This window comes from Streptomyces sp. NPDC058632, assembly GCF_042717095.1.
Taxonomy (GTDB): Bacteria; Actinomycetota; Actinomycetes; order Streptomycetales; family Streptomycetaceae; genus Streptomyces.
This window is the reverse complement of sequence record NZ_JBHXQZ010000007.1, coordinates 36,465-93,393: the sequence shown is the minus strand read 5'-3', so window position 1 is coordinate 93,393 and position 56,929 is coordinate 36,465. Positions and strand designations below refer to the sequence as shown.

Here is a 56,929-nt window from a genome sequence, read left to right as displayed (position 1 = left end):
GGGCAGCAGGTTCTCCAGCACCGAGGCCCGCGCCTGCGGATCGTCGGCGTCGGCCAGCAGGCCCTCGGCCCGGCCGAGCAGCGTCACGGCGGAGCCCAGGGCGCCCGCGGCCAGGGCCCGCCCGCCGGCGTCCGCGTACAGCAGCCCCGCCTCCACACGGTCCCCGGCCTCGCAGCGCAGCCCGGCCGCCAGCGCGCACCAGTCGCCTTCGAGGCCCGGATGGAGCTCCTCGACGGCCCGCGCTCCCCGCCGTGCCAGGTCTGCCCGCTGACCCGGCGTCATCTGCGTGAACAGGGCCTCGACGGTGGGGGAGTGGCGGAAGGAGTACCAGTCGGGGGCGGGCTCGTCGGGGATGACCAGCCGGGCGGCGACGCCCGCGTGCAGATGACTGAGCAGCGCCCGGTCCTCGACACCGGTCATGCGCTGGAGCACGGTGAGGGGGAAGCGGCGGCCCAGGACTGCGGCGGCCGACAGCAGGGTCAGGCCCTGCGTGCCGAGCCGGTCGATGCGCCGCAGGATGCCCCGGGCCAGCGTCGAGGAAACGTCACGGCGCAGATCACCGACCGCGCGCCAGCCGTCGGCGCCCTGCACCAGCGTCCCGGCCCCGATCATGGACTGGAGCAGTTCCTCGACCAGGTACGGACTGCCCGCGCTGTCCTCCCACAGACGGTCCAGCACCGCCGTCGGCACGTCCCCCGGACCGTCGGCCCCCAGATGCGCCGCCGTCATCTCGTCCACCTGGGGCCGGGTCAGCGGCGGCAGTTCGGCCAGGGTCGCGACGCCCCGGCGACGGGCGGACTGCGCCAGGTCCAGTGCGTCGCTGAAATCGGTCCGCACCGTGGCCAGCAGCAGGACCGGCGTGTACTCCAGGTTGTCCACCAGGTACTCGAGGACGCCGAGCGTCTCGGGGTCGGCGTCGTGCAGGTCCTCCAGCAGCAGCAACTGGCCCTGCCCGCGACCGGCGGCCAGCAGCAGACGCAGCACCGCCTCCCCCAGGATCACCATGGAACTGCTCTCGCGCTCCCCGGTGTCCCAGTCGGGTATCAGCCGCCCGAGGACCGGCCGGTAGGGACCGAGGGCCAGGTCGTCGAGGGGCTCGCCGCTGCGGAACAGCGACATCAGCGCCTCGGTGAGCGGACGGAACGGCACGGCGGGCCCGGTGGTGCTGCTGCGGCCGCGCAGTACCCGCATACCGGAGCCCAGCGCGCCGCCCACGGCCTGTGCCGCGAGCCGCGACTTGCCCACTCCGGCCTCGCCGATCAGGAAGACGACGCCGCCGCGCCCCTGCCTCGCCTGGGCCATGGCACGTTCGAGCAGGGTGAGTTGGGGGTCCCGCCCGACGAGGAAAGGCGCATGGGAACGCATGGACGCAGATGATAATCGGCATGCCGGGGCCCGGGGCAGATCGCGACCCGACGGAGAACCGCCGGACGCGCCGCGGCGCGGGACCGCCCGGCGGTCCCGCGCCCTCACACGACGTGACGACCGCGCGGGGTCAGCTCGGCACGGAGACCGAGGTGTCCAGGGTGCTCAGCGTGACGACGATGCCACTGGTCAGCACCATCCCGGCCAGGACACGGGCGCGGGCGCAGGCCCGGTTGCGGCCGGTGAGCGTGATCCCGCCCGCCGCGTCCTGCTCGTCGGCGGTGTGCTGGGCGGAGTCGGCGGCGGTGGTGGCGAGGTGCTGATCCATGAAAGGTGTTCCCCTTCTGTTTTCCGTACGGCGAGCACGGGGCGGAGGTGGAGATGCCATGGGGCCGAGGAGCGCAGGTGCCTTACCGGTCAGTGGTCGGGGTGGGCCAGGAGCAGGACGGACGGGACGGTGCCGGGGTGGGCCAGACGGAGCAGGCCGTAGCCGATGCCGGACAGTCCGTCGAGCAGCCCGGGGGAGGGAACGCGGTCGGGGGTGGCACAGCGGTGGCCCTGTGCCTCGACGAGGGCGAGTGCCTGGCCCGTGCGCCGGGCGAGCGCTCCGGCGGCGGCCGGGTCGCCCCTCCCGGCGCGCACGGCCAGGGCTTCCAGCGTGCCGAGCGTGCCCCGCCCGAGGCTGAGGTCGGGACGGACCTCGGCGTCCGCGGGCCGGACCGGGACCCGGGGCACGGAGGGCGCGGGGGACAGGTGGGCGGCGACGGCCGCCGCACCGGCGAACCCGCCGGACCAGGACACGTCCGCGGGTGCCGCCCCGGTGCCGCGCAGCGCGGCGTCCAGCAGCGTCCGGGCGGCGGCCGTGTGCGCGGTGGTGTCCCCGGGGCGGCGGGCGGCGTACCGCAGCAGGGCCCACGCGATGCCCGCGGCGCCGTCGGCGAAACCGGCGGGAAGGCCGTGCGCGGCGGCACACCGCTCCGCACCGGGCGGCACGGCGTCCTCCGCGCCGGCGACCTCCCCGGTCACCGCGCCGAGCAGCCGGTCCGCCAGGGCGTCCGCCAGCCCCAGCGCCGCCGGATCGCCGGTCGCCTCGTGCACCGCGACCGCGGCGGTCAGGGCTCCCGCCGTACCGCCGGCGAACCCCGGCTCGGAGCACGCGGAGGCGGCGTGGCCGAGAGCGGTGAGCGCGTCCGGCAGGCAGTCCGCGACGTCCGGGCCGAGCAGTGCCGACAGGCGCAGCACGGCGTACACGATGCCACCGAGACCGTCGTACGCACCGGGTCCCGCCGCCGCGCTCAGCTCGGGCTCGTCCGCCAGCGCCTTCAGCAGGAGGGGCAGGGGGCGGACGGCCTCCCGGGCGAGCGCGCCGTACCGGCCCGCTCCGGCCAGTGCGTCGGTGTGCGCCAGGAACAGCGCCACTCCGCAGTAACCCTGCGCGAGTCCGGCGCCCATCGGCAGCACCGCCCAGTGCGGCCCGGACACCCGTTCCAGGCCGAGCCAGTTGGTCCGCCCGCCCCCGCGTACCGCGCGGGCGGCGATCTCGTCGGCGATCCCGCACGCGGCGGCGAGCAGCCGGGACGCGTCGGGTGCGACGGCCGGCACCGGCTCCACCACCAGTTCGGACCTGGGCCGGTCCAACGGGGAGCCCGCACCCCGGGCGGCGAGCGCGGCCGTGATGATCCACTCCTGGTCGTGGCAGTCGACCTCGTCCATCCGGGCGATCTTGGCCCGCACCGCGGCCAGGCCCGCCACCGGCAGCACGCCCGGCAGCCACGCGCCGTCCTCGGCCCGGACCGCGGTTCCCGACGGCCGATGGGTGAAGAGCGGCACGTCACCGCGCCACAGCGCCGCCGTCTCGTGCTCGATCAGCCGCCGGCGTGCCTCGTCGTGCTCGGACTCGGTCCACAGCACCGCGAACACGCCCTCCCGGGCGAGCGCGTCGCCGAGCAGCGACGGGTGGGCCGACTCCTCCAGCAGCGTCGCGTACAGACGGGTGGAGCGGACGATGAGCCGGGCGGGACGGTCGGCGCGGGCCATCAGCGGGCCGTCGTCGCCGAGCAGTTCACGGCCGTGCGCGGCGACCGCCGCGTACGCGGCGCGAAACCCCTCCAGCAGGGCCGCCCGGTGGTCGGCGCCCTCGAGGAGGCGGCCGGCGGGCAGCGGCTGGTTGTGCGCCGCGGAGCTGAGGACCGGGGCGCGCACGGCCCGCATGGTGTCCAGGCCGCTGTCCCGCCAGTGCAGGCCCTCGCTCGGGCAGGTGCCGTCGGTGGACCGGCCGAGCGCGGAGATGTCGAGGGCCCCGTGCTCGCCGATCAGCAGATGCGGCAGCAGGCAGGTGCGGTGCACGGAGGCGTGCAGCGCGTCCGCCGCCGGGTCGGCGCCCGCCGTCATGGACTGCGCGAGCCCGGTGTGCAGCAGCGTCTCGGCGTCCACCAGGACCGGCTGGTCGCCGCAGGCGATGACGTTCTCGTAGTGCATGTCGGCGCCGTCCACCGCGTACAGCAGTGCCAGCAGCGCGCCCTGGCGCCGGTAGAACGCGTCCGTCTCGGTCACCGACCGGCACCAGCGGTGCTCGACGAACTCCAGCCAGCCGTACGCCTCGCGGCGCAGGCTGCGCGGGGTCCGCAGGTCCAGTCCGGCGACCTTGGCGTTCAGCCAGTCCACCAGGTCGTCGAGGAGCGCGTGCTGGTCGAGCGGCCGGGGCTTGTAGACCAGCCGGTCGCCGCCGGCGAACCGCAGGACGGCGACGGACCGGTTGCCCTGGTGGGCGTCCCCGCGGCCGAGGTCCACCCCGATGAGCGGTCCGGGGTCACGTCCGTCGAGGAGTCCGGCGGCCAGGACCCCCCGGTCGGCCGCGAAACGGGCCGCCAGTTCGGCCGTGGCCGCCGTCGCGTCCAGGGCGGTCTGCGCGAGCATCCGGGCCAGCACCGGGTAGGCGGCGAACAGCGCGCCGAGGCCCTGCCGGGTGCCTGTGGCGGCGGCGAAGGCATCGAACCGCTCGCGGGCACCGGCGCCGGCCAGCCGCCCGGCGCGCCGTGCCGTGTCGAGTTCGTGGACCAGGGTCCGCGCCGCCTGCCGGACCAGTTGGTGCGTCAGCCGCCGCGCGAAAGCCTCCCGCCACACGGCCGGTTCGGCGTCCGCGGACGCGGGCAGCAGCCCGGCCAGCCGCGCGGTGGCGGTGGCGACCAGCGGCTGGACGACCGGAGCGAAGACGTCGGGTCCCTCGCCCGGGGCGACCGTCCCCGCCGTCCCCGCCGCGGCGCGGTCCAGGGCCGCTTCGGCATACCGCGCCCAGTCGGGCTTCGGAGCACGGGCGGCCAGCCGCGCCGCGGGCTCCGCGGCCAGTGCCGCGGCCGTGGCGCCGTCCAGGCCCAGACCGGCCAGCCGCAGGGCGAAGCCCTCGGCGTCCCCGGCGGCCCAGGGGGCGGGCCCGGCGGCGGCTCCGGCGGGCGCCCCGGGAAGGCCGGGGGCGGCGAGTCGTTCCGTGAGGGACAGCGCCGGTGCCCACCACGAGGGCGGAAGGCCGGTGCTCCGGGACGTCGGGAGGCTGGCGGTCTCAGTCACGGGAAAGAAGGTCGCAGACCCCCTGCGACCCCCACATGGGTAAGCGGCCCCCATATTCTGCGCGGCCCCCGCCCCGCTTCAGCGGGCCGGGCCGCTCGAACCCGCCCCCCGAGCGGCAGATCCGCAGCTCGGAGGAGGGGCCACCCGTACCGCTCGGACGGGGGACGGAGCGCCGGACGGAAACGTGATGCTGCGCGTTCGGCCCTTGTGCCCGCCCCTCGGCGTATGCGCGGACCCTCGTGCGCGCCCCTTCCCCGGGGCACGGGCCCCATGGACGCTTCTTTCCCGTCCCCGGATCCCCGGTCCGCTGATCACGCCGCCGCGCGGACCGGCCGACGGCCCCCGTGCGCCGGGCCGGAAGGAGGATACCGGGGGACCACGAGCCGATGGGGCCGCCCCGCCCGGGGGAAAGGTGGGGGCCGGTTACCGATGCCGCCGCGTCCCCGCCCCCGGCACTGTGGTGCGCAGTCCCCACCGCACACCGCCCGGAGTGCCCACGCCGGGCGGACCGACTTCCTAGGAGGAGCAGATGGGAGCACCCGTATCCGTCGGCGTGGTCGCCCTCGATCCGGTACTGGAGGCCGGCACGCGTTCGACCCTGCTCGCCTGCCCGGAACTGACCGTGTGCGAGCCCGCCGAGGCCCGGGTCGCCGTCCTCACCGTCGACCGCCTCGGCCCGGGCGAGCTGGACATGGTGCGCACCACCCGCGCCCTGAGGCACGACCCCGCCGTCGTGCTGGTGGCCGGTGTCCTGGCCTCCGGCGACGCCCTGCACACCCTGGCCGCCGGTGCCCGCGGCCTGCTGGTGCGCCGGGACGCCGACGCGCCCCGCCTCGCCCACGCGGTGCTGGCCGCCGCCCGGGACGACTGCACCCTGCCGCCCGGCCTGCTCGAACAGCTCCTGGACCGCCCGTCGGACACCCGGCACGGCACCGGCGGCTGGACCGACGGCATGCTGTCCGACAGGGAACGCTCGGTGCTGCGGCTGGTCGCCGACGGCCACGAGACGGCCGAGATCGCCCAGCGGCTCGCCTACTCGCCGCGCACCGTGACCACCGTGGTGCACGACATCACCCAGCGGTTCCGGCTGCGCAACCGCGCCCATGCGGTCGCCTACGCGCTCCGGGCGGGCTTGCTGTGACCGCGACCCTGACCGCCGCGCCCGCGGTGACGGCGCCCATGGCGTCCGCCGCCCCGGCCGGTGTGTCCGCCGCCCCGGCCGGCGCGCTCCCCACTCTTCGCATCCCGCCCTCGCGGGGCGCCGACCGAGTCCGCGCAACGGCCCGCCGCGCCGGTCTGGTCCAGACGGCGGAGCACGGCGGGCCCGGGACCGTCACCGTGGTGGCCGCCGCCGACGCCGCACAGGCCCTGCGGGGCCGGCCCGGCGCGGGGCCGCTGGTCCTGGTGTGCGACACCGTCGGCCGCACGGGACTGCGGCTCGCGCTGCGGGCCGGGGCGGTCGTCCTGCGGGCCGCCGACCTCACCGAGGAGAGCCTGGCGGCGGCGGTGCGCCGCGCGGCCCACCCGCACCCGAGCATCCCCTACCCGGACCTCTCCCACCTGCTGACCAGCGGTTCACGACCCGGTGATCCGGCCGCCGACGGGGACCGCCGGCCCGCCCTGACCGCCCGGCAGACGTCGGTGCTGCGCCTCATGGCCGAGGGCCACGGCAACGCGGACATCGCCCTGCTGCTGCGTTGCTCCGAACACACCGTCAAGAACGTCATCTACGAGATCATGGCCCGGCTGCAGGCCCGCAACCGGGCCCACGCGGTCGCCCACGCCGTACGTCACGGCCTGGTCTGAGGCGGCGGAGCGAACGACGCGGGGGCGAGGGCGGGGCGGAAGCCGTGGCCACGGGGCCGTGACGGCCGCACGCGGGCGCCCGCGTCACCCCGCGCGGTCGCCGGCTCCTTCGAGCGGCCGTCCGCCCGGCCGGTCAGCCGGGGGGCGCGGGCAGCAACCGTGGCTCCATCCGCTCCTCCACGGCCCGCTCACCGTCCCGGCGCACCACGTAGGCGGCCTTGTCCGGCTCCTCCGCCACCGCCTCGACCAGCTCGGTGCCCCGGTAGACCAGACCCACACCGTCGTCGGTGCAGTGCGCCGTCGCGAAGACGCCCCGGGCCACCAGCCGGTGGATCAGCGGACGCCGGCCCTCGTCGCTGTCGTAGTGCACCCCGTTGCCGTACGGCAGCAGGCCCAGCCCGTCGGTGACCGGGCGCAGTTCGGGGCCGAAGGAGTCCGTGGTGCCGCCCTGGAACCAGCAGATGGAACCCGCGCTCACTCCGGCGAGCACCACCCCGGAGCGCCACGCGCGCCGCAGGACCCCGTCCAGCCCGTGCACCCGCCACACGGCGAGCAGGTTGGCCACCGAGCCGCCCATCACCCAGACCACGTCGTGGTCGAGCACCGTGCCCTCGACGTCGTCCACGCTCGGCATCGGGAAGAGCTGGAGCGGGGTGAGGTCGAAGCCCGCCACCCGGGCGGCCTCGCCCACCCGCGCCGTGACGTGCTCGGCGTCGCCCACCGCCGTGCCCAGGTAGAGAACCCGGGGGCGTCGGCCGTGCACACCGGAGAGGTCGACCGCGTGGTGGACCAGAGAGTGGAAGAGGACCCGGGTGCGTGTGCCGACGCGATGACCTCCGGAGGTGGCGACGATGGTCGGTTCCGGAGCGGTCACGCCGGTGATCGTAGCGCGCCAACTCCTGTTCTCTTCCGGGTTATTGGTGAAGGCTTCGCGCCCCCGTCCACGTGAACGGCGCAGGACCGGGCAAAAACGCCGCAACGCCACGGCGGGGACCTGCCCGTCGGACCGGTCCCCGCCGTGTTCGCGCGTACGCCGTCAGGGCGCCCGCAGGGCCACCGCCGCCGCGTACCCCGCCGGGACCAGGACGTCCCGTACGGTCCACCCCGGTGCCGGGGCGGTCGGCAGCGGCCCGGTGCCCACGTAGTCCAGCGCCGGATCGCGCACCAGACCCGTGCCCAGGCCCTTGAGGTAGGCCTCCTTGCGCACCCAGGCCCGGGTGAACGCGGCCGGACGCTCGTGCGCGGGCAGCAGCGCCAGCTCGTCCGCCTCCGCCAGGTGCAGCGCCGACTGCGCGCCGAGCACCGCCCGCACGGTGGCCAGCCCTTCCACGTCGACACCGACCGGTGCGGGGGCGAGCGCCACCATCACCAGGCCCCCGCTGTGGGACAGCGAGAAGTGCACACCCGGCATGCGCAGAGCCGGCCGCCCGTGCGGTCCGCCGCAACCCGCGCACGGCTCCCGCATCAGCGGCAGCGCGTCGGCGGGCACGCCGAGCAGGGTGCCCAGCACGTCGCGCAGGGCCGCGTGCGCGACGACGTACGCGTCCCGGTCGCGGTCGTGCCGGAACGCGCGGGCCCGGTCCCGTTCCTCCGCGTCCAGCAGCTCCCGCGCATCCCGCAGTGTCCGCTCGTCCAGGGCACCGACGTGGGCCAGGTACAGCTCCAGAGGTCCCCTCAGCACGCGCGGGCCCGGCGCCCGCGTCCGGTGCCGCAGCCCGGACAGGTCCAGCACGGCCGGGCCCAGCAGTCCGGACGGCGCCGGAGGCGGGGCGTGCGCCGGCGGGTCCAGGAGCCGGCCCGCCCGTGGCTCAGACATCTGCCCCGGCCAGCCGGCGACGCAGGCTGAGCGGACGCATGTCCGTCCAGATCACGCCGATGTGGTCCAGGCACTCCTGCCGGCTGCCCCGCCGGCCCTCCGGGTGCCAGCCGGCGGGCACTTCGCGGTCCGCCCGCCAGATCGAGTACTGCTCCTCGTCGTTGCGCACCACGAGATACACCTCGTCGGTGCCCGGGCGGGCCTCCTCGGCACCCGAGCCGGTCGCGGAGTGGGGTTGCGTCACGGTGAACCTCCCGCAGGTGATGGGGCCGGCCGCAGGTCGGGGCCGACGCCGACAGCGTGCCGGGCGGCCCCCCGACCGGGGCAGGGACGAACGCGCCGAGCCCGCGGCGCGCGTTGCTGCCGGATCTTCTCTGGTGCCCTGCCGCCCCGGCGCGGGACGGTGCTGTCCGCCCGGGGAGCTGGGCACCCCGGCGGCGGCCACGGCCCGGCCGAGCGCCGAGCGGCCTCCCCGCGCACCCCCTTCCGGAAGGAGCACGTGATGTCGGACGAGCACGCACCGGTCCTGCTGCCGGGCGGAGGCTGGCGGCTCTGGGAGGAGTTCGCGCTGCGCGGCCCCGGCTTTCCCGCCGACGGGGTGCTGCGGCTGGCCCCGCCCGGACTGGCCGAGGCCGCCGACAAGTTCGGCCCCGGCACCGATCCGGCCGGACCCGAGTGGCAGGCCTTCGCCGAGGAACTGTCGGCGGCTGCCGTGGACACCGCCCGCCACCTCCAGCGGGTCGCCGCCCAGCCCCGCTTCCAGGCGGCTCTCGCCTGGCAGAACCCTGCCGTCCTGCGCACCGGTATCGCCCCGTTCCTGCGCTGGACGCCGGGCGTGGACAGCCGCAGCAGCATGCCCCGCCAACGCGAGGAACTGGTCGCCCACTACTGGCAGCGGTTCTGCGTGAAGAACGACACCATCGGCTTCTTCGGCCCCGTCGGCTGGGGCCGCTGGGACCTGTCGGCACCGCACGCCGTCGCCGTGGACGCCGGCCGGGGCTTCCTCGCCGCGCAGGAGGTCTACTTCTCCGGCTGGGCCATCGACGTCCTGGCCAAGGTGCTCGCCGAGGACACCGAACTGATGCGGTGGATCCCGCCGCGCCGGATGTCCTTCGTCCGCTGTCAGGACGGCACGGTACGGATCCCGGGACGGCCCGCCCAGCCCGTCGGGGAGCTCCAGCAGGCCGTACTGCTGCGCTGCGACGGCACCCGGCACCTGGCCGCCGTCGCCGCCGAGCTGGGCCTGGAGACCACCGACGTCGCCGACGTCGTACGCGAACTGGCCGGCCGGCGCTGGGTGCAGTGGCGCCTGGAGGTTCCCGCGGCCACCCACCCCGACCGGGCCCTGCGCCGCATCCTGGAGCGCGTACCCGACGAGGCCGTCCGCGACCGGGCACTGGCGAAGCTCACCGTGCTGGAGCGCGGCCGCGACGCCGTACGCGACGCGGGGACCGACGCCACCGCGCTGACCACCGCGATCGGCGCCCTGGAGGCCGACTTCGCCGCCCTCACCGACAGCGAGGCCCAGCGCGCCAAGGGAGCGCGCACCGCCCCCTGCCGGGGACTGGTGTACTCCGACGCCCGACGGTCGGCCACCGCCACGGCCGGACCCGCCCTGCTGGCCGGTCTGGAGCCCCTCCAGCTGTGCCTGACGGCCGCCCGCTGGATGACGAACCGCTTCGCCGACGCCGTCCGCGCCCGGCTGCTCACCGTCCACGGCCGCCTGAGCGCCGACGGCACATCCGTCGACCTCGCCACCCTGTGGATGAACACCCTGCCCTCCCCGCACCCGGACGCCGGCGACCTGATCGACGCCGTACAGGCCGAACTGCGCGCCAAGTGGGCCCGGATCCTCGACCTCCCGCCCGACGCCCGCCGCGTCCGCCTGACCACGGCCGAGCTGGCCGAACGGGTGCGCCGGGAGTTCGACGAGCCCGGCGACGGCTGGTCCCTCGCCCGCTACGTCAGCCCCGACATCCTGGTCGTCGCCGAGGACGCGGACGCCCTCGCCCGCGGCGACGTCGACCTCGTCCTCGGCGAGATGCACTGCGCGCTGAACACCATGGGCGCCTCCCTCTTCGTCCACCAGCACCCCGACCGGGACCGGCTGGTCGCCGAGACCAGCCGCGACTTCCCCGGCCCGCGCCTGCTGCCCACGCTGCCCAAGGAACTGCCCCTGCGCTGGTCCACCCGCAGCCGGCCCTCCCTGGACCGGCCCGAGGACCACTCGGTGACCCTGGTCGACCAGACCGGCGACCCGCACCGTCCGAACTCGGTGCCGAGCGCCGACGTCCGCGTCGAGAACCGGGACGGCCGTCTGACCGCCGTCCTGCCCGACGGCAGCACCCACGACGTCCTCGACGCCTACGCCAACACCCTCACCCAGCGCGTCATGGACCGCTTCACCCTCCGTCCCGAGGGCGAACACACCCCGCGCATCACCGTCGACCGCATGACCGTGGCCCGCGAGACCTGGCAACTTCCCGTCTCGGAAGTCGACTTCGCCGACGAGAAGAGCGAGGCCGCCCGATTCGTGCGCGCCCGGCACTGGCAGCGACGCCACGACCTGCCCCGCTTCGTCTTCATCGTCTCCCCGACCGAACCCCGCCCGTTCTACGTCGACTTCGACAGCCCCGTGTACGTCACCATCCTCGCCAAGGCTGCCCGCCGGCTCGCCCGCAAGGACTCCGGGGCCCGCCTGAAGGTCAGCGAGATGCTGCCCACCCCCGAGCAGTCCTGGCTCACCGACGACGACGGGCACCGCTACACCTGCGAACTCCGCTTCGTGGCCGTCGACCGGACCGTCACCGGCATGAAGGAGGCGTGATGCGCACCGTCGCCGACGACCTCGCCGCGCACGCCGTCCGTCACCCGGAGCGGATCGCGCTGGACACCCCCGCCGGTGGGATCACGTACGGCCGGCTGGCCGCGCGCGCCGACGAGCTGACCCTGCTGCTGCGGGCCCACGGCGCCGGACCGGAGACGGTGTGCGCCGTCGCCGTCGAGCACGGCGCCGACGCGGTGGCCGCGATGGCCGCGGTCATGCGCTGCGGAGCCGCCTTCCTCACCCTGGACGTGGCCCAGCCCCGCGACCGGCTGGCGGCCTTCGTCCACGGGGCGGGCGCCCGCCTGCTGCTGACCACCTCCGCGCACGCCCGCGCACTCGGCCTGGACGCGCCCACGATCCTGCTGGACCGTCCGACCGCCGGACCCGACGGTCCCACCACCGGGCCCGACGGTCCCGCGACGCCGCCCCCGCCCGTCGACCCGCAGGCCCTGGCCTACGTCAGCCACACCTCCGGCAGCACCGGCGAACCCAGCCCGGTCCTGGTCGAACACCACGCCCTCGACGCCTACCTGCGCGACACCGCGCGCGCCTTCCGCCTCGGCCCGGACACCGTGGCCCTGCAGACCGCGCCGCTCGGCTACGACGCCTCGATCCGGGACACCTTCGCCCCGTTGCTGGCCGGAGCCCGGCTGGTGATCGTGGAGCGCGCCCGGCTGCTGCGCCCCGCCGACTTCGCCCGTACCGTGCGCGAACACCGGGTGACCGCGCTGCTCAGCGTCACCCCGTCCTTCCTGACGCACCTGGCCGGGCAGCCGGACCCGGCCGACCCGCTGGCCGGCGTCACCCTGGTCGCCTCCAGCGGTGAGTCCCTGCGCCCGTTCCTCGCCGCCGGCGGACGGCGGGTGGTACCGGGCACGCTCGTCAACCAGTACGGCCCGACCGAGTGCACCATGACCACCACCCGCCACGTCGTCCCGGCCGAGCCCGACACGGCCGCCGACGTGGTGGGCGCACCCCGGGCGGGCACGGTCGTCCGGGTGCTCGACGCCGGTCTCGCGCCGGTCCCCGACGGCAGCGTGGGCGAGGTGTACATCGGCGGCGCGGGTGTGGCGCGAGGCTACGGCGGGTGCCCGGCCCGTACCGCCGAGTGCTTCCTGCCCGACCCCTCCGGTCCGCCCGGCGCCCGCCTCTACCGCACCGGTGACCTCGGCCGGTGGAGCCCGCAGGGCCTGATCTACGTCGGCCGCACCGACCGGCAGGTCAAGATCCGCGGCCACCGGGTCGACCCCGCCGAGATCGAGGGCGCCCTGCTGTCCCACCCGCGTGTCAGCGGCGCCGCGGTCACCGCGCACACCGACGACCGGGGACGGGTGTATCTGGCCGCCCACGTCGCGGGCGACCTGACCGCCACCGCCGACGCGGAGCTCCGCACCCACCTGGCCCGCTCGCTGCCGCCGCATCTGATGCCCCGCCGGTTCCAGCGCCACGACACGCTGCCCACCACCCGGGGCGGCAAGGCGGACCGCCGCCGACTGGTCGTGGGGAGCGCCCCGTGACCGCCACCGGCCTGCGGCCGGCCGAGGCCGGTGTCCTGCCGGGACCCGCCGACGTCGCCGCGGCGGCCGCCCGTATCGCCCCCCACGTCCTGCGCACCCCCCTGCTGCGCGGCCCGGTGACGGCGGCGCACGGACCGGACCTGCTGCTGAAGGCCGAACACCGGCAGGCCGGCCACTCGTTCAAGATGCGCGGAGCCGCCAACGCCGTCCTGGCGCTGGACGCCGACCGGGTCGTCGCCGGTTCGTCCGGCAACCACGGCATCGCCCTCGCCTGGCTCGCCCGCTCCCTCGGCATTCGTCTGACCGTCGTCCTCGCGGCGGGCGCGGCCCCCGCCAAGGCCGCCGTCATCCGCGCGCTCGGCGCCGAGACGGTCCAGGTGGGCGGGGGAGTGGCCGAGCGCGAGGAGCGGGCCGGCCGGCTCGCGGAAGAGACCGGAGCCACCTTCGTGCCCTCCTCGGACCACCCCCTGGTGGTGGCCGGGCAGGGCACGGTCGGCACCGAACTGCTCGCCGACGCCCCCCACACCGAGACGGTCTACGTCCCGACCGGCGGCGGCGGACTCCTCGCCGGCGTCTGCCTCGCCGCCGCGGACCACCCGGTCCGGGTGGTCGGCGTCGAACCGGCCCTGACCCCCCGCTACGCCCGCTCCCTGGCCGAGGGGCACCCGGTCCAGCTGCCGCCCTGCGCCACCGTCGCCGACGGCCTGCGCGGCCAGCGGCCGGGACACGTCCCCTACCCGATCATCCGTGACCGCGTCGACGACCTGATGGCCGTCGGCGACGCCGAGATCCTCGCCGCCGCCGTCCTGCTGCACCGCCTCGGCGTCGACGCCGAACCCAGCGGAGCCGTCGCCCTGGCCGGAGCCCTGCGCGCCGGCCGCCGCGAACGGGCCGTGGTCGTCGTCTCCGGCGGCAACACCCCCGCCCGCCTGCACGCCCTTCTCCGCCCACGCACCACGACACCCACGGAAACAGCCGTGGAAGCACCCACCGCGACAACCATCGAGGAGCACACACCATGACCGAGAACGCCGCGACCGCCACCCGCACCGCCGACGTGCTCGTCGAGATCTTCCGCGACGTGCTCGGCCTGCCCGACCTGACCGCGGACACCGACTTCTACGAGGCGGGCGGCGACTCGCTCACCGCCTTCCAGATCACCGGCCGGCTCGAGGAAGTCCTCGGCGCGGAGGTGCCGGTGTCCCTGGTCTTCGCCTACCCCACACCGCGGGACCTGGCCGAGGTCGTCGACGCCGACTACGGCCGCTCCTGACCTCCACGGCACCGGCTCCCCCTCCACCGTGCGCCCCACCGGTCCCTGGCCCCGACGCGACCGTACGAGGACCAGGGACCGGCGCGCGCCGCGCACCCGTCCCTGCCCGGCGCCGCCGTTCCCGCCCGGCACCGGCCCGCAACCCTCCCCGCCCGCCCGCGCTGTGTCCCTCCGCCCGTCCGTCCCCCGCGCCCGCCAAGGAGAGCCCTGCCATGACCGAAGACCCCGTACCGTCCCTCGGCCGCTGGCGTCTGTGGGAGCAGTTCGCGCTGCGCGGCCCCGGCTTCCCCGCCGACGGGGTGCTGCGGCTGGCCCCGGCCGGACTGGCCGAGGCCGCCGACAAGTTCGACGCGAAGACTCCCCTCGACGGCGCGTGCTGGACGGATTTCGCCCGCCTGTTCGCCGACGCCGCCGTGGAGACCGCGCACACCCTCCAGGACATCGCCCGCGCACCGTCCTTCCGGGAGGCGGTGGCCTGGCAGAACCGCCCGGTCCTCACCTCCGGCATCGCCCCGTTCCTGCGCTGGACGCCGGGCGTGGACAGCCGCAGCAGCATGCCCCGCCAGCGCGAGGAACTGGTCGCCCACTACTGGCAGCGGTTCTGCGTGAAGAACGACACCATCGGCTTCTTCGGCCCCGTCGGCTGGGGCCGCTGGGACGCCGGGGCGTCCGGCGCCGCCGTCGACACCGGATCCGGCATCGTCGCCGAGTCCACCGTCTACTGGGCGAGCTGGGGCATCGACGCGCTGGCCAGGACCTTGGACGCCGACCCCGGCCTGCGGGAGTGGATCGCCCCCCGCCGGGTGCCCTTCGTGACGGTGGACGGCTGCCGGGTCCGCGTGCCCGGCCGGCGTCCGGTGAAGGTCCCCGCCGGGACCGCGGCCGTCCTCGCCCTCTGCGACGGCGTCCGGCCGGCGCGGGCGATCGCCGCCGCGCTCCCGGACCACGACGTGCCCGCCGTCCTCGCCGACCTGGTCGCCCGCCGCTGGGTGGTATGGCGCCTGGACGTACCCGCGGGCACCCACCCCGACCGGGATCTGCGGGCCTGGCTGGGGACCGTCGGCGCGCCGGAACCGCGCCGGCGGGGGCTCGCCGCGCTCGACCGGCTGGAGGACGGCCGCGCGGCAGTGGCGGCCGCCCATGACGTGGACGCGCTGGTCGGCGCGCTGACCGGCCTGGAGCGGGACTTCACCGAACTGACCGACACCGCCGCCGTACGGGAGAAGTCCGCGTCGACCGCGCCGTGCCGGGCGCTCGTGTACCACGACTCCCGCCGGTCCGCGACGGCCCGCCTCGGCCCCGAGGTGCTGGAGGCGCTGCGTCCGCTGCGGCTGCTCATGGACAGCGCAGGGTGGCTCACCTCACGGCTCGCCGCCGTCGTACGGACCGAGACGCGTGCGGTGTACGAACGCCTCGCCGCCGAGGGACCGGTGGACCTGGCCGTCCTCTGGTTCGCGTGCCTGCCGGTGCTGCACGGCACCGCGCGCGCCACCGCCGGCGAACTCCAGGAGGAGTTCGCCGCCACCTGGCAGCGGATCCTCGCGATCCCCCCGGACGCCCGCCGCGTGAGCGTCCGTTCCGCGGACATCGAGGCGGCGGTGCGGGAGGAGTTCACCGGTTCCGGTGGCTGGACGGCGGCCCGCTACCTGAGCCCGGACATCATGATCGCCGCCGACGGCCCCGAGGCGGTGGCCCGCGGCGACTTCACCCTCGTCCTCGGCGAACTCCACCTGGCCGCCAACACGCTGGGCGCCTCCCTCTTCACCCACCAGCACCCGAACGCCGACGAACTGCTCCGTCTCACCGACCGGGACCACCCCGGACCGCGCCTGCTGCCGTTGATCCCCAAGGAGCACCGCGCGCGCCTGTCCGCCAGGGTCCGGCACACGCTGATCCGGCCCCAGGACTACCAGGTCGCCCTGACCGACTTCACCGCGGACCCCGCCCGCCCCCGGGCCGTGCGCAGCGCCGACGCCGCCGTCGAGGAGTGTGACGGCGACCTCGTCGTCCGGCTTCCGGACGGTGCGCGGTTCCCGGTGACGGACGTCTTCTCGCACGTCCTGACCACCCTGTCGATGGACCTCTTCCGACTCCTGCCGCCAAAGGGCCACACACCGCGCGTCACCGTCGACCGGCTGGTGGTGGCCCGGGAGACCTGGCGGCTGCCCGCGTCGGAGGCGGGGTTCGCCGACGACAAGGACGAGGCCCGGCGCTTCGTCCGCGCCCGGCAGTGGCGTGCCCTGCTCGGCCTGCCCCGCTACGTCTTCGTCGTCTCCCCGACCGAGTCCCGGCCGTTCTACGTCGACTTCGACAGCCCCGTGTATGTCACGATCCTCGCCAAGGCACTGCGCCGGCTGGCCCGCCGGGACCCACGGGGCACGGTCACGTTCACGGAGATGCTGCCCTCACCGGAGCAGACCTGGCTCCGCGACGACGAGGGACGCCGGTACACCTCGGAACTGCGCTTCGTGGCGTTCGACACGGAGGCGCAGCCGCCGGGGCACCGCTGACCCCCGACGTCGCCGTCCGCGCCCGGGACGGCAACCCGTCCGGGGCGCGGACGGGTTGCGAGGACGGAGGCGGTCTTCGCCGGTCCTCCTCCTAGAGTGTCCGGATGAGCATGACGCCCGCACCCGGCTGGTACCCCGACCCGCACGCCCCGCACCTGGAACGCTGGTGGGACGGCACGGTCTGGACCGAGCACCGGCGGACCCCCGAGGCCCCCGGCGGGCCGGTGCCACCGCCTCCCGGTGGCACCGGCGGCCGTACCCGGGCGATCGCCCTCGTCGCGGCGGCGGCCGTGCTCGTCGCCGCGATCGTCACCGGCGCGGTGCTGCTGGGCGACGACGGCGACCCGGAGACCAGGACCGGCCCGTCCACCGCGCCGTCCGCCCACTCACCGGACGGCGACGGCCCCGCACCGTCCGCCTCCGCGTCCGAGTCCGCGTCCGGGCCCTCCGCCGCCGGCCCGAACGTCGTCGAGGACCAGCTCAACGGCGTCACCTTCCCGCTCCTCGACGGCTGGGTCCGGCCGGAGAACGTCAGCCAGGACGACGTCGTCATGACCACTCCCGGCACCCACGACTGCCCCGGCGAGGGCAGCGTCTGCCGCCACGGCCTCGTCATCTCCCGCACGGTGACCGCGACCGACGAGACCTCGCCCGAACTGCTCGCCGAGGAGGACATCTCCGACGCGGCCGAGGACGCCTTCGAGGAGGACGCCCTCGACCAGAGCCCCTACGGCGGCATCGAGTCCCACACGGTCCTGAAGTCCGGCCCGGTCGCGGTGGCGGGCCGCGCCGGGTACTACGTCCGCTGGCGGGTGACGACCGGCAAGGGCCCCGGCGGGTACGTGCAGTCGCTGGTCTTCCCCTCCACCGTCGGCACCGGGGCGCCGATCGTCGTCCGCTACGTGTTCGAAGCGGGCGACGGCGCGCCGCCCCCGGCCGACATGGACCGTCTCACCAAGGGCATCCGCGCGGTCGGCGACGCGGACGCGGGCGGCGGCGTGGGCAACAGCGTCGGCCCCACTCCCTGAACCCGCCCCCGGCCCGCGGCGGACCGGGCCCGGGGCCGGAGCCGGCTAGAGGAACGTCATGCCCTCGCCGCGGTACGTCGGTACGGTGCCCGTCACCGTGTTGCCCTCGACCAGCCGCAGCGCGTCGAACCGCTCGCACGGCTCGCCCGCCTTGGCGTGCCGGAACCACACCTTGTCGCCGATCAGCAGATCGTCGGCCGGCGGGCCCAGCAGCGGTGTCTGGACCTCGCCGGGCCCCTCCTGCGGGTCGTAGCGCAGCCCCTCGGGCAGATACGGCACCGGCAGCCGGTCGGTGCCTGCCGCGCCGGACGCCGGATAACCGCCGCCGAGCACCGTGACCACGCCCACGCCCGGCCGCCGTACGACGGGCAGGGCGAAGAGCGCCGCCGGACGCCCGGTGAACGACGTGTAGTTGTCGAACAGCCGCGGTACGTACAGCCCCGAACCCGCCGCGATCTCGGTGACCGCGTCCTCCCCGGCGGTGTACTGCACGCTGCCCGTGCCGCCGCCGTTGACGAACTCCAGCCCCGGCACGACCTCCCGTACCGCCCGCACCACCGCCGCCCGCCGCGCGGCGAGCTCCCGCCGGGCGGTGGCCTGCATCAGCCGTACGGCCCGGGACCGCAGCGGCTGCCCGGCCACCGCGTCGCCGACCCCCGCGACATGACCCTCGTACGCCATGAGCCCCACGACCTCGAACCCGGGGCGCCGGGCCACCGCGCGGGCCAACTCGGCGACCTGCGCGGGGGAGTGGAGCGGGGAGCGCCGGGCACCGACCCGCACCCGCCCGCCGAACAGCTTCAGCGAGGTGTCCAGCTCCAGACAGACCCGCACCACCTCCCCGCCCCCGGCGCGCGCGGCGTCGATCAGGTCCAGCTGTGCCGGGTCGTCGACCATGACGGTGACGGCGGCGGCGAGCTTGGGATCGGCGGCCAGCTCGGCGTAACCGGAACGGTCGGCGGAGGGGTAGGCGAGCAGGACGTCGTCGAAACCGGAGCGGGCCAGCCACAGGGACTCGGCGAGGGTGAACGACATGACGCCCGCGAAACCGTCCCTGGCGAGCACCCGTTCGAGCAGGGCGCGGCAGCGCACGGACTTGCTCGCCACCCGCACCGGCTTCCCGCCGGCCCGGCGGAGCAGGTCGTCCGCGTTGGCGTCGAAGGCGTCCAGATCGACGATCGCGAGCGGGGCGTCGAGATGGGCGGTGGCCTGGTCGTAACGGGCCCGGTCGGAGGCGCGCACAGTCATGGACGCAGCCTGCCAGACAGGTTTGCCACAGGGGTAGGGGGATGTTCCGGGCAGATGCCGCGGGCCTGCGGACTGGTTCTCGTTCGGCCGGTGTCACGTCGTAGAGTGACGCGCACGCCCGGCGGCCCACGCCGGACGAAGGCCCGTGCCGGGATGACGCTCCTCCCGTGCGGGTATCTGTGCCCGGGACGACTTCGTACCGGGTCCGGCGGCAGACACCGGCCCGCGGCGAGGAAACGGTCCGGGCGCGAGGAAACGGGGGGTGCATGAGCACGGAAGCGCAGCGCGCCTCCCCTCCTCCCCGCCCCACCACCCCTCCGCCGCCGTCCACGCCTCCGCGCCCGCCCCACCCGCCGGCCGACGCGGGCGACGACACCCGTGAGCCGGACCGACGGCAACCGCACGCCGGCACCGGGCCGCGTGAGACATCCGGCGCGACGCCCACCGGGGGAGCGGCGAACAGCACCGACGGCACCGCGCCGGTGCGGCCCAAGGGGCGGACCTCCGGCGGAACCGGCGCGTTCGACGTGCGCCGGCCGGCCGCGGCGCCGTCCGCGGACACCGGCGGAGCGGGGGGTGGCGCGGGGGACACGCCCGTACCCGCACCCTCCTCCCCGGCGCCTCCCTCCGCGTCCGCGTCCGCGTCCTCGTCCTTTTCGCCGCCCCGGCCCCGCTTTCCGGGTTTCGGCGCCGGCGGCCGGAGCGGCCGGGAGGAACCGGGGGGCGCGGGTAGAGGTGCGGGCGGCGCGCCAACGCCCCCGCCGAGGGCGTCCGCCCGCTTCCCGGAGACTCCGCCGACCGTGGGCCGCAGGACCCCGCCCCCGGGCACCCCGCCCATCGGCTCGGCCACCGTGCCGGCGCAGCCCACGCACGGCCCCGACCGCCCCGGCCGGCAGCAGCCCACCGAGCAGCGCCCCACCGGGGACCGCACGGACGCCCGCCGCACCGGGGCACGCCCCGAGACCCCGTCGGAGACGACGACCCGCCTGCGTCCGATCCCCGTACGGGCATCCGCACCGGCGCAGCCGGCCGTCCCTCGGCCGGCCGCGCCCCCGCCCCCGGTCATGCCGCCCCCGCTCACGCCCCCCCGGCCGACCGCGCCCCCGCTCCGTCCGGAGCGGAACGGCGCATGGGCTTTGGCTCCGCGTCCGGGGGCCGAGGAGCCGTACGGCTCCGGGCGGGCCGAAGCCGCATACTCCGGCCCGGGCGCCCCCGACCCCGAGTTCTCCTGGAGCGCTCCCACGGCACCCGGCGGTGCCTCCGGCCCCGGCCGCCCGGTCGTGACGTTCGCGCAGCCCGAGGGGTACGACGAGAACGCCCGGCCGCACCCGCTCGGACGGCGGACCCGCTCCCAGGCAGTGGCCGCCGCGGTCTCTCTCGTCCTCGGCGTGGGCCTGATCGGGGGTGCCGTCGCCGGGAGCTGGCTCGCCGGGGACTCCGGCGAGACGGGGGCGAGCAGCGGCTTCGCCGCCGCCGGAAGCATGTGGCACAACGTCCCGGTCGACGAACTGTTCCCGCCCACCCTCCAGGGCAAGGGCGCCGGCCCCGGTGACGCCGACCGGGTCTGGACCCGTATAGCGGTGGCCCCGGACAGCGGCTGCGAGGACGCCTTCGACCCGCTGCTGCGCAAGCTCCTCGCCCCCGTCGGCTGCGAACGCCTGCTGCGAGCCACCTACACCGACGCCACCCAGAGCCATGTCACCACCGTCGGCCTGCTGTTCACCAAGGCCGACGCCGCCGCCATGGCCTCCCTCGCCGGCCGGTTCGACAAGGAGCGCCTGGACCGCCGTACCGACCTGATGCCCCGCCCGTACGCGGCGAAGGGCACCGCGGCCGCAGGCTTCGGCGCCGGACAGCGTGCCGCCTGGGCGATCTCCGTCCTCACCGACGCCCCCGTCGTCGTCTACGCCGTGTCCGGCTGGGCCGACGGCCGCGGCGTCGACACCCCCCTGCCCGCCGAGGACGCCATGGAGTCCGGCGCCACCACCGCCCCCGCCCAGGCGGGCCTCGGCCACGAGGCGCGGGGCCTCGCCGACCGGGTCGAGCGCGGCCTGCGCAAGAACGTCGGTACGACCACGGAGCGGCCGTCATGAGGCCCGCGACCGCCCGATCCGCGGCCCTGAGCGTCCTGCTGGCCGCCGGCCTCGCCCTGCTCCCCGCCACCGCCGCGTACGCCGACGGCATCCGCGACCGGCAGTGGGGCCTGGACGCCCTGCACACCGACGAGGCCTGGCGCACCACGCAGGGCGCGGGCGTCACCGTCGCCGTCCTGGACACCGGGGTCGACGCCGAGCACCCCGACCTCGACGGCAACGTCCTGGCCGGCAAGGACCTGGTCGGCTTCGGCGCCGACGCCGGCGACCGCGCCTGGGCCCGGCACGGCACCGCCATGGCCGGCATCATCGCCGGTCACGGACACGGCGTCGGGAACGGCGAAGGCGTCCTGGGCATCGCGCCCGACGTGAAGATCCTCCCCGTCCGGGTGATCCTGGAGGACGGCGACCCCTCCCGGGCCAAGGCCCGCAGCACCCGCGGCAACGCCCTCGCCGAAGGCATCCGCTGGGCCGCCGACCACGGCGCCGACGTCATCAACCTCTCCCTCGGTGACGACTCCGCCTCCGCGCACCCCGAGTCCGGAGAGGACGAGGCCATCCAGTACGCCCTGCGCAAGGGCGTGGCCGTCGTCGCCTCCGCCGGGAACGGCGGCGAGAAAGGCGACCGCGTCTCCTACCCGGCCGCCTACCCGGGCGTCATCGCCGTCACCGCCGTCGACCGCTACGGCACCCGCGCCCCCTTCTCCACCCGGCGCTGGTACGCCACGGTCAGCGCCCCGGGCGTCGACGTGATCATCGCCGACCCCGACCGCAAGTACTACGAGGGCTGGGGCACCAGCGCCGCCGCCGCGTTCGTCTCCGGCGCCGTCGCCCTGGTCAAGGCGGCCCACCCCGGGCTGACCCCGGCCCAGCTCAAGAAGCTCCTCGAGGACACCGCCCGCAACGCCCCCGCCGACGGCCGCGACGACTCCCGCGGCTTCGGCTTCGTCGACCCGGCCGCCGCCATCGAGGCCGCCGCCCGCCTGAAGCCCGAGGGCCTGAAATCGGCGGCCTACGGCAAGCGGTACTTCGGCCCCGGCCCGGACACCGCGGAGTCCGACACCGGCACCGCCGACTGGGCCGCCCCCCTCGCGGGCGGCGCGGGCGGCGTTCTGCTGGTCGTCACGGTCGTCCTGTGGCGCGGCCGCCGGCCGAGCCACGGGGACGCCTAGGGTCGTCCGTCCGGCGGATCAGGGCGGAGACGACCGGCGGCATCTTTGCGGCCGGGGTGAGCGGGACCCGGTGAACGCGGCCGCAACGCCGACACCGCCGCCCGTGCCGCCGCCTCCACCAGTGCGACGCCCCGTGCCATCGTCGGGTTGCCGTCGGACAGCGCGGCCACCAGGAGGCCTCGGCCCTCGACCGTGACGCGGCCGACGCTGTTCACGGTCCACAGCCCGGTCGCGTCGCGCGGTACCCAGCCGTTCTTCACCGCCCACGCCGCTCCGCCCACCGGCAACGCGTCCGCCACCACCGGCACCCCCCACGCCTGCTCCGGGACCACCCGCTCCATCAGCCCCCGTACGTACGCCCGCGAGGCCCCGGTCAGTGCCGAGTCCGCCGGATCACCGAACACCTGTCGGAGCAACAGGAGTTGATCGGCGGCCGTGGTCCGGGTCAGCCCCCAGCGGGGCCCGTCGCCGCCCTCGGTGCGGGTCAGGCCGAGGCGGGTGTGCGCGGCGTCGAGGCCGGCCGCCCGCCCGATCGAGCGCCACAGCGCGGACGCCGCGTCGTTGTCGCTGCGCTCGATCATCGCCGCGGCGTACGACCGCTCCTCCCCGCTGAGCGGCCGTCCCGCGTCCTGCGCCTTCAGCAGCAGCGCCGCCAGAACGCCGACCTTCACGACGCTCGCCGTGACGAACGCCCGGTCGCCGTGGCAGAAACCCACCCCGGACACCGGGTCCAGCACCCCCACCGACACCTCGGCACCGTCCGGCACGGCCACCGCCGGCCACGCACCCCACCCGTCGGACCTCACCGACACCTCCCGCTTCCCGCCGTCCGCCCGCGTGCGAGCCTGCCACCCCGGGCCGATAGGGTCGACGACCGTGGCGAACAAGAACATTCCCGACCCCGGCTACCGTGACGACGACGGCTCCGCAGACCCCCGGCTGAGCACCGCGCTCGCCGCCTGGGCCGAGGACGGCAACGCCGTCGCGCCGGTCCTCGACGCGCTCAGGGGCGCCCGGCTGCTGGTCCCCGTGGTGGCCGTCCTCGGTGAGACCGAGGAGGACGAGAACGGGCTGCGCCGCGAGAAGACCAGCGACATGGCCGTCCCCACGCTGAAGGCCGGCGACCGCACCGCGCTGCCCGCCTTCACCTCCACCGACTCGCTCGCCCGCTGGGATCCCCGGGCCCGCCCGGTCGCCGTGCCGCTGCACCAGGCCCTGCAGGCCGCCGCGCACGAGAAGGCGGACACGGTCGTCCTCGACCTGGCCGGGCCCGTGCCCTTCGAACTGACCGGCCCGCTGCTGCTCGCGCTCGCCGAGGGGCGTACGACGTCCGACCCGCTGGCCGACCCCGCGGTCACCGGCGCCCTGCGCGCGGTCGTCGCCGCGGAACCCGCCGTCCTGCGCGCCCACCTCGGGCCGGGACAGGCCGACGGCACCCTCGCCCTGGTCCTCGACCCCGCCGCTTCCGTCGCCGAGGCCGCCCGCTCCGTGGCACAGCGACTCGCCGCCGACGAAACACTGAGGGCCCGCCTGGTGCGCGGCCTCGACCTGGCAGTACTGCCGGCCGAAGCGACGCCACCGGGCGAGCCCTTCTACGTACGCGGGTAACCCGTGCCCCGCCGCACTCAGCCGTAGATCGCGCCCGTGTACTTCTCGCCCGGGCCCTGTCCCGGCTCGTCCTTGACGAGCGAGGCCTCGCGGAACGCCAGCTGGAGCGACTTCAGGCCGTCGCGCAGCGGCGCCGCGTGGAAGGAGCTGATCTCGGTCGCGGACGCGTCCAGCAGACCGGCCAGCGCGTGCACCAGCTTGCGGGCCTCGTCCAGGTCCTTGTGCTCGTCGCCCTCCTCGGTCAGACCGAGCTTCACGGCCGCGGCGCTCATCAGATTGACGGCGACCGTCACGATCACCTCGACGGCCGGGACCTCGGCGATGTCACGGGTCATGGCGTCGAAGTCGGGGGTGTCGGCGGTTGTGGGGATGTCCGCGGGGGAGGTCTCACTCATGCCCCACACGATAGGGCCCGGCAGGTGTCCCCTTGACAGCAGGAGGTGCGCCGGTCAGGGCACGGTGCAGGCGGTTCGCGCACCCTCGCGGAAGCTGCTAACCTTGTGTAACGACCGGTCGGACCCGTCTGCCCACAGCATGCGTGCCCGACCACAAGTGGAGGCTTTCGAACTCCCACCTGACCGTCCCCCGGATGGCAGGTCACCGGTCAGGCGGTGCCGCTCAGCGGCGATCCGCCCGAAAGTGCGCCCCGCGGTGACCGCGGCGGTGCTCCGGTAGTTCGAGGAGCCCCGCCTGTGATCGTCCGGGGCATTTTTGTCGCTCCGGCGCGGTTAGGTCTAACGAAAACAGATGTTACGCGGCTGTCCGCCAGGCCGTCGCGTGGTGCTATCTAGGAGGATCCATCAGCGCCGAGCCCCGCATCAACGACCGGATTCGCGTTCCCGAGGTGCGACTTGTCGGTCCCAGTGGCGAGCAGGTGGGCATTGTCCCGCTGGCCAAGGCACTGGAGCTTGCGCAGGAGTACGACCTGGACCTGGTCGAGGTCGCGGCGACCGCCCGTCCGCCCGTGTGCAAGCTCATGGACTACGGGAAGTTCAAGTACGAGTCGGCCATGAAGGCCCGTGAGGCGCGCAAGAACCAGGCGCACACGGTCATCAAGGAGATGAAGCTCCGGCCGAAGATCGACCCGCACGACTACGACACCAAGAAGGGTCACGTCGTCCGGTTCCTCAAGCAGGGCGACAAGGTCAAGATCACGATCATGTTCCGTGGTCGCGAGCAGTCCCGGCCCGAGCTGGGCTACCGACTGCTGCAGCGGCTCGCGGAGGACGTCCAGGACCTCGGGTTCATCGAGTCGAACCCGAAGCAGGACGGCCGGAACATGATCATGGTTCTCGGTCCGCACAAGAAGAAGACCGAGGCGATGGCCGAGGCCCGTCAGGCGCAGGAGGCCCGCAAGGCGGACGCGAAGGCCAACCCCGGCCGCTCGCAGAACGCCGCGGAGGCCGAGGAGTCGGACGACGCCGAGGCGCCGGCCGAAGTCCAGGCCGAGGCTCCCGCAGACGCGTGACCGCATGACCTCGGGGGCCCAGGCCCCCAGGGACATAACCGAAACAAGTACGACGCTCCACCGTGCCCGGTTTTCGTGACCGGGCACCGGAGCGCCACCGACGAGGAGATAACGGCGCCATGCCGAAGAACAAGTCGCACAGCGGTGCCAGCAAGCGCTTCAAGGTCACCGGCTCCGGCAAGGTGCTCCGTGAGCGCGCCGGCAAGCGCCACCTGCTCGAGCACAAGTCGTCCCGTGTGACGCGTCGCCTCACCGGCAACGCCGAGATGGCCCCGGGCGACGCCAAGAAGATCAAGAAGCTTCTCGGCAAGTGACGTTCCGGCGCTCCGGCGCCGTCCGCACGTCAGAACCGGGACCCAATCGATTTCGGGCCGCGTGACCATCAACCGCGGCCCCGCTGCAAGGAGTTAACAAGTGGCACGCGTCAAGCGGGCAGTCAACGCCCACAAGAAGCGCCGGGCGATCCTCGAGCAGGCCTCCGGCTACCGCGGTCAGCGTTCGCGCCTGTACCGCAAGGCCAAGGAGCAGGTCACCCACTCGCTGGTCTACAACTACAACGACCGCAAGAAGCGCAAGGGTGACTTCCGCCAGCTGTGGATCCAGCGCATCAACGCCGCTGCCCGCGCGAACGGCATCACGTACAACCGCTTCATCCAGGGTCTGAAGGCCGCGAACGTCGAGGTCGACCGCAAGATCCTGGCCGAGCTGGCCGTGAACGACGCCACCGCCTTCGCCGCGCTCGTCGAGGTCGCCCAGAAGGCACTGCCGGCGGACGTGAACGCGCCCAAGGCCGCGTGACGCCGCGCCGGGCCTCGAACCGGCGTGATCCAACGGACCCGCAGGCGCTGCCTGCGGGTCCGTAGTCTGTCCGGACCCGGAAGCCGGTGCGGCACCCGCGCGGGAGCCGCCGTCCGAGCTGCGAGCGAAAGTGAACCGAATGCCCCCCGCCACCCCCGAGTTGATCTCCTCCCGCTCGCCCCGTGTGCTGGCCGCGCGGCGGCTGGCCAAGCGGAACTTCCGGGGCAAGGAACGGCTGTTCCTCGCCGAGGGGCCACAGGCCGTGCGGGAGGCCGCCGTGCACCGGGACGCCGCTCACGGGGGCACCGGCGCGGCCACCCTCGTCGAACTGTTCGCCACCCCGGAGGCCGCCGAGCGGTACGCCGACATCATCGGCGCCGCCCGGGACGCCGGCGCCCGCATCCACCTCGCCGCCGAGCAGGTCGTCGCCGACATCTCCACCACCGTCACCCCGCAGGGCCTCGTCGGGGTGTGCCGCTTCCTCGACACCCCCTTCGACGAGATCCTCGCCGCCCGCCCCCGGCTCGTCGCCGTCCTCGCCCACGTACGCGATCCCGGCAACGCCGGCACCGTCCTGCGGTGCGCCGACGCCGCCGGCGCCGAGGCCGTCGTCCTGACCGACGCCTCCGTCGACCTCTACAACCCCAAGGCCGTACGCGCCTCCGTCGGATCGCTGTTCCACCTGCCCGTCGCCGTCGGCGTGCCCGTCGGGCGCGCCGTGGCCGCCCTGCGGGACACCGGCGTACGGGTGCTCGCCGCGGACGGCGCGGGCGACCGCGACCTCGACGACGAACTCGACCGGGGCGCCATGGGCGGGCCCACCGCCTGGGTCTTCGGCAACGAGGCATGGGGACTTCCCGAGGAGACCCGGGCGCTCACCGACGCCGTCGTCCGTGTTCCGATTCACGGAAAGGCCGAAAGCCTGAACCTCGCCACCGCCGCCGCCGTATGTCTCTACGCGTCGGCGCGTGCACAGCGCGCCGTCGGAGGGTGCCGCTCCGTCACCGAGAGCTAGTAAGGTGACCTGCCCGGGGACCCTCCCCCAGCTCTCGGCCGTACCCCAGGCTCCCCGGCTCCGACCGGACCGGGGCACCCCGCACGAGCGCGGGGCACCCCGAGGGAGTACGGAGAGGTGGGGTACGGGGATGACCGTCGGCACGAGCAGCGCACCGGGAGCACCTCGGGCGGCGAGCCCGCCCGCGCCCCGGTCCGCCGGCCCCGCCGAACCCGGCATCGATCCCGACCAGCTGCCCGACGGCCTCGTCGTCGCCGACGAGCACGGCAGGGTCGTCTGCTTCAACGCCGCCGCCGCCCGCATCACCGCCGTCCCCGCCGAGCGGGCCCTCGGCCAACGGCTCGACGAGGCCCTGCCGTTGGAGGACCTGGAAGGCCGGCGGTGGTGGCAGCTCACCGACCCCTACGGCGGCCTCGCCATCCGGGTGAGCCAGCCCGAACGCAACCTGCTGCTGCCCGGTGGCCGGGAGGTCCTCGTCTCCGCACGCTACGTCCGCACCCGGCCCACCGGACCCGTCCACCGCGTCGTCGTGTCGCTGCGCGACACCGAGGCCCGCCGCCGCACCGAACGCAGCCACGCCGAACTGATCGCCATCGTCGCCCACGAACTGCGCTCCCCCCTCACCTCCGTCAAGGGTTTCACCGCCACCCTGCTCGCCAAGTGGGAGCGCTTCACCGACGAGCAGAAACAGCTCATGCTGGAGACCGTCGACGCCGACGCCGACCGGGTCACCCGGCTCATCGCCGAACTCCTCGACATCTCCCGCATCGACTCCGGGCGCCTCGAGCTGCGCCGCCAGCCCGTCGACATCGGGGCCGCCGTCGGACGGCACATCCAGGCCCACGTCGCCGCCGGGCAGAGCGCCGACCGGTTCCTGCTGCGCGTCCAGCACCCCCTGCCCGACCTGTGGGCCGACCCCGACAAGGTCGACCAGGTGCTCAGCAACCTGCTGGAAAATGCGGTGCGCCACGGCGAGGGAACCGTCACCATCGACATCACGCCCTCGGCGTCCCCCCGAGACCGGGAGAACGGCGAGCACGCGGCCACGTCGGTCACCGTGAGCGACGAGGGCCCCGGCATCCCGGAGGAGTCCATGAACCGCGTCTTCACCCGCTTCTGGCGGGGCAGCAAGCGCGGCGGCACCGGCCTCGGGCTGTACATCGTCAAGGGCATCGTCGAGGCCCACGGCGGCACCATCACGGTCGGCCGCGCCCCCAGCGGCGGCGCGGAACTCCGATTTACGTTGCCCGTGGCGGCTCCCGCGTATCTCACCTAGCGCGCACCCAGGGCCCCACGGGCGCATTCGCGGTCCCTCACCCCGTTAGACTCGGCCTCTGGCACCTTTGTGTCCCACAGACGGAGACGCTTCGGCCACGAGCCGGTGACGGGGACCATCAGCCAGCCAATCGGAAGTACGGGAAGAGATGTCGGCACCCAATAAGTCGTACGACCCTGTCGAGGTCGAGGCGTTGAAACCGGAAGAGATCGAGCGCATGCGGGACGAGGCGCTCGCCGCCTTCGCCGCCGCGGACTCCCTCGACGCACTCCACGAGGCCAAGATCGCCCACACCGGCCCCGCCTCGCCGCTGGCCCTCGCCAACCGCGAGATCGGCGCCCTGCCCCCGCACGCCAAGGCCGACGCGGGCAAGCGCGTGGGCCAGGCACGCGGCTCGGTGAACAAGGCCCTCGCCGGCCGCCAGAGCGAACTGGAGGCCGAGCGGGACGCCCGGGTCCTGGTGGAGGAGGCGGTCGACGTCACCCTGCCCCACGACCGCGTACCGTCCGGTGCCCGGCACCCGCTGACCACACTGTCCGAGCGCATCGAGGACATCTTCGTGGCCATGGGCTACGAGGTCGCCGAGGGCCCCCAGGCCGAGGCCGAGTGGTTCAACTTCGACGCCCTCAACATCGGCCCGGACCACCCGGCCCGCGGCGAGGCCGACACCTTCTTCGTCGAAGGCCCCGAGGGCGGCACCGAGTCCGGCGTCGTCCTGCGCACCCACACCTCGCCCGTGCAGGTGCGCTCCCTGCTCGGCCGCGAGCTGCCGGTCTACGTGATCTGCCCCGGCCGCGTCTACCGCACCGACGAGCTGGACGCGACCCACACCCCCGTCTTCCACCAGGTGGAACTCCTCGCCGTGGACGAGGGCCTCACCATGGCGGACCTCAAGGGCACCCTGGACCACATGGTGCAGTCGCTGTTCGGCGAGGGCATGAAGACCAGGCTGCGGCCCAACTTCTTCCCCTTCACCGAGCCGAGCGCCGAGATGGACATGCTCTGCTACGTCTGCAAGGGCGAGTCCGTCGGCAACCCCGACCGTCCCTGCCGCACCTGCTCCTCCGAGGGCTGGATCGAGCTCGGCGGCTGCGGCATGGTCAACCCGCGGGTGCTGACCGCCTGCGGCGTCGACCCCGAGAAGTACAGCGGCTTCGCCTTCGGGTTCGGCATCGAGCGGATGCTGATGTTCCGCCACAACGTCGAGGACATGCGAGACATGGTCGAGGGCGACGTCCGGTTCACCCGGCCGTTCGGGATGGAGATCTGATGCGGGTCCCGCTTTCTTGGCTGCGGGAGTACGTCGACCTGCCGGCGACTCAGACCGGGCGCGACGTCCAGGCCAAGCTCATTTCGGCCGGCCTCGAGGTCGAGACGGTCGAACACCTCGGCGCCGGCCTCAAGGGCCCCCTGGTCGTCGGCCAGGTGCTCACCATCGAGGAGCTGGAGGGCTTCAAGAAGCCGATCCGCTTCTGCACGGTCGACGTCGGGCAGGCCAACGGCACCGGCGAGCCCCAGGAGATCGTCTGCGGCGCCCGCAACTTCGCGGTCGGCGACAAGGTCGTCGTGGTGCTCCCCGGCGCGGTCCTGCCCGGCGGGTTCGCGATCGCCGCCCGCAAGACCTACGGCAAGGTCTCGCACGGCATGATCTGCTCCGGCGACGAGCTGGGCATGGGGGACGACGGCAGCAAGGGCATCATCGTGCTGCCGCCGGAGACCGAGGTCGGCAAGGACGCCATCGGGCTGCTGGAACTGGTCGACGAGGTCCTCGACATCGCCGTCACCCCGGACCGCGGCTACTGCCTGTCGGTGCGCGGCGTGGCCCGCGAGACCGCCACCGCCTACGGGCTGCCGCTGCGCGACCCGGCCCTGCTCGACGTCCCCGGGCCGAACGCCTTCGGCCACCCGGTGAAGGTCTCCGACCCTGTCGGCTGCGACCGCTTCACCGCCCGCACGGTGACCGGGCTCAGCCCCGACGCCCGCTCCCCGATCTGGCTCACCCGCCGGCTGCAGAAGGCCGGCATGCGTCCGGTCTCCCTCGCCGTCGACGTCACCAACTACGTGATGCTGGAGCTCGGCCAGCCACTGCACGCCTACGACCGCTCCCTGCTCCGGGGAACCATCGGCGTGCGCCGGGCCGGGCAGGGCGAGAAGCTCACCACCCTCGACGGCGTGCGGCGCACCCTCGACGCCGAGGACCTGGTGATCACCGACGAGCGCGGCCCGATCGGCCTCGCCGGTGTCATGGGCGGCGCCGACACCGAGATCGCCGACCTCCCCCAGGCTCGAACAGACTCGACCGGGGGGACCCCCACCCTCGACCGGGCGACCTCCGAGGTCGTCGTCGAGGCCGCGCACTTCGACCCGGTGTCCATCGCCCGTACCGCCCGCCGGCACAAGCTGTCCTCCGAGGCGTCCCGGCGCTTCGAGCGCGGCGTCGACCCGCAGGCCGCCGCCGCTGCCGCGCAGCGCACCGTCGACCTGCTGGTGCTGCTCGCCGGCGGTACCGCCGAGGCCGGGGTGACCGAGGTCGTCGTCCCGTCCGCGCCCCACACGATCACCCTCCCGGCCGACCACCCCGACAAGGTCGCCGGTGTCGCCTACGGCAGGGAGACCGTCGTACGCCGCCTCCAGCAGGTCGGCTGCGACGTCCACGGCCAGGACGAGCTGATCGTCACCGTGCCGTCCTGGCGGCCCGACCTCACCGACCCGAACGACCTGGCCGAAGAGGTCATCCGGCTCGAGGGCTACGAGAACCTGCCCGCCACCCTGCCCCGGCCGCCCGCCGGACGCGGGCTGACCTCCCGGCAGCGGCTGCACCGCCGGACCGGCCGGGCCCTGGCCGGCGCCGGATACGTCGAGGCGCCGAACTACCCGTTCGTCGGCGAGCAGATCTTCGACCAGCTCGGCCTGGACGCCGACGACCCGGCCCGCCGGGTGGTGAAGCTGGCCAACCCGCTCAACGACGAGGAGCCCGCGCTGCGCACCTCGCTGCTGCCGGGCCTGCTCGGCGCGCTGCGGCGCAACGACGGACGCGGCAGCCACGACCTCGCGCTGTTCGAGACCGGCCTCGTCTTCAAGCCGCGCGAGGAGCAGCGGACCGCCGTCCGCCTGCCCGTGGGCCGCCGGCCCACCGACGAGGAACTCGCCGGCCTCGACGCGGCGCTGCCGGACCAGCCGCAGCACGTCGCCGCCGTCCTCGCCGGTGCCCGCGAACAGGCCGGCTGGTGGGGCGCGGGCCGCCCGGCCGGCTGGGCCGACGCGGTCGAGGCCGCCCGTACCGTCGCCGCCGAGGCGGGCGCCGAACTCGTCGTCCGCAAGGGCCAGTACGGCCCGTGGCACCCGGGCCGCTGCGCCGAACTGGCGGTCACCGTCGACGGCACCGAGCGGGTCGTCGGCCACGCCGGTGAGCTGCACCCGCGCGTGGTGAAGAACCTGGGCCTGCCCGCGCGCACCTGCGCGATGGAAGTCGACCTGGACGCCCTGGAGCAGGCCGGCGAAGACATCCCGCAGGCGCCGGCCATCTCCACCTTCCCGGTGGCCACACAGGACGTCGCCCTGGTCGTCGACGGGGCCGTGCCGGCCTCGGACGTCGAGGCGGCGCTGCGCGAGGGCGCCGGTGAACTGCTGGAGTCCATCCGTCTGTTCGACGTGTACGAGAACGCCGAGCAGCTGGGCGAGGGCCGCAAGTCCCTGGCGTACGCGCTGCGGTTCCGCGCGGCCGACCGGACGCTGACGGTCGACGAGGCCTCCGCGGCCCGCGAGACGGCGGTCGCCCTCGCGGGCGAGCGCACCGGGGCGGTCCTGAGGGGCTGACACCCTCCGGGGTGCGGAGGGCTCGCCGGGGACGACGGGTTCCATCGGGGCTGACGGGTTCTCCGGGGACGGCGTGGCCGGCCCGGCACGGTTCGCCGTGCCGGGGCCGGCCACGCCGTCCCCGCGCGTTCCTGAGGACTGGGCTCTTGGGGCCGGAGGGTGGCTCGAAGGGCTGACCGGCAAATCACACCGGTGACGCCGAAGGCGGCACAGCGGGTGACCCGGTGGCCCGGCGCGTCCGCGCCTTCCTCCGCCTCCTCGCCGAGCGCGGCAGCCCCGGCGCGGCTCCATCCGGCGGGCACCGCCGACTGTCCCCGGGCTTGATGAGCCGGGCAGGCCCGGGCGCCCCTCGATGGCTCATCCGCCCCACGCGTATCCGTTCGCATCCACTCCCGACAGTCACCTCACTCGTTCGGGTGACATTTCCGGGCGATACGTCCGGATCGGGTGATGCGGTCGACAGAATCGGACCGGCCTTTCCAGGCCGGTCTACGCTGTCAGGGCCAATAGTGGGGGGCCATCGGCATGATCCGCTTCAAGACTGGGGCGCCCCGCACGGGGCGGTCCGCGACCACCTCATCGGGGCCGACCACCCCATGGGGCCCCGACCACTGTCCGCTGCGCCGGGCGCTCGCCCGTGGACTGCAGCCCGGCGTCCTCGGCGCTCTCGGTACCGGGCTGGCCCTGCACGTCGGGCGGAGCCTGCTGCGGGAGGTGCGGCGGAGCCGCACGACGGCCCGCACCGCACAGCGGATGCTGCGGCCGCCTCCCCGTGTCGACGGGCTGGCCGTCGCAGCCGTTCAGCTGTCCGCCGACCGGGGCGCCCGGATCGGCGGCGATCTGTATGAGGTGGTCGCCACCGAGTACGGCGTACGGGCGATCATCGGCGACGTCCGCGGACACGGGCTCGGAGCGGTCCCCACCGTCAGCGCCGTTCTCGCCGGCTTCCGTGAGGCCGCGCACGACGAGCCCGACCTGGCCGGAGTCCTGCGCCGGCTGGAGCGGGCGATGGGCCGTCACCTGCGGGAGCGGGCGCGTGCCGAACGCCTGTCGACGGGCGCCGGCCACGCCTTTTGGACCGCCGAGGAGTTCGTCACCGTACTGCTGCTCGAGATCCTTCCCGACGGGGAGATGCGCGCCCTGAACTGCGGGCACCCCTGGCCCCATCTGCTGAGCGGTCCACGGGCCGAACCGCTCGCCCGCACCGGCCCGTTCCCGCCGCTCGGCCCGTTCCCGCTGCCCGCGAAGCTCCCTGCCGTTCCCTGCGGCAGGCTGACGCCGGGCGACACGCTCGTCCTGCACACGGACGGAGTCGAGGACGCACGGGACGCCGCCGGCACCTTCTTCCCGCTGCCCGAGGTGCTCGCCTCGGCCGCCCGCGAGGCCCCGCCCACACCGCAGGCCGTCCTGCGGACGGTCCTCACGGCACTGGTCCGCCACGCCGGCGGCCTGCCCAAGGACGACGTCGCCCTGCTGATCCTCAGGAACGAGCGCCCGTCCCCCCGCGCGCCCTCGGAGCCGCGGGGCACCGCTTGCCCGGGCACGGCGGACCTCTCCCCGACGAACCCGCTGCAGCCCCCGGCCTGACCGGCTCGATCGTCATCGTCGGGGCCGGCGGTGCCGTCCGCCCCGCCACGGAATGTCGGGCAGGCAGCCGGGCGGACGGCGCACAAGCGGGCCGCCGCACTGTACGAGGGGGAGCCGGCGGCCCGGCCGGTCTCTTTCGAGACACCTCAGTCAACCGGCCGGCGACTCTCCGCGACAGCGCGCACACCCTGCGGATGCGGGCACTCCGTTCGCACCCCGTGTGAACGCCCACCCACTACTCTGTCGGCACCGATCCCCCCGGGGGGCCTCATGCAGCCCAACGCTCTGCTCGACGCGGTCCTGGACGAGGCCGGTATCTCGCACGCGGGCCTGGCCGCGCACGTCAACCAGGCCGGCCGGGTGCGCGGCCTGTCCCTCAGATACGAACACACCGCCGTGGCACGCTGGTTGAAGGGCCAGCGGCCCCGGGGCCAGGTACCCGACCTGATCTGCGAGGTACTGGCCGCCCGGTTGCGGCGCCCGGTCACCCTCGACGACATCGGCCTCGGCGTCCCCGGCGAACCCGCCGCCCCGCACGCGGGCACGCTCTGTGGCTTCGTCGAACGGGCCACCGCGCTGTGGCGCTCCGACCAGCAGCGGCGCCCGCACATACTGGGCGCGCCCGCCGTCACCGGCACCCCCGCCGTGATGCCCGTCTGGGAGTGGGAGAACCCGCCCGAGGACGTCGACGTCTCGCGCGGCGGCGGGCACCGGGTCACACCCGACGACCTGGACATGCTGCGCGCCGCCCGCAGCCACTACGAGCAGATGTACCGCAAGGCCGGCGGCGTCGCGACCCGTGACCGCATCGTCGGCTTTCTCAACACCGAGGCCGCCCCGCTGCTCCGCGGCGGCTACACCGACGCCATGGGCCGTCAACTACACCGGGCCACAGGCGGATTGGTGGCCGTCGCCGGAATCTGCGCGTACGACTCCGACGCGCACGGCCTCGCCCAGCGCTACTTCCACCAGGGGCTGAGGCTGGCAAAAGCCAGCGGCGACCGGGGACTCGGCGCGTATGTGATCGCACTCCTCGTCAACCAGTCGCTGTTCATGCGGGAGTACCGGCAGGCCGTCGCCTTCGCGGAAGCCGCGCTGCGCGCCGCCGGCAGGCACATCACCCCGGCGCTCGCCTCCGACCTGTACGCGATGCAGGCCAAGGCGTACGCCCACCTCGGCGACGGCACCGGCGCGCTGTCCTGCATCCGGCGTGCCGAGCAGGCCGCCGAGCGCATCCGGCGCGGCCGCGAACCCGACGAGACCGGCTATGTCCAGCCCGGCCTGGTCAACGTGCAGGTGGCGGAGGCCCTGCTCAGCCTCGGCGAGCTGGCCGCGGCGGGCGAGCACGCGGCCGCCGCCGTCGACAACCCCGCGCACGACCGGGGCCGGGTGCACCGGCTCGCCATGCTCAGCACCATCGAACTACGGCAGGGCAACGCCGACAAAGCGGTCGCCATCGCCGTGCAGATGGCCGAGCAGGCCCGGGGAATGGAGTCGCAGCGGCTGCGCGACAGACTCCGCGCCGTGCGGGAGCACCTGGTGCGCAACGGCTGTGAAGGAACCGCCGAGGCGGCCGAACTCATCGACGGGGCACTGCGCGTACCGCTGTAACCGCTGCCGGCGCTGCAGCCGGGTGCCTCCGCGCCGTGCGCCCGTGCCGCGCCGCCCGCTGCGCCGTGGGCGCACTCCTGTGCGCCTGCTGTCGGACCGTAACTGCTGCGATATTGCCACCTATCGAACGGAAGGTGGCATAACCGTGCAGTGGACGAACAAGAACGAACAAACCGTGTACGCCAACCGCTGGTTCAACGTCAACCTCGCGGATGTCGAACTGCCGGACGGCCGGCATCTCGACCACTTCCTCATCCGGCTGCGGCCCGTCGCCGTGGCCACGGTGGTGAACGAGGCCAACGAGGTCCTCCTCCTGTGGCGCCACCGCTTCATCACCGACAGCTGGGGGTGGGAACTCGCGGCCGGAGTCGTCGAGGACGGCGAGGACGTCGTCCGGGCGGCGGCCAGGGAGCTGGAGGAGGAGACCGGCTGGCGGCCGGGGCCCCTGCGCCACCTCATGAGCGTGGAGCCGTCCAACGGGCTCACCGACGCCCGGCATCACATCTACTGGGCCGACGAGGGCGAGTACCTCGGACACCCGGTGGACGACTTCGAGTCGGAGCGTCGGGAGTGGGTACCGCTCAAGGTGGTGCCCGACCTGGTCGCCCGCGGTGAGGTCCCGGCCGCCAACATGGCAGCCGCGTTACTCCTGTTGCACCATCTCAGGCTGGGACAGGACGCCATGCCCTGACCCCGGCCCTTCTGCAGCCGGACAGCCGGACAGCCGTCCGGCCCGGGTGCGTGATTCAGCGGCCGAACGCCTGCCAGACCGTCACGGCGAGCGCGCCCACGGCCGTGACGGTCGCGACCGCCTGGAGCGGCCAGCGGGCGTGCTCCAGGGTGACGATCCGGGTGTTCAGCTCGTCCAGCTCCCTGGCCGCCTCCTCGGTGCGATGGCTGAGCAGCGCCAGTCCGCCCTCGACGCGGGCGTATGCCACATCGAGGCGGCGCCGTAACTCCGCGACTTCACCCTGGACGGCGAGCTGTTCGGAATCGGCGGTCACAAGTCCGCTCCTCTCCGTCATCCTTCTCATCCCTTGCCTGCGGAAGGTGAGTCAACTCCCCTGGTGGACGCGGAGTAAGAGTGTGCGGGAGGCATATGCGAGCCCGGAGCGCACACGGCGTGTGAACGCCGCGGGCCCGGCACCCTTGGTGGTCCAGGGGTGCCGGGCCCGTTCGCATGGCCGGAATGTGACGGCCGGTGAACGTGTCGGGGCGTCAGCTCTCCGTCACAGGCAGCCGTCTCAGCCGTAGTTGTAGAAGCCGGAGCCGCTCTTGCGGCCCAGGCGGCCGGCGTCGACCATGCGCTGGAGCAGCGGGGGAGCGGCGTAGAGCGGCTCCTTGTACTCCTCGTACATCGAGTACGCGACCGAGGCCACCGTGTCCAGACCGATCAGGTCGGACAGCTTCAGCGGGCCCATCGGGTGGGCGCAGCCCATCTCCATGCCGTTGTCGATGTCCTCGCGGCTGGCGATGCCCGACTCGAACATCCGGATCGCGGAGAGCAGGTAGGGGATCAGCAGCGCGTTCACCACGAACCCGGAACGGTCCTGGGCGTGGATCGCGTGCTTGCCCAGCACCTTCTCGGCGAAGAGCTGCGCCCGGCTGATCGTGCCCTCGGAGGTGGTGAGCGCAGGGATCAGCTCGACCAGCTTCTGCACGGGGGCCGGGTTGAAGAAGTGGATGCCGATGACGTGGTCCGGCCGCGAGGTGGCGACCGCCAGCTTCACCAGCGGGATGGAGGAGGTGTTCGAGGCCAGGATCGCGTCCGGCCGGGTCACCACCTGGTCGAGCACCTGGAAGATCTCCGTCTTGACCTGCTCGTTCTCGACGACGGCCTCGATCACCAGGTCGCGGTCCGCGAACTCGCCCAGGTCCGTGGTGAAGCTCAGCCGGGCCTGGGTGGCGTCCAGCTCCTCCGCGGTGACCTTGCCGCGCTCGGCCGCCTTCGTCAGCGAGTTGAACAGCCGGGTGCGGCCGATCTCCAGGGCCTCGCCGGTGGTCTCGGCGACCATCACGTCCAGTCCGGCGCGGGCGCACACCTCGGCGATCCCCGCGCCCATCTGACCGCAGCCCACCACTCCGACGCGTTCGATGTCGGTCACATCGTCCCTTTCGCTTCCTGGCGCGGCACCGGTCCTTCTGGCCTGCGCTGTCTACGACTCCTGGCAGGAGCACCGGGTTCCGGCCGCCTGCTCCGTTCGTGCACGTTACCCGGAAGTATCGATGATCGATCGCCGGGGGCGGGCATTCTGGGCGAGGAGCGGTGCGCGACCGGGCGGATCGCGGCTTTTGTAACGGGTGTGAAATGGGACGAGTGTCACGCAGGGCGTTCGCGGCGGCGGCGCTGTCGGCGGTGACGATGATGACGGCCGCGTCGGCCACCCCGGGCCGGCCGATGGCCGCACCGGCGGGCGCGGCGGGCGGCCGGGGCGCGGCCGCCGGTGAGATGCGGGGCGTGTGGCTGGCGACCGTCGCGGGCCGGGACTGGCCGTCCCGCCCGGGGCTGAGCGCCGCCGGACAGCGGGCCGAGCTGATCGCCCACCTCGACGCGGCCGTCCGTAACCGCCTCAACACCGTGATCTTCCAGGTGCGGCCCACGGCCGACGCCCTGTGGCCGTCCCCGTACGAACCCTGGTCCGCCTGCCTCACCGGCACCCAGGGCGTACATCCCGGCTGGGACCCGCTCGGCACCGCCGTCACCGAGGCCCACGCCCGTGGCCTGGAACTGCACGCCTGGTTCAACCCGTACCGGGTCGCCGCGCACACCGACCCCACCCGGCTCGCCGCCACGCACCCGGCTCGCAGGAACCCCGACTGGGTGGTCCCGTACGGCGGGAAGCTCTACTACAACCCCGGTCTGCCCGAGGTCCGCGCCTTCGTCGAGGACGCCATGCTCGACGCGGTGCGCCGCTATCCCGTCGACGCGGTCCACTTCGACGACTACTTCTACCCGTACCCGGTGGCGGGCCAGGCCTTCGCCGACGGCGCCGCCTACGACACCCACGGCGGTGCCTTCCCCGACCGGGCTGCCTGGCGGCGGGACAACATCGACCGGCTGGTGCGCGAGACGGCGGCGCGGATCAAGGAGACCAGACCCGGCACCCGCTTCGGCATCAGCCCCTTCGGGGTCTGGCGCAACGCGGCGACCGATCCCCTCGGCCCGGACACCCGGGCGGGCGTGCAGACCTACGACGACCTGCACGCGGACACCCGCCGATGGGTGCGGGAGAACTGGATCGACTACATCTGCCCGCAGCTCTACTGGAACATCGGCTTCGCCGCCGCCGACTACGCGAAACTGCTGTCCTGGTGGTCCGCCGTCGTGGAGGGCTCCGGGACGCAGCTGTACGTGGGGGAGGCGCTCTACAAGGCGGGAGACCCGGCGCAGCCCGCCGCCTGGCAGGACCCGGCCGAGCTGTCCCGGCACCTCACGCTCGCCGCGTCCCACCCCCAGGCGCGCGGGCACGTCTTCTTCGCCGCCCGGGAAGTGGCCGCCGACCCGACCGGCGCGATGGCCCGGGTGGTCGCCGACCACTACGGGCGGCCGGCACCGCCTCCGGCCTGACGAGGCGAAGAAGCGGCGGCCGGTCCCTGAGCTAGTGCTGGTGGTTCCTGTGCCGGATCTCGGAATCCGGGCCGGGTGAGCACACGGCCTCGTGTCCGTCCTCGAAGCGGACGCGGTAGGGCGGATCGCCCTGCCGGCCCATCACCTCGACGATCTCGGCGACCTTGTCGTGCTGACCGACCACCCTGCCGTGCTGGACAAGCTGGTCGCCCACGGTTGCGCGCATCGGGGTCTCCTCACCACGTGCGGGAGCAGCGGTCCGTGGTGTCGAGTCTACGGCGGAGCGGGCCGCCCGGCAGGACGTCCGCCGGGCGGCCCGGCGCTTCGCTGCCCGGTGCGTGCGGCGGGGTTCCTCAGCCGCGGGCCCGCTGGGTGACGGCGATGCACACCAGTACCGCCGCCGCCGTCAGCGGGGCGGCCGCGGTCAGGTGCTCGCCCAGGAGGAGCACCGACCACACCAGGGTGAGCAGCGGCTGGGCGAGCTGGAGCTGACTGGCCCGGGGGATGCCGATCGCCGCCATGCCCCGGTACCAGACGACCAGCCCCAGGAACTGGGACCCCGCCGCCACCCACAGCACCCCGGCCACGCTGTGCGCGGTCAGCCGCACCGGCTCGACGGCCAGCGCGAGGGCCGCGGCCGGTACGGCGAGCGGCAGGCACAGCACCAGCGCCCAGCCGATCACCTGCCAGCCCGGCATCACCCGGGCCAGCCTGCCGCCCTCCGTGTACCCGGCCGCGCACACCACCAGCGCCGCGAAGAGGTACAGATCGGCCGTGGTCAGCGCGCCGCCGCTCTGCCGCACCGTGAAGACCGCCACCGCCGCGGCACCGGCCAGCGCCGCAGCCCAGAAAGTGCGTGACGGACGGGAGCCGACACGCAGGGCGGAGAACAGCGCGGTGGTGAGCGGGAGCAGGCCGACCACGACCGCCGCGTGCGCGGTGGTCGACGTCTGCAGGGCCAGCGTGGTCAGCAGCGGGAACCCGAGGACGACCCCGGCGGCGACCACCGCGAGCCCCGGCCAGTGCCGGCGGGCGGGCAGCGGCACACCGCGCCACCGCGTCAGACCCTTCCGGGGGCGCACCGCGGCACCCGCCGCTCCCGCCTCCGGGGCCCCCGCCCGCGCCCCCAGGGCGAGCAGGCAGCCGCCCGCGATCAGCCCCGCCAGCACGCAGCGCACGGCCACCAGCGACCAGGGACCGAAGCCCTCCAGTCCCCAGGCGGTGGCAGGGAAGGTGAGGGAGAAGGCGATGACACCGAGGGCGGCCTGCAGGGTGCCGAAGCCGGCCCGGTCCCCTCGGGCGGGGACCGCTATCGGGGTCGCGGCAGTAGCGCTACTCTGTGCTCTCATGCATGAGCGTAGCAGCGGTGCCGAACTGGCGGATCGGCTGCGACAGGAGCTGGACCGCTACTCACCCGGTGGAAAGCTCCCGTCGAGTCGGGTCCTCGTGGAGCGGTTCCGGGTGAGCCCCGTGACCGTCTCGCGGGCACTGGCGCAGCTCGCCGCCGAGGGACTGGTGGTGACCCGGCCGGGCGCCGGCGCGTTCCGTGCCGCCGCCCGGCCCGCCTTCCCGGTCGCCGCGGCCGGTGACACCTCCTGGCAGGAGGTCGCCCTCAGCGCCGACGGTGCCGCCGATCTCGTTCCGCGCTCGGTCGACGCCTCCGGCGTCCTGGTCTCGCTCGCCGCCCCGGCGCCCGGCGTGATCGAGTTCAACGGAGGTTATCTGCACCCCTCGCTGCAGCCGGAGCGCGCGATGGCGGCGGCGCTCTCCCGGGCCGGGCGCCGGCCGGGAGCCTGGGGGAGGCCGCCCGTGGAGGGGTTGCCGGAGCTGCGCGAGTGGTTCGCCCGCAGCGTCGGGGGCGCGGTCACCGCGGCGGGGGTGCTGATCACCGCGGGCGGCCAGTCCGCGCTGACCACCGCCCTGCGCGCGCTCGCCCCGCCCGGTGCCCCCGTCCTCGTGGAGTCACCCACCTACCCCGGCATGCTGGCCGTCGCCCGCGCCGCCGGACTGCGCCCGGTGCCCGTCCCGGTGGACGCGGACGGCGTACGGCCACAGCTGCTCGCCGACGCCTTCCGCGCCACCGGCGCCCGGGTTTTCGTCTGCCAGCCCCTGTTCCAGAACCCCACCGGCGCCGTACTCGCCCCCGAACGGCGCGGTGAGGTACTGCGCATCGCACGCGAGGCGGGGGCGTTCGTCGTCGAGGACGACTTCGTCCGGCGCCTGATCCACGAGGACGCGGGCCCCCTCCCGCGCCCGCTGGCCGCCGACGACCCCGACGGCGTCGTCGTCCACGTCTGCTCGCTCACCAAGGCGACCTCGCCGAGCTTCCGGGTGAGCGCCCTGGCCGCGCACGGCCCGGTCCTCGAGCGGCTGCGCGCCATCCAGATCGTCGACACCTTCTTCGTCCCCCGCCCTCTCCAGGAGGCCGCGCTCGAACTCGTCGGATCGCCCGCCTGGCCACGCCACCTGCGGGCGGTCTCCGCCGAGTTGAGAGCCCGCCGGGACGTGATGACCGCGGCGCTCCGGCTCCGGCTGCCCGAACTCGCCCTGCCGCACATCCCGGCCGGCGGCTACCACCTGTGGCTGCGCCTGCCCGACGGCACCGGGGGCACCTCCCGGGCTTTCGGCCCCGGGGGAGAGTCCGCCCTGACCGCGGCGGCCCTGCGCGCCGGCGTGGCGGTCACCCCGGGCCGTCCGTACTTCAGCGCCGAGCCCCCGGCCCCGCACCTGCGGCTGAGCTTCGCGGCGGTCGCGGGCACCGGGGAGATCACGGAGGGGGTACGGCGGTTGCGTACAGCCTGGGACGAGGTGTCGGGGCGGACGGGGTGAGGGGGCGGCGCTTCACGCCGGTTTGTCCGGCAGGTCCCGACCGCTGTCGGGCGACCTGATGGACTCCGGGTAACACCATGGCCGTACCCCTTGATTTGTGCACTTCAGGCACTGACCATCGCGGCATGGCACTTCGGGTCACGTTCGTTGCCGCAGCGGGGAGCGCCTCGCGACTGACCGAGCGTTTCGAGGACGACCGGCCACTGGATCACGCCGGGTGGAGCGATGTGCAGCGGGTGGCCCGTGAGCTGCTGCCGCTCGCCGCGGCCGATCTGCGCTACTGCTCGCCGAACCCGCGCAGCCGTGCCACCGGGGAAGGCCTCGGCTACGCCCCACTGGTCCAGCTCGCCCTGCGCGACTGCGCCATGGGCCGCTGGCGCGGGCTGACCCTGGGGGAGGCCATGGCCCGCGAACCGGAGGCCGTGGACGTCTGGCTCGCCGACCCGCGCGCCACCCCGTACGGCGGGGAGTCGCTCCTGGACTTCATCACCCGCGTCGGCAACTGGCTCGACACCCGGCCGGCCGAGGAGGACTGCCGGGTCGTCGCGGTGGCCGAACCGTCCGTCATCCGCGCCGCGCTGGTGTACGCGCTGAAGGCGCCGCCCGCGACCTACTGGAACATCGACGTCCGCTCGCTGTCACGGGTCGGCGTCACCGGACGGGCGGGCCGCTGGAGCCTGCGCATCGAAGGGGTCGCCGCCCGGTCGACGCGGATCTAGGGTCCTTTCGCCGCCCGGGCGACGGTGACCGTTCGCCGGTCAGGGGTGGTGGCCGGTCAGCCCACGCGGGCGTAGCCGGTGTCGAGTACGAGGTCCTTGGCCGGACCGCGCACCCGCCAGACCGTCCGCCAGTGATCCTCGTCGCGGACGGTGAACTCGCCCCGGTAGAGGTCCGCGGAACAGGGGTGGTCGGCGACGTACCGGCCTGCCGAGAGGTCCAGACGATGGAACGGCCGGCCGTCCGCGAACCGCACGTCCACCGCGCCGCCGGGGTGTGGCCCGCGGCTCGTCGCCGGCAGGAAGCGCAGGGTGCGTTCCGCGGGCCGGGGGACGCCCTGCCAGGTGAAGGTGCCGGACTCCTGGTGCAGCAGGCCACCGTCCTCCGGCAGGCCACCGTCCTCCGGCGGGCCGCCGCCCTTCAGCGGGCCGAAAAACGTGGTGCCCTCGAACCGTCCGAGGTCGCCGCTCGCCAGGTCCCGCACGGTCCGGGTCACCCGCCAGCTCCCCCTCAGAAAGGCCAGTGCGTCCGGTACCGGCCAGAACTCGCCCATCCCGCACCGCTCCTCGTCATCTCCGTCGCGCACGAACCATTGACGTGCTCCTGCCTCCTCCCTATCTTGCCGTTCGAAGTGCTGACTGTCGCTCGAAATATCGAACGCATCTCGAGAATGCCAGGCGAAGCTCCACCCACTCCTACCGAGAGCCGCGGAGTATCCATGTCACGCACCGCCCGCACCCGTCCACGCGCCCGCGCCCGTCTCAGAACGGGGCTCGCCGCCACCGCGCTGCTGACCGCCGCCGCCCTGCTGCCGGCCCCCGCGCACGCCGAGGACGTCACCGACTACACGATCACCGTCGACCCGCGCGCCGAGGGCGCCGCGATCGACGACACGATGTACGGCGTCTTCTTCGAGGACATCAACCGCGCCGCCGACGGCGGGCTGTACGCCGAGCTCGTGCAGAACCGGTCCTTCGAGTACTCCACCGCCGACAACGGCTCCTACACGCCCCTGACCTCCTGGACGGCCGGCGGCACGGCCGAGGTGCGCGACGACTCCGGCCGGCTCAACGAACGCAACCGCAACTACCTCTCCCTGGAAGCCGGTTCGTCCGTCACGAACGCGGGCTACAACACCGGCGTCCGGGTGGAGCAGGGCAAGCGGTACGACTTCTCCGTCTGGGCCCGCGCCGAGAGCGGCAGCACCCTCACCGCCACGCTCAAGGACGCCGCCGGCACCCTCGCGAACGCCCGCCGGGTGTCCGTCAGGGGCGGCTGGGCCCGGTACGAGGCCACCTTCACCGCGACCCGCACCAGCAACCGCGGCCGCCTGGCCGTCGCCTCCTCCGGCGCCGCCGCCCTCGACATGGTGTCGCTGTTCCCGCGCGACACCTACAAGGGGCAGCCGAACGGCCTGCGCAAGGACCTCGCCGAGAAGATCGCCGCCCTGAACCCCGGATTCGTCCGCTTCCCCGGCGGCTGCCTGGTCAACACCGGTTCCATGGAGGACTACAGCGAGGGCTCCGGCTGGCAGCGCAAGCGGTCCTACCAGTGGAAGGACACCGTCGGACCGGTCGAGGAGCGTGCCACCAACGCCAACTTCTGGGGCTACAACCAGAGCTACGGCCTCGGTTACTACGAGTACTTCCGCTTCGCCGAGGACGTCGGCGCGATGCCGCTCCCGGTCGTGCCCGCGCTGGTCACCGGGTGCGGCCAGAACAGGGCCACGGACGACGAGGAACTGCTGGAGCGGCACATCCAGGACACCCTCGACCTGATCGAGTTCGCCAACGGCCCGGCGAACTCGACCTGGGGCAAGGTGCGTACCGAGATGGGGCACCGGGGGCCCTTCGGCCTCACCCACATCGGGGTCGGCAACGAGGAGAACCTGCCCAGGGAGTTCTACGCCCGCTTCGAGCGGTTCCGCACGGCGATCGAGGCCCGGTACCCGGACATCACCGTCATCTCCAACTCCGGTCCGGACGACACCGGTACGACCTTCGACACCCTCTGGCAGCTCAACCGCGACGGCGACGTCGACATGGTCGACGAGCACTACTACAACAGCCCGCAGTGGTTCCTGCGGAACAACGACCGCTACGACTCCTACGACCGCGGCGGCCCGAAGGTCTTCCTCGGCGAGTACGCCTCGCAGGGCAACGCCTGGAAGAACGGCCTGGCCGAAGCCGCGTTCATGACGGGCCTGGAACGCAACGCGGACATCGTCGAACTCGCCTCGTACGCACCACTGCTGGCCAACGAGGACTACGTCCAGTGGTCGCCGGACATGATCTGGTTCAACAACCACGCCTCCTGGGGCTCGGTCAACTACGAGGTCCAGAAGCTGTTCATGACCAACGCCGGTGACCGTGTCGTCCCGTCGGAGGCCGGCGGCACCCCGGACGTCAGCGGTCCCATCAGCGGCGCGGTCGGCCTGTCGACCTGGGCCACCGGCGCCGCGTACGACGACGTGCGGGTGACCGCCGCCGACGGCACGCCCCTGCTGAGCGACGACTTCTCCGGCGACGCCTCGCAGTGGACGCACAGCGGCGGCGGCAGCTGGAGCGTCCAGGACGGCCAGTACGTCCAGACCGACGAGGCCGCCGAGAACACCCTGGTCACGGCGGGCGACCCGGCCTGGCAGGACTACGACCTGCACGTGAGGGCGACCAAGAAGTCCGGCAAGGAAGGCTTCCTCGTCGCCTTCGGGGTCAAGGACACCGGAAACTACTACTGGTGGAACCTGGGCGGCTGGAACAACACCCAGTCCGCCGTCGAACAGGCCTCGGACGGCGGCAAGTCGACGCTGCTCTCCAAGGCAGGGTCGATCGAGACGGGCCGCGCCTACGACATCGACATCAAGGTGCGCGGCCGCCAGGTGACCCTCTACCTCGACGGACAGGAGTGGGGCGGCTTCACCGACGACAAGCCGGCCGAGCCGTTCCGCCAGGTCGTCACCGAGGACGACCGCACCGGCGACCTGATCGTCAAGGTCGTCAACGCCCAGCCGGCCGAGGCCCGCACGGCGATCGACCTCGGCGGCGCGAGGACCGCCACCACCGCCCGGGTGACCACCCTGGCCGCCGACGCGGACGCGGTGAACACCGAGACGGACACGCCGGTGACCCCGGTCGCGTCCACGCTCCGGGGCGTGTCCGACAGGTTCACGTACACGTTCCCGGCCAACTCGGTGACGTTCCTGCGGATCAAGCAGCGCTAGCGGTCCGGGTGCGGGCCGGCGTCTCCGGGAGGCCGGCCCGCACCCGGTGCCAACCGTTGAAACGCCGGCCGTGCCTCAGTGGCGCAGCAGCAGGGTGACGCCGGCCACCACGGCACCGAGCACGACCGCTGCGACGCCGTACGCGAGGCGGTGCGAGCGCAGCCGGGGCAGCAGCCGGTCCACGGCGATCCGGCCGGGGCCGGTCAGGGCGAGCGCCACCGCGGCCAGGGTGAGGAGGAGCTCGTACTCCACGCCCTCCGGGGCGAAGAAGCCGCCGCCCCACTTCACGACGATCGCGTTGACCATCGTGCCGGCGACGGCCGCGGCGGCGAGCGGGGTGAGCAGGCCGAGGGCGAGGCCGAGTCCGCCGAGGGTCTCGGTGAGCCCGGCCACGACGGCGAACGCCTCGGGCGAGGGGTAGCCGAGGGACGTGAAGTACATCCCGGTGCCCTCGATCCCGCCCCCGCCGAACCAGCCGAACAGCTTCTGCGCGCCGTGCACGGCCATCGTCGGACCGAGCACGAGACGCAGCACCAGCAGCCCGGCGTCGTAGGCGCGGGCGGGAACGGCGGGAGCGTCCTGACCGGATGCGGGGGCGGGGCGGGACAAGGTGCTGGTGGGGCTGGTCATGGGGGGCTCCTCGAAAGGGGACGTCGAAGGCGGTGGGGTGGGGGTGCCGCACGTCACTGAGCGGCGCCCCGTTCCGGCAAGCTTGAAGGTTCAAGCTAAACCACGATCGCCTTTGCTTCAACTTTCAATCAGCCGGGGTGTGCTCGGCCGTGCCCGGCCCCGAGCCGAAGTCCGCGCCTGCGCTCTGCCCCGGACGAGGGTGAGGGAGCTGGAAGCCGCCTACGGAACGCTGCGTGCGCAGGCGCTCACTCCGCAGGAGTCACTGGCCTTGGTTGGGAAGCTACTGAGGGAGGAATGAGCGTGGACCGTTCCAGGTACGAGACCGATGACCTTGCCTGGTTCAAGAGCAGTCACAGCGCCGGAGATGGGGGACAGTGCGTCGAGACAGCCGTCTGCCCCGATGTCGTCCGCGTGCGTGACTCCAAGGAAACAGGCCGTCCGGGCGTCGCGGTTCCTTCGGACGCCTGGTCGGCGTTCGTCGGTTTCGCGGCCCGGTAGGGCTGTTTCCGCGGCTGCGCCTCCGGCGGGGCCGAGCGCTTCGGCCGGCCCGCCCGCCCGGCCGAAGCGCTCGTACTGGTGGCAGTCGGCGCCCCGGCGCTGTGTTCACTCCCGCTCCCGCTCCACCGGCAGCCACAGTTCGGCGTCTGCTTCGGTTCCGTCCGGGGAGAGGCGGGTGCGCAGGACTTCCGGGCCGGGGCGTCCGCGGTACGGGTTTGACGGGAACCACTGGGCGAACACGTCCCGCCACAGCTCCTGGATGGCCTGCGGGGCCGGTCCCGAGGTGGTGAAGACGGCCCAGGTGCCGGCCGGGACCGCCAGGGACGTCGTCCCCTCGGGGGCGGTCGCGGACGTGAGCACCCCGTGGTAGTAGTCGAGTTCGGTACCTTCGGCGCGACTGGGGTCCAGGTCGTCGCAGACCGCGACGATGCCCTGCGGATCCTGGTCCGACAGTTTCTCCAGGCGTTCCACGGTCCGCGGGTCGATGCCGCGGACGAAGTCGATGATCGCCCGGTTCGGCCCCGAGTGCACCAGTGGTACCCGGGCCTTGGGGCCGACGACGGTGAAGGCCGGCCGGTCCACCACTCGATAGCGCATGCTGCTGCTCCCTTCGACGGTGAGGCGGAAGGTCAACCGGGGCTGGGAGACGAGTGCGCAGCCGGTGCGCCGGGCCTCGCCCGGACCGACACCGTGCATGGCGCGGAACGCCCGTGCGAACGCCTCCCCGGAGCCGTACCCGTAGCGCATCGCGACCTCCAGCAGCGACTCACGGCCGGCGAGCACCTCGGCGCCCGCCACGGTCAGCCGCCGACGCCGGACGTACTCCGACAACGGCATGCCCGCCAGCGCGGAGAACATCCGGCGCAGGTGATACTCCGAGGTCGTCGCGATACGCGCCAGCCCCACCACGTCGACGGGCCCGTCGAGGTGGCGCTCGATGTGCTCCATGGCCTGGTTGAGCCGCTCCAGCACGCCCGGTCCCCTTCCTTCTTGTGTGCGGTCACCACGCTAGGCAGCACACACCCCGCCGGACCCGACATCCTGTGCCCGATCCGGTCGGGCGCGCACGGCCGTCCCGCCGCGGTGCTGTCACCGAGCGCTTCGGGTGGCCCGGCCGCGCACTGCTCAGATCACCGACGGATGAAGCTGTCAGCGGGTCGTGATGAGCAGTTCGTCGACGGCGGTGCGTATGGACTCGTCCTCGGTGAAGGCACGCCAGCCGCCGAAGTAGTGGAGGCGGCGGTCACGGTTCGGCAGGTCGCGCAGGAGAGGCGCCGCGGGCCGGGCCGCCCTGCCGATCCGGGCCAGATGGCGCACCGCGGGGAGCATGACCGGCAGGTAGGTGTCCTCGGCCAGCTCCTGCACGGCCTCCACCAGGATCGGGACGGTGCTTCCCGTGTCGCCGGTCGTGGCCCACAGGGCATGTGCGGCCTCGACCCTGGTCCAGGGGTCGGTGGCCCCGGTCATCGTGCGGAGCAGGTCCGCCATGCCGGCAGCACGGGGGCCGAGGCCGGCCAGCTTGCGCAGGACCGGGTGGGGGTAGCCGTCCTCGGCAGCAGCGGTCCCCAGCACTTTCAGGACCGGCCCCGGCTCCCCTCCGACCTGCCAGTACGCCCAGGCGGCAAGCTCCGCGTCGGAGCCTGAGCCTGCGGCGGTCGATCGGGTCAGCAGCAGTTCACGTCCCGCGCTGCCCGCCGACCCGATCCCGGCAAGGGCCGTCGCCGCCGCGGTCCATCTCTCGTCGTCGCCCAGCAGGTCGAGCAGGTGCGGCACCGCCGGCCGCGTCGGCATGGGCGGCGGCCGACGGGCCGAGGCAGGCCAGCAGCTCGGTCGCCCGGTAGCGCACTTCGGTGACCGGATCGTCCAGCCGGGCCACGACGGCCGGCAGCAGCGCCTCGGCCGGCGAGCGCCACTGCGACAGCAGCCCGCCCGCCTGTGCCAGACCACCGACCCGCTGCCCTTCGTCGGGATGGTCGGCCAGCAGGCCTTGCGTGAAAGCAGTGGAGGCGGCGAAGGCGGTGGAAGCGGTGGAGGCGCCTGTGAACAGCGCCGCCGTCCAGCCCTGGACACCCTGCGCCCCGCTCTCCAGCGAGCTGGTGCGCTGCCACAACTCCACGCTCGGATCGCGAACAGCGTCCAGCACGAGGTCCAGCCGCCTCGCCGCGAGGCCCGGATCGTCCGCCGCGAGCGCGTGCACCGCTGCCAGACGAAGCTGGGACTCCGGAGAGGCGAGCAGCGAGCGGAGGAGGGAGGCGACCTCGTCGGACCGGTCACCGGCCGGCTCCCGCCGGAGCGCCTGACCGAGTGCGAGGACCAGGTCGAGACGGGTCACCGGATCCCTCTCCGCCCGCCAGCACCGCAGGAGTCCGGGCAGCAGGAGCGCACCGGGGCTGGTGCAGACGCCGACCACGTCGGCCGCGGCGCGCCGGATCTCCGGCTCGGGGTCGGTCAGGAGGGCAAGTACCTCGGGCAGCACCTGCTCCCACGCCGGTGCCCAGCCGGGATCCATGAACCTTCCGGTGACCTGTCCGGCCTCCGTCGCCAGCATGGCCACCAGTTCCAGCAGCGTGCGACGGCTCGGCACCTGCGGGTCGGCAGCCAGGCGAAGCAGAAAAGGCAGGGCGGCCGGGGCAGCGGAGCAGATCCAGCCGCCCTGATGGAAGAGCAGGTTGAGCAGCTCTCCCGCTGCCTCCTCCGCGTCCGTCGGATCCGGCCCCGCGCACCGGTGCAGCAGGCCGGGCACGTCCTCGGCGGACCCGTAGTTGTGCTTCAGCCCCGCCCAGTCGACCGCTCCCAGCCCTTTCCCCATGTGCGGGACCCTAGCGTCACCCCCGGCTGTCACTGAGCACTGCAGTGGGCCCACGAGTAGCGGGCGAGGTGTGTTCCGTGAGGGCGGCCGGGGTGCTCGTGATCCGGCTCACGCAGTTCGGAGCGATGACTCCGACGGTGTCCGTCGGTCGGACGAGTGACAACACCACGCGAGGAAGGCTCGTTCATGACCCACTCGGCCGGCACCCGGCGGGCGGCATCGGACGGCTGGGCGAGCGGCCCGTCCGTTTTCTGGCGGCGGTCGGCCGGAGTGGCCCGGGCCCGCTGCAGGGCGCTGTTGGCCGAGGGGGCCGTGGAGCCGTGCGGGTCGGCGACCTCACGAGCCGAGAAGCCCAGTACGTCCCGCAAGATCGGCGTGGCCCGCTGCCTGGGCGGAAGGTGCCGCGGCGCAGCGACGAACGCCGGTCGTATCGACTCGCCCGTCGTCGCGGCCGCCGCCCCGGCGTCCCCCGTGCCGCACTCCTTCGAAGAGAAGGTTCCAGGTCGCCGTCTGGTGCTTGACTCCAGGGCGAAGCCCACGGCCGAAGCGCGAGGCAACTCTTGCCCGCTCAGTCCCACCGGCGCACACCGGCAGCCCGACCCTCGTTGCATAAACCTGCGCGTCTACGTATAGTCATGCCATCGATGAGGAGGTTTCCGTGAGCGTACGAGTGGCTGTGGCCGGGGCCAGTGGATATGCGGGCGGGGAGCTCTTGAGGCTGCTGCTCGCGCACCCGGGAGTGAAGATCGGTGCGCTGACCGGGAACTCCAACGCCGGGCAGCGGCTCGGGAGCCTGCAGCCGCACCTGGTGCCGCTCGCCGAGCGGGTGCTGGAGCCGACCACGGCCGAGGTGCTCGCCGGGCAGGGCCGACGGCACGACGTGGTCTTCCTCGCGCTGCCGCACGGCCGGTCCGCCGCCGTCGCCGAGCAGCTCGGGCCGGACGTGCTCGTCGTCGACATGGGCGCCGACCACCGGCTCGCCGACGCCGGTGACTGGGAGAGGTTCTACGACTCCCCGCACGCCGGTACCTGGCCCTACGGCCTGCCCGAACTGCCGGGCGGCCGCGCCGCGCTGGAGGGGTCCAAGCGCATCGCGGTGCCCGGCTGCTACCCGACCGCCGTCTCACTCGCCCTGTTCCCGGCGTACACGGCGGGCCTCGCCGAGGCCGAGGCGGTGATCGTCGCCGCCTCCGGCACCTCCGGCGCCGGCAAGGCGGCCAAGCCGCATCTGCTGGGCAGCGAGGTCATGGGGTCGATGTCGCCGTACGGCGTCGGCGGCGTCCACCGGCACACCCCCGAGATGATCCAGAACCTCAGCGCCGCGGCGGGGGAGCGGGTCTGCGTCTCCTTCACGCCGACGCTCGCGCCGATGCCCCGCGGCATCCTCGCCACCTGCACCGCCAAGGCCCGGCCCGGCGTCACCGCCGCGGCCGTCCGGGCCGCCTACGAGAAGGCGTTCGCCGACGAACCCTTCGTCCACCTCCTCCCCGAGGGCCAGTGGCCCGCGACGGCGTCCGTCCACGGTTCCAACGCCGTTCAGGTCCAGGTCGCGTACGACGAGGCCGCGGGGCGGATCATCGCGATCAGCGCCATCGACAACCTCACCAAGGGCACCGCGGGCGGCGCTCTGCAGAGCATGAACATCGCCCTGGGGCTCGACGAGTCCACCGGACTGACCACGATCGGAGTCGCGCCGTGAGTGTGACGGCAGCAAAGGGATTCACGGCGGCGGGCATCGCCGCCGGGATCAAGGAGAACGGCAACCCCGACCTGGCCCTCGTGGTCAACAACGGGCCGCGCCGCGCCGCCGCGGGCGTCTTCACCTCCAACCGCGTCAAGGCCGCACCCGTGCTCTGGTCCGAGCAGGTGCTCAAGAGCGGCCAGGTCGGCGCCGTCGTCCTCAACTCAGGTGGTGCCAACGCCTGTACGGGGCCCAAGGGGTTCCAGGACACCCACACCACCGCCGAGCGGACCGCCGAGATCCTCGGCACGGGCGCGGGCGGGATCGCCGTCTGCTCCACCGGGCTCATCGGCGTCACCCTCCCCATGGACAAGCTGCTGCCGGGACTGGAGACGGCCGCCGGTCAGCTGTCCGAGCACGGCGGCGAGAAGGCCGCCATCGCCATCAAGACCACGGACAGCGTCCATAAGACCGCCGTCGTGACGAAGGACGGCTGGACCGTCGGCGGCATGGCCAAGGGCGCCGGCATGCTCGCCCCCGGCCTCGCCACCATGCTGGTCGTCCTCACCACCGACGCCGACGTCGAAGCCGAGGCACTGGACCGGGCCCTGCGCGCCGCCACCCGGGTCACCTTCGACCGCGTCGACTCCGACGGCTGCATGTCCACCAACGACACCGTGCTGCTGCTCGCCTCCGGCGCCACCGGCGTCACCCCCGCCCACGAGGAGTTCGCCGAGGCCGTACGCGCCGTCTGCGACGACCTCGGCCAGCAGCTCATCCGTGACGCCGAGGGAGCCAGCAAGGACATCAAGGTCGAGGTCGTGGGCGCCGCGACCGAGGACGACGCCGTCGAGGTGGGCCGCTCCATCGCCCGCAACAACCTCCTCAAGTGCGCCATCCACGGCGAGGACCCCAACTGGGGCCGGGTGCTGTCCGCGATCGGCACGACGAAGGCCGCCTTCGAGCCCGACGGACTAGACGTCGCCATCAACGGCGTCTGGGTGTGCAAGAACGGCGGCGTCGGCGAGGACCGCGACAAGGTCGACATGCGCTACCGCGAGGTCCACATCGTCGCCGACCTCGGCGCCGGTGAGGCGACCGCCACCATCTGGACCAACGACCTCACCGCCGACTACGTCCACGAGAACAGCGCGTACTCCTCATGAGCACCACCCGCAAGCACACCGCCCTGCCCAAGGCGCAGATCCTCATCGAGGCGCTGCCCTGGCTGACCCGGCACCACGGGAAGACCGTCGTCATCAAGTTCGGCGGCAACGCCATGGTGGACGAGGAACTGAAGAACGCCTTCGCCCAGGACGTCGTCTTCCTGCGGCACGCCGGCCTCAAGCCGGTCGTCGTGCACGGCGGCGGCCCGCAGATCAGTGCCGCGCTCGACCGGCACGGCATCGTCAGCGAGTTCAAGGCCGGTCTCAGGGTGACCACCGAGGACGCCATGGACGTCGTACGGATGGTGCTCGCCGGACAGGTGCAGCGCGAACTGGTCGGACTGCTCAACCGGCACGGACCGTTCGCCGTCGGCCTCACCGGCGAGGACGCGCACACCATCACCGCGACCCGGCACCAGCCGAGGATCGACGGGGAACCGGTCGACATCGGGCGGGTCGGCGAGATCACCGAGATCGACACCGGCGCCATCGAGGCCCTGCTCGCCGACGGCCGTATACCGGTCGTCTCGTCCATCGCCCGGAGTCAGGACGACCACCATGTCTACAACGTCAATGCTGATACGGCGGCTGCGGCACTCGCTGCTGCTCTGGACGCCGAGACCCTCATGGTCCTCACCGACGTCGAGGGGCTCTACGAGGACTGGCCGAACTCCGACGAGGTGATCAGCCGCCTCACCGCGTCCCAGCTCGAGAAGCTGCTGCCGGAGCTGTCCTCGGGCATGGTGCCGAAGATGGAGGGCTGCCTGCACGCCGTGCGCAACGGCGTGACCACCGCCCGCGTCATCGACGGCCGGGTCCAGCACTCGATCCTGCTGGAGATCTTCACCGACGAGGGCATCGGCACCATGGTCGTGCCCGACGGGACACCGCACGCACAGGGGGAGTCGTGAGCAACGAGGAGCTGAGCGCGCGGTGGCAGGGCGCGCTCATGAACAACTACGGCACTCCGAAGCTGTCCCTGGTCAGCGGCGCGGGCACCATCGTCCGCGACGCCGACGGCAAGGAGTACACCGACTTCGTCGGCGGCATCGCCGTCAACGCGCTCGGCCACGCCCACCCGGCCGTCGTCGAGGCCGTCAGCCGGCAGATCGCCTCCCTCGGCCATGTCTCCAACCTGTTCGTCGCCGAGCCGCCCGTCGCGCTCGCCGAACGGCTCCTGAGGCTCTTCGGCCGCGCCGGCCGGGTGTACTTCTGCAACTCGGGAGCCGAGGCCAACGAGGCCGCGTTCAAGATCGGACGGCTCACCGGCCGGGCCCGCATGGTCGCCGCCGACGGCGGCTTCCACGGCCGCACCATGGGCGCCCTCGCGCTCACCGGCCAGCCGGGCAAGCGGGAGCCGTTCGCGCCGCTGCCCGGGGACGTCACCCACGTCCCCTACGGCGACGCGCAGGCGCTGGCCGCCGCGGTCACCGACGACACGGCGCTGGTGATCATCGAGCCGATCCAGGGCGAGAACGGGGTCGTGGTGCCCCCGCCCGGCTATCTGAAGGCCGCCCGCGCCATCACGGCCGCCACGGGCGCGCTGCTCGTCCTGGACGAGGTGCAGACCGGCATCGGCCGCACCGGCAACTGGTTCGAGTACCAGGCCCACGAAGGCGTCCTGCCCGACGTCGTCACCCTCGCCAAGGGGCTCGGCGGCGGGCTGCCGATCGGCGCGACGGTCGCCTTCGGACGCGCCGCGGACCTGCTGCACCCCGGCCAGCACGGCACGACCTTCGGGGGCAACCCGGTCGCCTGCGCCGCCGGACTGGCCGTCCTCGACACCATCGGGAACGAAGGACTGCTCGAGAACGTCAAGCGGCAGGGCGAGCGGCTGCGCGAGGGGATCGAGTCCCTCGGCAACCCGCTGATCAACCATGTCCGGGGCGCCGGCCTGCTCCTGGGTATCGTGCTCACCGAACCGCTCGCGCCCCAGGTGCAACAGGCGGCTCAGGACGCCGGCTTCCTGGTGAACGCGCCCGCCCCCGATGTCGTACGGCTCATGCCGCCCCTGATCCTCGGGGACGACGCGGTGGACGCCTTCCTCGGGGCGCTGCCCGGCATCCTGGACGCCGTCGGCCGGACGGCGGACGCAGAAGGACGAGCCGGACAGTGAGCCGGACGACGAGCCGGGTGAGACCCGCACGACGAGCAGGGCGATGAACCGGATCACGAGCCGTCCGGAGCACGCCCCGAGGACGACCGGAGAATGAGACGACGATGAGCCACGATCAGGACCACGGACAGCCTGCCGGGCCTGCCGTACCGCAGACCCGCACCGCGCGCCACCGCCGGATCGTGGACATCCTCAACCGGCAACCCGTCCGCTCGCAGAGCCAGTTGGCGAAGCTGCTCGCCGATCACGGACTGACCGTCACCCAGGCGACGCTCTCCCGGGACCTGGACGAGCTGAACGCGGTGAAGATCCGTGACACCGACGGCGACCTCATCTACGCGGTGCCGAGCGAGGGCGGATTCCGCACTCCGCGCGCACCGCTCGGGGAGTCCGCGAAGGAGGAACGGATGCGGCGGCTCTCCCAGGAGCTGCTGATCTCCGCGGAGGCGTCCGCCAACCTCGTCGTCCTGCGCACCCCGCCGGGCGCCGCCCAGTTCCTGGCCTCGGCGATCGACCAGGCCGAGCTGCACGACATCCTGGGGACCATCGCCGGTGACGACACCCTCATGCTGATCAGCCGCGACCCGGTGGGCGGGCAGGCGCTGGCCGAGCACATGCTGAGGCTGGCGCAGAACGGGAACTGAACGGGCCGTGGGACCGCTCGCCGCTCACGGGGGTCCGGCGCCACTCATCCCAGCCGGGACGCCAGGCCCCCCGTGCAGCGCACCTCGTCGCCCGCGGTGATCAGCAGCGCCTCCACACCGGGCAGTGTCTCCAGCCACGCGAGGCCCTCCCGGGACCCCATCGCGAAGGCGGCCGTGGCCCAGCAGTCGGCCCAGGTCAGCCTGGGCGCCACCACGGTCACCGCGACCAGGTCGGTGACCGCGGAGCGGCCGGTGCGCGGATCGACGATGTGATCGCCGCGCTCGGCGGTGCCCGAGGTGGCGACGGCCAGCTCGTCGGCCCCGGCGGCGGAGACGACGGCCGCGAGGCCGCCCGGACGGAGCGGGTCCGCCACCCCCACCCGCCACGGCCGCCCGGCGCCCGGCGTACCCAGCAGCTGCACGTCACCGCCGCCGTTGAGGCTCACCCCGGCGGCCCCGGCCCGAGCGAGCCGTCGCGCCGCCCGCTCGGTCGCCCAGCCCTTGACGATGCCGGTCGGGTCGAGCCGGCCGCGGTAGCGCGTGCTGAACCAGCCGTCGCTCACCCGTTCCGCCTCCGCGGCCAGCTCCAGGACCTCGGCGACCTCGGGGTCGCATTCCCCGACCGTCAGCTCGCCGCGCGCCAGCCGCGAGATCTGCGAGTCGTCGCGGTAGGTGCTGAACACCTCGTCGACGCGGCGCAGCCCGGCGGCCGCGTCCTCCAGCGCCGCGTGCACGGCGGCGGATTCCCCGCCGCGGACGTCGAAGGAGAAGACGGTCCCCATCGTCTCCTCCGTGCGACGCACCGCGGCGGGAGCCTGCGCGGACTCGGCCACCGTCTCAGCCACCGGCCTGGTCCAGTGCGGACTGCAGCGACTTCTTGTATCCCGCGCTGGTGTACGTGGCGCCCGACACGGCGTCGATGTCCGCGCCGCCGGTCTTCACGACGGCCTGGTTGAGCCTCGGGACCGACAGGTTGGTGACCCGGTCGCTCTGGCCGCCCTTGGGCGCCTGCACCGCCTCGGCCTTGGTGATCTTCCCGCCTTCGACGGTGATCCGGACCTGTACGGCTCCGTACTCCGTCTGCGCCGCGTCGCCGGTCACCGTGCCGTCCTTGAGGTCGGCCCGGGCGTTCCCGCCGCCTGCCCCCTGCCCGCTCCCGGCGGAACCGTCACCCGCGGAGGCGTCACCCGCGGAATCGTCTCCGGCGGAGTCCCCACCGCTCCCGGCGGCTCCGGCCGCTCCGGCGGCCTTCGCCTTGTCCAGCGCGGACTGCAGCGACTTCTTGTATCCGGCGCTGGTGTACGTGGCACCGGACACCGCGTCGATCTCGCCGTTCTGCGCGGCGACCGCGGCCTGGTTGAGCTTGGGTACGGCGTTGGCGTTGATCTGGTCGCTCTGGCCGCCCTTGGGGGACTGGACGGCTTCGGCCTTGGTGATCTTTCCGCCGCTGACGGTCAGGCGCACCTGGACCGCGCCGTACTGGGTGTCGGCCGCGTCACCGGTGACGGTGCCGTCGCCGAGGGCCTGCTCGCCGCCCTCGCCGTTCCCGCTCCCGGCGGCTCCGGCGGCCTTCGCCTTGTCCAGCGCGGACTGCAGCGACTTCTTGTATCCGGCGCTGGTGTACGTGGCACCGGACACCGCGTCGATCTCGCC

Annotated in this window: 52 protein-coding genes (1 of these 52 running past the window's edge); 31 read left to right on the top strand and 21 right to left on the bottom strand. The window is 73.9% G+C overall.

The window, feature by feature from the left end; all coding sequences use genetic code 11:
• From ACFWVE_RS05100 to ACFWVE_RS05090, 3 genes are all read right to left on the bottom strand, one after another.
• Positions 1–1,365, bottom strand: the 5' end (the start) of a protein-coding gene (locus ACFWVE_RS05100) for an AAA family ATPase (RefSeq protein ID WP_384008325.1). Its footprint begins 1,548 nt before the window's first position; 1,365 of the gene's 2,913 nt are visible here — the first part of the coding sequence; its start codon is at positions 1,363–1,365; its stop codon lies off the left edge, out of view.
• A 130-nt stretch (positions 1,366–1,495) separates the two neighbouring features.
• On the bottom strand, positions 1,496–1,693 hold the full coding sequence (locus ACFWVE_RS05095; RefSeq protein ID WP_384008323.1) for a hypothetical protein: 198 nt from the start codon (positions 1,691–1,693) through the stop codon (positions 1,496–1,498).
• An 89-nt stretch (positions 1,694–1,782) separates the two neighbouring features.
• A complete protein-coding gene (locus tag ACFWVE_RS05090) occupies positions 1,783–4,929 on the bottom strand; it encodes a type 2 lanthipeptide synthetase LanM family protein (RefSeq protein WP_384008321.1) in 3,147 nt (1,048 codons plus the stop codon).
• Between the two features lie 529 nt (positions 4,930–5,458).
• Here ACFWVE_RS05090 and ACFWVE_RS05085 point away from each other — a divergent pair.
• Positions 5,459–6,070 carry a LuxR C-terminal-related transcriptional regulator gene (locus tag ACFWVE_RS05085; RefSeq protein ID WP_384008319.1) on the top strand — a complete coding sequence of 204 codons (612 nt, stop codon included), beginning with the start codon at positions 5,459–5,461 and terminating at the stop codon, positions 6,068–6,070.
• On the top strand, positions 6,067–6,735 hold the full coding sequence (locus ACFWVE_RS05080; RefSeq protein ID WP_384008318.1) for a response regulator transcription factor: 669 nt from the start codon (positions 6,067–6,069) through the stop codon (positions 6,733–6,735). The genes ACFWVE_RS05085 and ACFWVE_RS05080 overlap by 4 nt, the downstream gene beginning before the upstream one ends.
• 133 nt (positions 6,736–6,868) lie before the next feature.
• On the opposite strand, the gene ACFWVE_RS05075 is transcribed toward ACFWVE_RS05080, so the two are convergent.
• From ACFWVE_RS05075 to ACFWVE_RS05065, 3 genes are all read right to left on the bottom strand, one after another.
• A complete protein-coding gene (locus ACFWVE_RS05075) occupies positions 6,869–7,609 on the bottom strand; it encodes a Type 1 glutamine amidotransferase-like domain-containing protein (RefSeq protein ID WP_384008316.1) in 741 nt (246 codons plus the stop codon).
• Between the two features lie 162 nt (positions 7,610–7,771).
• A complete protein-coding gene (locus ACFWVE_RS05070) occupies positions 7,772–8,551 on the bottom strand; it encodes a 4'-phosphopantetheinyl transferase family protein (RefSeq protein WP_384008314.1) in 780 nt (259 codons plus the stop codon).
• On the bottom strand, positions 8,544–8,732 hold the full coding sequence (locus ACFWVE_RS05065) for an MbtH family NRPS accessory protein (protein ID WP_062193195.1): 189 nt from the start codon (positions 8,730–8,732) through the stop codon (positions 8,544–8,546). Before ACFWVE_RS05065 ends, ACFWVE_RS05070 begins: the two co-directional genes overlap by 8 nt.
• 321 nt (positions 8,733–9,053) lie before the next feature.
• Between ACFWVE_RS05065 and ACFWVE_RS05060 the strand changes: the two genes are divergently transcribed.
• The 6 genes from ACFWVE_RS05060 to ACFWVE_RS05035 all read left to right on the top strand — a co-directional run bounded on the left by ACFWVE_RS05060 (position 9,054) and on the right by ACFWVE_RS05035 (position 17,706).
• Positions 9,054–11,378, top strand: coding sequence for a lantibiotic dehydratase (locus ACFWVE_RS05060; protein WP_384008312.1), 2,325 nt, complete (start codon positions 9,054–9,056; stop codon positions 11,376–11,378).
• A complete protein-coding gene (locus ACFWVE_RS05055; RefSeq protein WP_384008310.1) occupies positions 11,378–12,895 on the top strand; it encodes an amino acid adenylation domain-containing protein in 1,518 nt (505 codons plus the stop codon). Before ACFWVE_RS05060 ends, ACFWVE_RS05055 begins: the two co-directional genes overlap by 1 nt.
• Positions 12,892–13,917: a threonine/serine dehydratase gene (locus ACFWVE_RS05050; protein WP_384008308.1), complete on the top strand. Its 1,026-nt coding sequence runs from the start codon at positions 12,892–12,894 to the stop codon at positions 13,915–13,917. The genes ACFWVE_RS05055 and ACFWVE_RS05050 overlap by 4 nt, the downstream gene beginning before the upstream one ends.
• Complete coding sequence (locus tag ACFWVE_RS05045; protein ID WP_384008306.1) at positions 13,914–14,168, top strand: acyl carrier protein; 255 nt, start codon at positions 13,914–13,916, stop codon at positions 14,166–14,168. The genes ACFWVE_RS05050 and ACFWVE_RS05045 overlap by 4 nt, the downstream gene beginning before the upstream one ends.
• 212 nt (positions 14,169–14,380) lie before the next feature.
• On the top strand, positions 14,381–16,678 hold the full coding sequence (locus ACFWVE_RS05040) for a lantibiotic dehydratase (RefSeq protein WP_384008304.1): 2,298 nt from the start codon (positions 14,381–14,383) through the stop codon (positions 16,676–16,678).
• A gap of 110 nt (positions 16,679–16,788) precedes the next feature.
• Complete coding sequence (locus ACFWVE_RS05035) at positions 16,789–17,706, top strand: DUF2510 domain-containing protein (RefSeq protein WP_384008362.1); 918 nt, start codon at positions 16,789–16,791, stop codon at positions 17,704–17,706.
• Between the two features lie 45 nt (positions 17,707–17,751).
• Here ACFWVE_RS05035 and ACFWVE_RS05030 read toward each other — a convergent pair whose 3' ends face one another.
• Entirely contained in the window at positions 17,752–18,954 is a 1,203-nt protein-coding gene (locus ACFWVE_RS05030; protein ID WP_384008302.1) for an amino acid deaminase/aldolase, read from the bottom strand.
• A gap of 800 nt (positions 18,955–19,754) precedes the next feature.
• Here ACFWVE_RS05030 and ACFWVE_RS05025 point away from each other — a divergent pair.
• Both ACFWVE_RS05025 and mycP read left to right on the top strand, forming a co-directional pair.
• Positions 19,755–21,047 (top strand): hypothetical protein, encoded by a 1,293-nt coding sequence (locus tag ACFWVE_RS05025; RefSeq protein WP_384008301.1) that lies wholly within the window; start codon positions 19,755–19,757, stop codon positions 21,045–21,047.
• On the top strand, positions 21,044–22,219 hold the full coding sequence (gene mycP, locus ACFWVE_RS05020) for a type VII secretion-associated serine protease mycosin (RefSeq protein ID WP_384008299.1): 1,176 nt from the start codon (positions 21,044–21,046) through the stop codon (positions 22,217–22,219). Before ACFWVE_RS05025 ends, mycP begins: the two co-directional genes overlap by 4 nt.
• On the opposite strand, the gene ACFWVE_RS05015 is transcribed toward mycP, so the two are convergent.
• Positions 22,216–23,025 carry a serine hydrolase gene (locus tag ACFWVE_RS05015; protein ID WP_384008297.1) on the bottom strand — a complete coding sequence of 270 codons (810 nt, stop codon included), beginning with the start codon at positions 23,023–23,025 and terminating at the stop codon, positions 22,216–22,218. The two genes, mycP and ACFWVE_RS05015, sit on opposite strands and share 4 nt — an antisense overlap.
• A gap of 70 nt (positions 23,026–23,095) precedes the next feature.
• Here ACFWVE_RS05015 and ACFWVE_RS05010 point away from each other — a divergent pair, with 70 nt between their 5' ends.
• A complete protein-coding gene (locus tag ACFWVE_RS05010; protein ID WP_384008295.1) occupies positions 23,096–23,827 on the top strand; it encodes an SseB family protein in 732 nt (243 codons plus the stop codon).
• Positions 23,828–23,844: 17 nt separating this feature from the next.
• Here the strand turns inward: ACFWVE_RS05010 and ACFWVE_RS05005 are convergent, their stop codons facing one another.
• Complete coding sequence (locus ACFWVE_RS05005) at positions 23,845–24,222, bottom strand: DUF1844 domain-containing protein (protein WP_384008293.1); 378 nt, start codon at positions 24,220–24,222, stop codon at positions 23,845–23,847.
• Between the two features lie 404 nt (positions 24,223–24,626).
• On the opposite strand from ACFWVE_RS05005, the gene infC reads away from it, so the two are divergent.
• The 10 genes from infC to ACFWVE_RS04955 all read left to right on the top strand — a co-directional run bounded on the left by infC (position 24,627) and on the right by ACFWVE_RS04955 (position 36,089).
• Complete coding sequence (gene infC / locus ACFWVE_RS05000; RefSeq protein WP_384008360.1) at positions 24,627–25,295, top strand: translation initiation factor IF-3; 669 nt, start codon at positions 24,627–24,629, stop codon at positions 25,293–25,295.
• A gap of 119 nt (positions 25,296–25,414) precedes the next feature.
• Positions 25,415–25,609 (top strand): 50S ribosomal protein L35, encoded by a 195-nt coding sequence (gene rpmI, locus ACFWVE_RS04995; protein WP_015661694.1) that lies wholly within the window; start codon positions 25,415–25,417, stop codon positions 25,607–25,609.
• Between the two features lie 100 nt (positions 25,610–25,709).
• Positions 25,710–26,093, top strand: coding sequence for a 50S ribosomal protein L20 (rplT, locus tag ACFWVE_RS04990; RefSeq protein WP_004933571.1), 384 nt, complete (start codon positions 25,710–25,712; stop codon positions 26,091–26,093).
• A 139-nt stretch (positions 26,094–26,232) separates the two neighbouring features.
• Positions 26,233–27,108, top strand: coding sequence for a TrmH family RNA methyltransferase (locus tag ACFWVE_RS04985; RefSeq protein ID WP_384008291.1), 876 nt, complete (start codon positions 26,233–26,235; stop codon positions 27,106–27,108).
• 130 nt (positions 27,109–27,238) lie between these two features.
• Positions 27,239–28,384, top strand: coding sequence for an ATP-binding protein (locus tag ACFWVE_RS04980; protein WP_384008290.1), 1,146 nt, complete (start codon positions 27,239–27,241; stop codon positions 28,382–28,384).
• A 148-nt stretch (positions 28,385–28,532) separates the two neighbouring features.
• Positions 28,533–29,654: a phenylalanine--tRNA ligase subunit alpha gene (gene pheS, locus ACFWVE_RS04975; RefSeq protein ID WP_384008288.1), complete on the top strand. Its 1,122-nt coding sequence runs from the start codon at positions 28,533–28,535 to the stop codon at positions 29,652–29,654.
• On the top strand, positions 29,654–32,200 hold the full coding sequence (gene pheT, locus ACFWVE_RS04970; RefSeq protein ID WP_384008286.1) for a phenylalanine--tRNA ligase subunit beta: 2,547 nt from the start codon (positions 29,654–29,656) through the stop codon (positions 32,198–32,200). Before pheS ends, pheT begins: the two co-directional genes overlap by 1 nt.
• A 525-nt stretch (positions 32,201–32,725) precedes the next feature.
• A complete protein-coding gene (locus ACFWVE_RS04965) occupies positions 32,726–33,787 on the top strand; it encodes a PP2C family protein-serine/threonine phosphatase (protein WP_384008284.1) in 1,062 nt (353 codons plus the stop codon).
• A 270-nt stretch (positions 33,788–34,057) separates the two neighbouring features.
• Positions 34,058–35,398: a transcriptional regulator gene (locus ACFWVE_RS04960; RefSeq protein WP_384008283.1), complete on the top strand. Its 1,341-nt coding sequence runs from the start codon at positions 34,058–34,060 to the stop codon at positions 35,396–35,398.
• Positions 35,399–35,543: 145 nt separating this feature from the next.
• Entirely contained in the window at positions 35,544–36,089 is a 546-nt protein-coding gene (locus ACFWVE_RS04955; protein WP_384008281.1) for an NUDIX hydrolase, read from the top strand.
• Between the two features lie 55 nt (positions 36,090–36,144).
• On the opposite strand, the gene ACFWVE_RS04950 is transcribed toward ACFWVE_RS04955, so the two are convergent.
• Positions 36,145–36,402 (bottom strand): hypothetical protein, encoded by a 258-nt coding sequence (locus ACFWVE_RS04950; RefSeq protein WP_384008279.1) that lies wholly within the window; start codon positions 36,400–36,402, stop codon positions 36,145–36,147.
• Between the two features lie 240 nt (positions 36,403–36,642).
• Positions 36,643–37,503 carry a 3-hydroxybutyryl-CoA dehydrogenase gene (locus tag ACFWVE_RS04945; RefSeq protein WP_384008277.1) on the bottom strand — a complete coding sequence of 287 codons (861 nt, stop codon included), beginning with the start codon at positions 37,501–37,503 and terminating at the stop codon, positions 36,643–36,645.
• Between the two features lie 203 nt (positions 37,504–37,706).
• Here ACFWVE_RS04945 and ACFWVE_RS04940 point away from each other — a divergent pair, with 203 nt between their 5' ends.
• On the top strand, positions 37,707–38,966 hold the full coding sequence (locus ACFWVE_RS04940; RefSeq protein ID WP_384008275.1) for a glycoside hydrolase family 10 protein: 1,260 nt from the start codon (positions 37,707–37,709) through the stop codon (positions 38,964–38,966).
• Positions 38,967–38,997: 31 nt separating this feature from the next.
• Here the strand turns inward: ACFWVE_RS04940 and ACFWVE_RS04935 are convergent, their stop codons facing one another.
• Positions 38,998–39,192, bottom strand: coding sequence for a DUF1918 domain-containing protein (locus tag ACFWVE_RS04935; protein WP_266082371.1), 195 nt, complete (start codon positions 39,190–39,192; stop codon positions 38,998–39,000).
• A 127-nt stretch (positions 39,193–39,319) separates the two neighbouring features.
• Positions 39,320–40,315: a DMT family transporter gene (locus tag ACFWVE_RS04930; protein ID WP_384008273.1), complete on the bottom strand. Its 996-nt coding sequence runs from the start codon at positions 40,313–40,315 to the stop codon at positions 39,320–39,322.
• Between ACFWVE_RS04930 and ACFWVE_RS04925 the strand changes: the two genes are divergently transcribed.
• Positions 40,314–41,795: a PLP-dependent aminotransferase family protein gene (locus tag ACFWVE_RS04925; RefSeq protein ID WP_384008271.1), complete on the top strand. Its 1,482-nt coding sequence runs from the start codon at positions 40,314–40,316 to the stop codon at positions 41,793–41,795. The genes ACFWVE_RS04930 and ACFWVE_RS04925 overlap by 2 nt on opposite strands.
• Before the next feature lie 125 nt (positions 41,796–41,920).
• Positions 41,921–42,514, top strand: a complete 594-nt coding sequence (locus tag ACFWVE_RS04920; RefSeq protein ID WP_384008269.1) for a histidine phosphatase family protein — start codon at positions 41,921–41,923, stop codon at positions 42,512–42,514.
• Between the two features lie 56 nt (positions 42,515–42,570).
• Here ACFWVE_RS04920 and ACFWVE_RS04915 read toward each other — a convergent pair whose 3' ends face one another.
• Entirely contained in the window at positions 42,571–43,065 is a 495-nt protein-coding gene (locus ACFWVE_RS04915) for a DUF6314 family protein (protein ID WP_384008358.1), read from the bottom strand.
• Positions 43,066–43,230: 165 nt separating this feature from the next.
• On the opposite strand from ACFWVE_RS04915, the gene ACFWVE_RS04910 reads away from it, so the two are divergent.
• Positions 43,231–45,732, top strand: coding sequence for an alpha-L-arabinofuranosidase C-terminal domain-containing protein (locus ACFWVE_RS04910; protein WP_384008267.1), 2,502 nt, complete (start codon positions 43,231–43,233; stop codon positions 45,730–45,732).
• 75 nt (positions 45,733–45,807) lie between these two features.
• On the opposite strand, the gene ACFWVE_RS04905 is transcribed toward ACFWVE_RS04910, so the two are convergent.
• Complete coding sequence (locus ACFWVE_RS04905; RefSeq protein WP_384008265.1) at positions 45,808–46,362, bottom strand: DoxX family protein; 555 nt, start codon at positions 46,360–46,362, stop codon at positions 45,808–45,810.
• Between the two features lie 294 nt (positions 46,363–46,656).
• Between ACFWVE_RS04905 and ACFWVE_RS04900 the strand changes: the two genes are divergently transcribed.
• Positions 46,657–46,860, top strand: a complete 204-nt coding sequence (locus ACFWVE_RS04900; protein WP_384008263.1) for a DUF397 domain-containing protein — start codon at positions 46,657–46,659, stop codon at positions 46,858–46,860.
• A gap of 105 nt (positions 46,861–46,965) precedes the next feature.
• Here ACFWVE_RS04900 and ACFWVE_RS04895 read toward each other — a convergent pair whose 3' ends face one another.
• From ACFWVE_RS04895 to ACFWVE_RS04880, 4 genes are all read right to left on the bottom strand, one after another.
• The gene (locus tag ACFWVE_RS04895) at positions 46,966–47,832 is read right to left on the bottom strand and encodes an effector binding domain-containing protein (RefSeq protein ID WP_384008261.1); all 867 of its coding nucleotides are present in this window, start codon (positions 47,830–47,832) and stop codon (positions 46,966–46,968) included.
• A gap of 177 nt (positions 47,833–48,009) precedes the next feature.
• A complete protein-coding gene (locus tag ACFWVE_RS04890) occupies positions 48,010–48,432 on the bottom strand; it encodes a hypothetical protein (RefSeq protein WP_384008259.1) in 423 nt (140 codons plus the stop codon).
• Between the two features lie 103 nt (positions 48,433–48,535).
• On the bottom strand, positions 48,536–49,669 hold the full coding sequence (locus tag ACFWVE_RS04885) for a HEAT repeat domain-containing protein (RefSeq protein WP_384008257.1): 1,134 nt from the start codon (positions 49,667–49,669) through the stop codon (positions 48,536–48,538).
• Between the two features lie 29 nt (positions 49,670–49,698).
• Entirely contained in the window at positions 49,699–50,280 is a 582-nt protein-coding gene (locus tag ACFWVE_RS04880) for a sigma factor-like helix-turn-helix DNA-binding protein (protein WP_384008256.1), read from the bottom strand.
• Positions 50,281–50,327: 47 nt separating this feature from the next.
• On the opposite strand from ACFWVE_RS04880, the gene argC reads away from it, so the two are divergent.
• From argC to ACFWVE_RS04855, 5 genes are all read left to right on the top strand, one after another.
• The gene (gene argC / locus ACFWVE_RS04875) at positions 50,328–51,368 is read left to right on the top strand and encodes an N-acetyl-gamma-glutamyl-phosphate reductase (protein ID WP_384008254.1); all 1,041 of its coding nucleotides are present in this window, start codon (positions 50,328–50,330) and stop codon (positions 51,366–51,368) included.
• A complete protein-coding gene (gene argJ, locus ACFWVE_RS04870) occupies positions 51,365–52,516 on the top strand; it encodes a bifunctional glutamate N-acetyltransferase/amino-acid acetyltransferase ArgJ (protein ID WP_384008252.1) in 1,152 nt (383 codons plus the stop codon). The genes argC and argJ overlap by 4 nt, the downstream gene beginning before the upstream one ends.
• Complete coding sequence (argB, locus tag ACFWVE_RS04865; RefSeq protein WP_384008250.1) at positions 52,513–53,427, top strand: acetylglutamate kinase; 915 nt, start codon at positions 52,513–52,515, stop codon at positions 53,425–53,427. The genes argJ and argB overlap by 4 nt, the downstream gene beginning before the upstream one ends.
• Positions 53,424–54,632 (top strand): acetylornithine transaminase, encoded by a 1,209-nt coding sequence (locus tag ACFWVE_RS04860; protein WP_384008248.1) that lies wholly within the window; start codon positions 53,424–53,426, stop codon positions 54,630–54,632. Before argB ends, ACFWVE_RS04860 begins: the two co-directional genes overlap by 4 nt.
• A 104-nt stretch (positions 54,633–54,736) precedes the next feature.
• Complete coding sequence (locus tag ACFWVE_RS04855; RefSeq protein WP_257849992.1) at positions 54,737–55,276, top strand: arginine repressor; 540 nt, start codon at positions 54,737–54,739, stop codon at positions 55,274–55,276.
• Positions 55,277–55,320: 44 nt separating this feature from the next.
• Here ACFWVE_RS04855 and ACFWVE_RS04850 read toward each other — a convergent pair whose 3' ends face one another.
• Both ACFWVE_RS04850 and ACFWVE_RS04845 read right to left on the bottom strand, forming a co-directional pair.
• Positions 55,321–56,058, bottom strand: coding sequence for an FAD:protein FMN transferase (locus ACFWVE_RS04850; protein ID WP_384008356.1), 738 nt, complete (start codon positions 56,056–56,058; stop codon positions 55,321–55,323).
• Between the two features lie 55 nt (positions 56,059–56,113).
• A complete protein-coding gene (locus ACFWVE_RS04845; RefSeq protein WP_384008354.1) occupies positions 56,114–56,923 on the bottom strand; it encodes an FMN-binding protein in 810 nt (269 codons plus the stop codon).
• Positions 56,924–56,929: the final 6 nt, after the last annotated feature.

Bases quoted from the DNA above. Each gene is read 5' to 3' on its own strand.
- ACFWVE_RS05005 (WP_384008293.1), bottom strand. From the start codon at position 24,222: ATGAGTGAGACCTCCCCCGCGGACATCCCCACAACCGCCGACACCCCC.
- ACFWVE_RS05055 (WP_384008310.1), top strand. From the start codon at position 11,378: ATGCGCACCGTCGCCGACGACCTCGCCGCGCACGCCGTCCGTCACCCG.
- ACFWVE_RS04850 (WP_384008356.1), bottom strand. From the start codon at position 56,058: ATGGGGACCGTCTTCTCCTTCGACGTCCGCGGCGGGGAATCCGCCGCC.
- ACFWVE_RS04940 (WP_384008275.1), top strand. From the start codon at position 37,707: ATGGGACGAGTGTCACGCAGGGCGTTCGCGGCGGCGGCGCTGTCGGCG.
- ACFWVE_RS04980 (WP_384008290.1), top strand. From the start codon at position 27,239: ATGACCGTCGGCACGAGCAGCGCACCGGGAGCACCTCGGGCGGCGAGC.
- ACFWVE_RS05095 (WP_384008323.1), bottom strand. From the start codon at position 1,693: ATGGATCAGCACCTCGCCACCACCGCCGCCGACTCCGCCCAGCACACC.
- argB (WP_384008250.1), top strand. From the start codon at position 52,513: ATGAGCACCACCCGCAAGCACACCGCCCTGCCCAAGGCGCAGATCCTC.
- ACFWVE_RS04915 (WP_384008358.1), bottom strand. From the start codon at position 43,065: ATGGGCGAGTTCTGGCCGGTACCGGACGCACTGGCCTTTCTGAGGGGG.
- ACFWVE_RS04965 (WP_384008284.1), top strand. From the start codon at position 32,726: ATGATCCGCTTCAAGACTGGGGCGCCCCGCACGGGGCGGTCCGCGACC.
- ACFWVE_RS04925 (WP_384008271.1), top strand. From the start codon at position 40,314: ATGCATGAGCGTAGCAGCGGTGCCGAACTGGCGGATCGGCTGCGACAG.
- ACFWVE_RS05045 (WP_384008306.1), top strand. From the start codon at position 13,914: ATGACCGAGAACGCCGCGACCGCCACCCGCACCGCCGACGTGCTCGTC.
- ACFWVE_RS04900 (WP_384008263.1), top strand. From the start codon at position 46,657: ATGAGCGTGGACCGTTCCAGGTACGAGACCGATGACCTTGCCTGGTTC.
- ACFWVE_RS04905 (WP_384008265.1), bottom strand. From the start codon at position 46,362: ATGACCAGCCCCACCAGCACCTTGTCCCGCCCCGCCCCCGCATCCGGT.
- ACFWVE_RS04855 (WP_257849992.1), top strand. From the start codon at position 54,737: ATGAGCCACGATCAGGACCACGGACAGCCTGCCGGGCCTGCCGTACCG.
- ACFWVE_RS04930 (WP_384008273.1), bottom strand. From the start codon at position 40,315: ATGAGAGCACAGAGTAGCGCTACTGCCGCGACCCCGATAGCGGTCCCC.
- ACFWVE_RS04920 (WP_384008269.1), top strand. From the start codon at position 41,921: ATGGCACTTCGGGTCACGTTCGTTGCCGCAGCGGGGAGCGCCTCGCGA.
- ACFWVE_RS04880 (WP_384008256.1), bottom strand. From the start codon at position 50,280: ATGCAACGAGGGTCGGGCTGCCGGTGTGCGCCGGTGGGACTGAGCGGG.
- ACFWVE_RS04960 (WP_384008283.1), top strand. From the start codon at position 34,058: ATGCAGCCCAACGCTCTGCTCGACGCGGTCCTGGACGAGGCCGGTATC.
- rpmI (WP_015661694.1), top strand. From the start codon at position 25,415: ATGCCGAAGAACAAGTCGCACAGCGGTGCCAGCAAGCGCTTCAAGGTC.
- ACFWVE_RS04885 (WP_384008257.1), bottom strand. From the start codon at position 49,669: ATGGGGAAAGGGCTGGGAGCGGTCGACTGGGCGGGGCTGAAGCACAAC.
- pheT (WP_384008286.1), top strand. From the start codon at position 29,654: ATGCGGGTCCCGCTTTCTTGGCTGCGGGAGTACGTCGACCTGCCGGCG.
- ACFWVE_RS05030 (WP_384008302.1), bottom strand. From the start codon at position 18,954: ATGACTGTGCGCGCCTCCGACCGGGCCCGTTACGACCAGGCCACCGCC.
- ACFWVE_RS04935 (WP_266082371.1), bottom strand. From the start codon at position 39,192: ATGCGCGCAACCGTGGGCGACCAGCTTGTCCAGCACGGCAGGGTGGTC.
- ACFWVE_RS04910 (WP_384008267.1), top strand. From the start codon at position 43,231: ATGTCACGCACCGCCCGCACCCGTCCACGCGCCCGCGCCCGTCTCAGA.
- ACFWVE_RS05040 (WP_384008304.1), top strand. From the start codon at position 14,381: ATGACCGAAGACCCCGTACCGTCCCTCGGCCGCTGGCGTCTGTGGGAG.
- pheS (WP_384008288.1), top strand. From the start codon at position 28,533: ATGTCGGCACCCAATAAGTCGTACGACCCTGTCGAGGTCGAGGCGTTG.
- mycP (WP_384008299.1), top strand. From the start codon at position 21,044: ATGAGGCCCGCGACCGCCCGATCCGCGGCCCTGAGCGTCCTGCTGGCC.
- ACFWVE_RS05035 (WP_384008362.1), top strand. From the start codon at position 16,789: ATGACGCCCGCACCCGGCTGGTACCCCGACCCGCACGCCCCGCACCTG.
- ACFWVE_RS05070 (WP_384008314.1), bottom strand. From the start codon at position 8,551: ATGTCTGAGCCACGGGCGGGCCGGCTCCTGGACCCGCCGGCGCACGCC.
- ACFWVE_RS05085 (WP_384008319.1), top strand. From the start codon at position 5,459: ATGGGAGCACCCGTATCCGTCGGCGTGGTCGCCCTCGATCCGGTACTG.
- ACFWVE_RS05060 (WP_384008312.1), top strand. From the start codon at position 9,054: ATGTCGGACGAGCACGCACCGGTCCTGCTGCCGGGCGGAGGCTGGCGG.
- ACFWVE_RS04985 (WP_384008291.1), top strand. From the start codon at position 26,233: ATGCCCCCCGCCACCCCCGAGTTGATCTCCTCCCGCTCGCCCCGTGTG.